40 protein-coding genes, 1 tRNA gene and 1 other RNA gene (1 of these 42 only partly in view) are annotated in these 57,671 nt (G+C 53.7%); 21 read left to right on the top strand and 21 right to left on the bottom strand.

The genetic code is table 11. The features are described 5' to 3' along the window. Positions 1-1,138, bottom strand: partial view of a biosynthetic-type acetolactate synthase large subunit gene (ilvB, locus tag ABSB80_RS06530; RefSeq protein WP_428369360.1) — the 5' portion only. Its footprint begins 539 nt before the window's first position; the window shows 1,138 of its 1,677 coding nt (coding positions 1-1,138); the start codon lies at positions 1,136-1,138; the stop codon falls past the left edge of the window. Then, a complete protein-coding gene (locus ABSB80_RS06525; RefSeq protein WP_428369358.1) occupies positions 1,135-2,625 on the bottom strand; it encodes a 2-isopropylmalate synthase in 1,491 nt (496 codons plus the stop codon). The genes ilvB and ABSB80_RS06525 overlap by 4 nt, the downstream gene beginning before the upstream one ends. A 15-nt stretch (positions 2,626-2,640) precedes the next feature. Between ABSB80_RS06525 and ABSB80_RS06520 the strand changes: the two genes are divergently transcribed. Continuing rightward, positions 2,641-2,799, top strand: a complete 159-nt coding sequence (locus tag ABSB80_RS06520; RefSeq protein WP_428369356.1) for a hypothetical protein — start codon at positions 2,641-2,643, stop codon at positions 2,797-2,799. On the opposite strand, the gene ABSB80_RS06515 is transcribed toward ABSB80_RS06520, so the two are convergent. After that, positions 2,796-2,945 (bottom strand): hypothetical protein, encoded by a 150-nt coding sequence (locus tag ABSB80_RS06515; RefSeq protein ID WP_428369354.1) that lies wholly within the window; start codon positions 2,943-2,945, stop codon positions 2,796-2,798. The genes ABSB80_RS06520 and ABSB80_RS06515 overlap by 4 nt on opposite strands. 125 nt (positions 2,946-3,070) lie before the next feature. Here ABSB80_RS06515 and ABSB80_RS06510 point away from each other — a divergent pair, with 125 nt between their 5' ends. The 5 genes from ABSB80_RS06510 (at position 3,071) to ABSB80_RS06490 (ending at position 10,672) form a co-directional block, all read left to right on the top strand. Further along, positions 3,071-4,300, top strand: coding sequence for an MFS transporter (locus ABSB80_RS06510; protein ID WP_428369352.1), 1,230 nt, complete (start codon positions 3,071-3,073; stop codon positions 4,298-4,300). Positions 4,301-4,548: 248 nt separating this feature from the next. Further along, positions 4,549-5,226, top strand: a complete 678-nt coding sequence (locus tag ABSB80_RS06505) for a DUF2115 domain-containing protein (protein WP_428369350.1) — start codon at positions 4,549-4,551, stop codon at positions 5,224-5,226. Between the two features lie 160 nt (positions 5,227-5,386). After that, the gene (gene ppk1 / locus ABSB80_RS06500; protein WP_428369348.1) at positions 5,387-7,489 is read left to right on the top strand and encodes a polyphosphate kinase 1; all 2,103 of its coding nucleotides are present in this window, start codon (positions 5,387-5,389) and stop codon (positions 7,487-7,489) included. Further along, positions 7,473-9,089 (top strand): CHAD domain-containing protein, encoded by a 1,617-nt coding sequence (locus ABSB80_RS06495; RefSeq protein ID WP_428369346.1) that lies wholly within the window; start codon positions 7,473-7,475, stop codon positions 9,087-9,089. Before ppk1 ends, ABSB80_RS06495 begins: the two co-directional genes overlap by 17 nt. Continuing rightward, positions 9,086-10,672: a Ppx/GppA phosphatase family protein gene (locus tag ABSB80_RS06490; RefSeq protein ID WP_428369344.1), complete on the top strand. Its 1,587-nt coding sequence runs from the start codon at positions 9,086-9,088 to the stop codon at positions 10,670-10,672. Before ABSB80_RS06495 ends, ABSB80_RS06490 begins: the two co-directional genes overlap by 4 nt. Before the next feature lie 208 nt (positions 10,673-10,880). Here ABSB80_RS06490 and ABSB80_RS06485 read toward each other — a convergent pair whose 3' ends face one another. The 7 genes from ABSB80_RS06485 to ABSB80_RS06455 all read right to left on the bottom strand — a co-directional run bounded on the left by ABSB80_RS06485 (position 10,881) and on the right by ABSB80_RS06455 (position 18,123). After that, complete coding sequence (locus ABSB80_RS06485; RefSeq protein ID WP_428369342.1) at positions 10,881-11,120, bottom strand: hypothetical protein; 240 nt, start codon at positions 11,118-11,120, stop codon at positions 10,881-10,883. 323 nt (positions 11,121-11,443) lie between these two features. Next, positions 11,444-12,829, bottom strand: a complete 1,386-nt coding sequence (locus ABSB80_RS06480; protein WP_428369340.1) for an NAD(P)(+) transhydrogenase (Re/Si-specific) subunit beta — start codon at positions 12,827-12,829, stop codon at positions 11,444-11,446. Position 12,830: 1 nt separating this feature from the next. Then, the gene (locus tag ABSB80_RS06475) at positions 12,831-13,142 is read right to left on the bottom strand and encodes an NAD(P) transhydrogenase subunit alpha part 2 (RefSeq protein WP_428369338.1); all 312 of its coding nucleotides are present in this window, start codon (positions 13,140-13,142) and stop codon (positions 12,831-12,833) included. After that, positions 13,139-14,350 carry a Re/Si-specific NAD(P)(+) transhydrogenase subunit alpha gene (locus ABSB80_RS06470; protein WP_428369336.1) on the bottom strand — a complete coding sequence of 404 codons (1,212 nt, stop codon included), beginning with the start codon at positions 14,348-14,350 and terminating at the stop codon, positions 13,139-13,141. Before ABSB80_RS06470 ends, ABSB80_RS06475 begins: the two co-directional genes overlap by 4 nt. Positions 14,351-14,437: 87 nt before the next feature. Then, entirely contained in the window at positions 14,438-16,066 is a 1,629-nt protein-coding gene (gene arcS, locus ABSB80_RS06465; RefSeq protein ID WP_428369334.1) for an archaeosine synthase subunit alpha, read from the bottom strand. After that, the gene (gene tgtA, locus ABSB80_RS06460) at positions 16,056-17,510 is read right to left on the bottom strand and encodes a tRNA guanosine(15) transglycosylase TgtA (protein ID WP_428369332.1); all 1,455 of its coding nucleotides are present in this window, start codon (positions 17,508-17,510) and stop codon (positions 16,056-16,058) included. Before tgtA ends, arcS begins: the two co-directional genes overlap by 11 nt. A gap of 55 nt (positions 17,511-17,565) precedes the next feature. Further along, entirely contained in the window at positions 17,566-18,123 is a 558-nt protein-coding gene (locus ABSB80_RS06455; RefSeq protein ID WP_428369330.1) for a TIGR00296 family protein, read from the bottom strand. Positions 18,124-18,250: 127 nt separating this feature from the next. Between ABSB80_RS06455 and rnpB the strand changes: the two genes are divergently transcribed. Both rnpB and ABSB80_RS06445 read left to right on the top strand, forming a co-directional pair. Next, positions 18,251-18,589: RNase P RNA component (rnpB, locus tag ABSB80_RS06450), an RNA gene on the top strand. A gap of 188 nt (positions 18,590-18,777) precedes the next feature. Further along, positions 18,778-19,824 (top strand): hypothetical protein, encoded by a 1,047-nt coding sequence (locus ABSB80_RS06445; RefSeq protein ID WP_428369328.1) that lies wholly within the window; start codon positions 18,778-18,780, stop codon positions 19,822-19,824. Positions 19,825-19,834: 10 nt separating this feature from the next. Here ABSB80_RS06445 and ABSB80_RS06440 read toward each other — a convergent pair whose 3' ends face one another. Beyond that, complete coding sequence (locus ABSB80_RS06440; protein WP_428369326.1) at positions 19,835-21,265, bottom strand: aldehyde dehydrogenase family protein; 1,431 nt, start codon at positions 21,263-21,265, stop codon at positions 19,835-19,837. A 172-nt stretch (positions 21,266-21,437) separates the two neighbouring features. On the opposite strand from ABSB80_RS06440, the gene ABSB80_RS06435 reads away from it, so the two are divergent. Further along, positions 21,438-21,905, top strand: coding sequence for a thioredoxin family protein (locus tag ABSB80_RS06435; RefSeq protein ID WP_428369324.1), 468 nt, complete (start codon positions 21,438-21,440; stop codon positions 21,903-21,905). Further along, positions 21,902-22,162: a hypothetical protein gene (locus ABSB80_RS06430; protein ID WP_428369322.1), complete on the top strand. Its 261-nt coding sequence runs from the start codon at positions 21,902-21,904 to the stop codon at positions 22,160-22,162. The genes ABSB80_RS06435 and ABSB80_RS06430 overlap by 4 nt, the downstream gene beginning before the upstream one ends. Positions 22,163-22,233: 71 nt before the next feature. Here the strand turns inward: ABSB80_RS06430 and ABSB80_RS06425 are convergent, their stop codons facing one another. Continuing rightward, positions 22,234-23,451 carry an NAD(P)-dependent malic enzyme gene (locus ABSB80_RS06425; protein WP_428369320.1) on the bottom strand — a complete coding sequence of 406 codons (1,218 nt, stop codon included), beginning with the start codon at positions 23,449-23,451 and terminating at the stop codon, positions 22,234-22,236. 956 nt (positions 23,452-24,407) lie between these two features. Here ABSB80_RS06425 and ABSB80_RS06420 point away from each other — a divergent pair. Next, the gene (locus ABSB80_RS06420; protein ID WP_428369318.1) at positions 24,408-24,662 is read left to right on the top strand and encodes a ribbon-helix-helix domain-containing protein; all 255 of its coding nucleotides are present in this window, start codon (positions 24,408-24,410) and stop codon (positions 24,660-24,662) included. A gap of 500 nt (positions 24,663-25,162) precedes the next feature. Here ABSB80_RS06420 and ABSB80_RS06415 read toward each other — a convergent pair whose 3' ends face one another. Next, the gene (locus tag ABSB80_RS06415; RefSeq protein ID WP_428369316.1) at positions 25,163-25,693 is read right to left on the bottom strand and encodes an ATP-binding protein; all 531 of its coding nucleotides are present in this window, start codon (positions 25,691-25,693) and stop codon (positions 25,163-25,165) included. Positions 25,694-26,270: 577 nt separating this feature from the next. Between ABSB80_RS06415 and ABSB80_RS06410 the strand changes: the two genes are divergently transcribed. Next, positions 26,271-26,435: a hypothetical protein gene (locus ABSB80_RS06410; protein ID WP_428369314.1), complete on the top strand. Its 165-nt coding sequence runs from the start codon at positions 26,271-26,273 to the stop codon at positions 26,433-26,435. Positions 26,436-26,524: 89 nt separating this feature from the next. Here the strand turns inward: ABSB80_RS06410 and ABSB80_RS06405 are convergent, their stop codons facing one another. From ABSB80_RS06405 to ABSB80_RS06385, 5 genes are all read right to left on the bottom strand, one after another. Further along, the gene (locus ABSB80_RS06405; protein ID WP_428369312.1) at positions 26,525-27,088 is read right to left on the bottom strand and encodes a toll/interleukin-1 receptor domain-containing protein; all 564 of its coding nucleotides are present in this window, start codon (positions 27,086-27,088) and stop codon (positions 26,525-26,527) included. A gap of 654 nt (positions 27,089-27,742) precedes the next feature. Beyond that, positions 27,743-28,231: a hypothetical protein gene (locus ABSB80_RS06400; RefSeq protein WP_428369311.1), complete on the bottom strand. Its 489-nt coding sequence runs from the start codon at positions 28,229-28,231 to the stop codon at positions 27,743-27,745. A 1,959-nt stretch (positions 28,232-30,190) separates the two neighbouring features. Beyond that, the gene (locus ABSB80_RS06395) at positions 30,191-31,432 is read right to left on the bottom strand and encodes a site-specific integrase (protein ID WP_428369309.1); all 1,242 of its coding nucleotides are present in this window, start codon (positions 31,430-31,432) and stop codon (positions 30,191-30,193) included. Positions 31,433-31,501: 69 nt separating this feature from the next. Then, positions 31,502-31,573: transfer RNA gene (locus ABSB80_RS06390), tRNA-Arg, on the bottom strand. 95 nt (positions 31,574-31,668) lie between these two features. After that, positions 31,669-32,439, bottom strand: a complete 771-nt coding sequence (locus ABSB80_RS06385; protein WP_428369307.1) for a hypothetical protein — start codon at positions 32,437-32,439, stop codon at positions 31,669-31,671. Positions 32,440-32,955: 516 nt separating this feature from the next. Between ABSB80_RS06385 and ABSB80_RS06380 the strand changes: the two genes are divergently transcribed. The 4 genes from ABSB80_RS06380 (at position 32,956) to ABSB80_RS06365 (ending at position 36,528) form a co-directional block, all read left to right on the top strand. Beyond that, entirely contained in the window at positions 32,956-34,167 is a 1,212-nt protein-coding gene (locus ABSB80_RS06380) for a COG1361 S-layer family protein (protein ID WP_428369305.1), read from the top strand. Positions 34,168-34,459: 292 nt separating this feature from the next. Continuing rightward, positions 34,460-34,672 carry a hypothetical protein gene (locus ABSB80_RS06375; protein WP_428369303.1) on the top strand — a complete coding sequence of 71 codons (213 nt, stop codon included), beginning with the start codon at positions 34,460-34,462 and terminating at the stop codon, positions 34,670-34,672. Between the two features lie 387 nt (positions 34,673-35,059). Next, positions 35,060-35,206, top strand: a complete 147-nt coding sequence (locus ABSB80_RS06370) for a hypothetical protein (RefSeq protein WP_428369301.1) — start codon at positions 35,060-35,062, stop codon at positions 35,204-35,206. Further along, entirely contained in the window at positions 35,203-36,528 is a 1,326-nt protein-coding gene (locus tag ABSB80_RS06365; RefSeq protein ID WP_428369299.1) for a cobyrinic acid a,c-diamide synthase CobB, read from the top strand. The genes ABSB80_RS06370 and ABSB80_RS06365 overlap by 4 nt, the downstream gene beginning before the upstream one ends. A gap of 244 nt (positions 36,529-36,772) precedes the next feature. Here the strand turns inward: ABSB80_RS06365 and ABSB80_RS06360 are convergent, their stop codons facing one another. Next, positions 36,773-37,423: a DUF4013 domain-containing protein gene (locus ABSB80_RS06360; protein WP_428369297.1), complete on the bottom strand. Its 651-nt coding sequence runs from the start codon at positions 37,421-37,423 to the stop codon at positions 36,773-36,775. A gap of 132 nt (positions 37,424-37,555) precedes the next feature. Continuing rightward, a complete protein-coding gene (gene purH, locus ABSB80_RS06355; protein WP_428369295.1) occupies positions 37,556-39,040 on the bottom strand; it encodes a bifunctional phosphoribosylaminoimidazolecarboxamide formyltransferase/IMP cyclohydrolase in 1,485 nt (494 codons plus the stop codon). 286 nt (positions 39,041-39,326) lie between these two features. Between purH and ABSB80_RS06350 the strand changes: the two genes are divergently transcribed. The 5 genes from ABSB80_RS06350 to ABSB80_RS06330 all read left to right on the top strand — a co-directional run bounded on the left by ABSB80_RS06350 (position 39,327) and on the right by ABSB80_RS06330 (position 45,269). Further along, a complete protein-coding gene (locus ABSB80_RS06350) occupies positions 39,327-39,869 on the top strand; it encodes a nucleotide exchange factor GrpE (protein ID WP_428369293.1) in 543 nt (180 codons plus the stop codon). A 3-nt stretch (positions 39,870-39,872) separates the two neighbouring features. Next, the gene (dnaK, locus tag ABSB80_RS06345; RefSeq protein WP_428369291.1) at positions 39,873-41,726 is read left to right on the top strand and encodes a molecular chaperone DnaK; all 1,854 of its coding nucleotides are present in this window, start codon (positions 39,873-39,875) and stop codon (positions 41,724-41,726) included. 7 nt (positions 41,727-41,733) lie between these two features. Then, positions 41,734-42,867: a molecular chaperone DnaJ gene (dnaJ, locus tag ABSB80_RS06340; RefSeq protein WP_428369289.1), complete on the top strand. Its 1,134-nt coding sequence runs from the start codon at positions 41,734-41,736 to the stop codon at positions 42,865-42,867. A gap of 591 nt (positions 42,868-43,458) precedes the next feature. Next, a complete protein-coding gene (locus tag ABSB80_RS06335; protein ID WP_428369288.1) occupies positions 43,459-44,439 on the top strand; it encodes a methyltransferase domain-containing protein in 981 nt (326 codons plus the stop codon). Positions 44,440-44,564: 125 nt separating this feature from the next. Continuing rightward, complete coding sequence (locus ABSB80_RS06330) at positions 44,565-45,269, top strand: tetratricopeptide repeat protein (protein ID WP_428369286.1); 705 nt, start codon at positions 44,565-44,567, stop codon at positions 45,267-45,269. 112 nt (positions 45,270-45,381) lie between these two features. Here ABSB80_RS06330 and ABSB80_RS06325 read toward each other — a convergent pair whose 3' ends face one another. Continuing rightward, positions 45,382-57,618, bottom strand: coding sequence for a tetratricopeptide repeat protein (locus ABSB80_RS06325; protein WP_428369284.1), 12,237 nt, complete (start codon positions 57,616-57,618; stop codon positions 45,382-45,384). Positions 57,619-57,671 lie beyond the last annotated feature (53 nt).

Below are 57,671 nucleotides of genomic sequence, written 5' to 3'. Positions count from 1 at the left end.
TCACGGCCTTGTCCCGGACAAGGTCGCTCAGTGTCCTGATAATATACTGCGGGTGCAGTGCCCCGTTCTCCGGGCATTTGAGCGGGTGGTGCTGTTTCCAGTGCTTAATCTTTTTCAACCAGATCTCGTGGGCGTCACGCTTCTTCATAAGCGACAGCAGGTCTTTTAATACCGCTTTGACATCCCCGACAATAGGTACATCGATGCGCTTGTTCTTGCCGATCTCGGCCGGGTCGATATCGATATGGATGATCTTCGCATGGGGAGCGAAGGTCTCGATCTTCCCGGTCACCCGGTCGTCGAACCGTGCCCCGATCGCAATCATGAGATCGCATTCCGTCACCGCGAAATTTGCATATTCTGTACCGTGCATCCCCAGCATGCCGAGATTGAGCGGGTGATGGCAAGGAATGCACCCGATCCCCATCAGTGTTGTCGTGACCGGAATGGATGCAAGCGTAGCAAATTCCATCAGTTCGGGCGAGGCATTGGACGAGATGATGCCCCCGCCGGCATAGATGAGCGGGCGTTCTGCATGCCCGAGCAGGTCAAGCGCTTTTTCTATCTGGCGCTTGTGGCCCTTGTAGGTGGGATTGTAGCCGCGGAGCGTGACTTTCTCCGGCAGCTTCACGTCCCCGGACAGACCGGTACTCACGTCCTTGGGGATATCGATCAGGACCGGTCCCTGCCTGCCGGTTCCTGCGATATAGAACGCTTCCTGGACAACCCGGCTGAGCTCACCGGCATTCTTCACGAGGTAGTTGTGCTTCGTGACCGGCATCGTGATGCCCGTGATGTCCGATTCCTGGAAGGCGTCATTGCCCAAGAGGTTGGTCGGGACCTGCCCGGTCAGCGCTACGACAGGGATCGAGTCCATGTATGCCGTGGCGATGCCGGTAACAAGGTTACATGCACCGGGCCCGGAGGTGGCGAGGCATACGCCTACACGACCGCTAGCCCTCGCATAGCCATCTGCGGCATGCGCTGCAGCCTGTTCGTGCCGTACAAGGATGTGCCGCAATGACGAGTCGTAGAGTTCATCATAGATCGGCAGCACCACTCCGCCCGGATAACCGAAGATGATCTCGGTCCCTTCGCGCTGGAGTGATTCGACGAGGATTTTTGCCCCGGTTTTCATGTCCTGTCCCTCAATAGTCTGTTCATGCCGGCGATCATCGCCTCGACACTTGCCATGATTATGTCGGTGCGGGCGCCGCGTGAAGTAATTATCTTCCCGTCTTTACTTAATCTTACTGTCACTTCGACAAGGGCGTCGGTGCCACCCTGGATTGCGTCAACGTGGTACTCCTCGAGCCGGATGTCGGCAACGTCGCCAACGCACTTGCGCAGGACTTCCATTGCCGCATCCACGGGCCCGTCACCCGTTGCAGCCCCGGTCATCTCCACACCGTTCACGACCAACGTGACGGAAGCAGTCGGGATCATGTGGCTGCCTGAAGTAGCAGTGAACTGGCGCATCTTGATGACCGGCTTGCACTCGATCGCGAGCACGGCATCCGCAACCGCCATCAGGTCCGCATCGGTAACCCGTTTTCCGTCATCTCCAAGCTGCTTGATCCTTTTGACAATCTCTTTTATCTGGTTCTCGTCCGCCTTGTAGTTCATTTCGTTAAGGGCAGCCTCGACCGATGCGGAACCGGAATGTTTTCCGAGTACGATCCGTCGCTTGCGGCCCACCATTTCGGGCTTTACCGATTCATAGGTGGACGGTTCGCGGATCACGCCGTGGGCATGGATGCCGCTCTCATGGGTGAAGGCCATCTCGCCCACGATTGCCTTGTTTACCGCGAGCGGGACACCTGTATGCCGGGAGACGAGACTTGAGAGCGGGTAGATCAGCTCCTTCTGGATCCGAGTAGGGTAACCATAGAGCACTTCAAGCGCCATCACAACTTCCTCGAACGGTGTATTGCCTGCCCGCTCGCCAAGGCCGTTGACGGTCACATGGGCGCAGGAGGCGCCGGCTTTCAGGGCTGCCATCGTGTTAGTCACGGCAAAGCCGAGGTCGTCGTGACAGTGGATCGAGAGCGGGGCAATCCTTGCCAGCAGAGGGATAATTTCCGCCACCTTCTCCGGGGTCAGCAGCCCGACCGTATCGCAGAAGCAGAGCCGGTCGGCCCCGCGCTCCACGCCCGACGAAAAGATTGAGTAGAGGAACTGCTGGTCTGCCCTGGACGCGTCCTCACCGGAGAGTTCAACAATGAGCCCGCGATCTTTTGCATACTCCACGGCATCCATCGCCATTGCAACGACCTCATCGCGGGTCTTGCGCATCTTTTTGGCGATGTGCAGGTCGCTGACCGGGACGACGAGGTGGATCGAGTCCGCACCGCAGTCCGCAGCATAATCGATGTCCCCGTGCAGAGCCCGGACAAACGTGCAGATCTCCGATTTAAGCCCGGCATCGGCGATCCGCCGGATTGCTTCACGCTCCCCGTCGGATGCAGCTGCAGAACCGGCCTCGATGACATCGACACCAATGTTGGAGAGCCTCGTTGCGATCTCAAATTTCTGGTCCGGGTTCAACGAGACACCAGGAGTCTGTTCCCCGTCCCGTAACGTGGTATCTAAAAAGCGCAGGTTTTCAACAAATAAAACACTCACTCATGGCAGATCACCATGAATATTCGTTTGAATGGAGAATATAAAAAGATTCGGGCAGTTTTGCGGGCCGATGAAAAAGAAAATGGTGAGGGAAGATTGAAGAGATTCTCAATGGGGGTTGATACCCCCATACTCCAGGTCGAGACAGACGCCGCCGCGGTCAAAGAACTCTAGTTCTTCTCGTCCTCAAGGGTCTGATAGACCACTCGGAACCCGAAGTTTGAGACCTTCCCGGATTCGTGGTCGGAGAGGTTCATCAAAACCTCGACGATAAGAAGGAAGGTGTAAGCCGGCCTTCGACGTTCTGATGAACCACTCATCAGTCCAGGATTTCTGACGAAAATCTTCTCTACAGCCTTCGGCTGCCCCCCGGCAGCGTCTCATCTTGAACACCGGTTATTCCTTGGCCTTTTTTACTTAAGCCCACCCAATACTGTGTCATCCAATGTCGCAGGATCCAAAGCCGGCGGGAGTGCAGTCTCATCCTGATCGCACCCTGATGTACTACCTCTCCCTGATCGGGTTCTTCGCTATATTCTCGACGACTATTTCCAAGAACCCGGTGCTCCCCCTCTTCGTGCAGGCTCTCGGCGCCGGTGACACCCTTCTGGGCCTCATCGCTGCAGTGTCGCCCCTTGCCGGCATCCTGTTCTCGTTTCCGATTGGTGCGATCTCGGACTCTATTGGGAGAAGACGCCTGCTTCGGGCATCGGGCGCCGTTTTCCTCCTCGCCCCGCTGCTCTACCTCTTCATAACCGATCCGCTCTGGCTGATACCGGTCCGGTTTTTTCATGGGACGGCGACCGCCATTCTCGGGCCTGTCGTCTCTGCTATCATCGCCGAGCGGTTCCCTGCGACAAAAGGCGAGATGCTTGGCAGTTACTCTTCGGCAACCCTGATCGGGCGCACCCTTGCCCCCCTTGCCGGCGGGATCATCATCTCGTTCTTTACGCTCACCCCGGGCCTGATCCCGTATCGGATGGTCTACGTCGCGGCCGCACTTTCCGCAGTCCCCGTTTTTTTCCTGATCTTTCAGTATCGCGAAGAAAAACCCGGGTCGCTGAACCTCCCCGGTTTTCCCGTATTCAGGGAGAGTTTTGTCACCTTCGTCACAAACCGCCGGCTGATAGCAACAGCGATGGCAGATATGGCGACCTATTTTGTGTTTGGTGCTTTAGAGACTTTCCTGCCGGTTTACCTGTTCGGGCTCCGTTTCCAGGCGTACGAAATCGGGATTATCTTTGCCATCCAGGTGCTCATCATTGCCGTGACAAAACCATTCTTCGGCAGGATCTCCGACCGGGTCGACAAGCGCTTCCAGATCATTACCGGACTGCTCGTTACCGGGGGGTCTGTTGCCGTAGTCCCGTTTGCAGCGACTTTTACCGGGTTCCTTGCGGCGAGTGCGATCTTCGGACTTGGCATGTCGCTTTCCACTGTGGCGACCAGCGCGTATGTTGCAGATGTGGCAAAAAAAGAGCAGATCGGCGCGTCGATGGGAGCGCTCTCTTCCATAATGGATATCGGGCAATCGGCCGGACCGGTTGTCACCGGCATCATCGTCGCCGTTGCCGGCTATCCGTCAGGGTTCTTTACGGGATTCATTCTCGCTCTTGCAGTTACCGGGATCTTTGTACTGTCCGTGCGAAGCCATGAGATTGCGATCATAGGGTAAGCCCTCAGGGAGAGCTCGTTGTCGTTACCGTGATTCAGGCTCTCTTGTCGAATACAGCAGATATCTTGCCAGGATCACTATAAGAACCGGCAACGGGACGACACCGTGTACGCATCTTCATTTCTGAAGCGGCACGATGCTCACGGGAATCCTCACGAAATAGTATCGATTCCCGGGGTGGGCACATTCCGACCGGAGAGTCTATATTTTACCGGTTCATACTATCCGGAAACCATCCGGGAGCCCGTATGTTGTTTTTTAAAAAGACAGACTCTTCCCCCAACCCTGCGTCCTGCGAGGAGATTGCTTGGCAGTGCCGGGAGCTGAAGGTGGCAGCGACCCGCGGCGAGCTCGGCGAGCAGATAGCACGACTCGTCCTGCAGCACCCGCCGGTCGAGATCCAGCGGATGAAGCGGAACTTTGCCACAAAGATCAAGTACCTCGCACCGGACTACCGCGACCTGCTGACAGGGAAGATCACCGAACACCTGCTCGGGACCTTCCAGCGGATACGGCTCATGCACCAGCAGGGGAGTTTCAGGGCCATGCAGGAACCGGTCGATGACAACCAGGGGAAGTACTGGGAGATGGTGGCGGAACAGTGCCGGGACGATGACGGGGGAGATGCCCCGGCAATCCGGTTCCTGAAGTACCTCCTTGCCGGCTTCTGCATGCTGGTACTGGACGAGCCCGGCCACCCGCCCGGCACGCCGTTTCCGGGCGGCGACATGGTCGAGTTCACGGACGGCGTCTACTACTGCCCGGTCCGGGAGAAAGCAAACGATGTAGACACAGCCCTCTGCCTGTTCTGCCCTGCCTGCCAGACTCCGGAGATCGGCTATCTCCGGCCTCTGACGAACCCAAGTGAGCACCGGAAACAGGAGTTTATCGAACACTGCCACCGGTTCCACAACTTCAACGGGTAGTCCGTGGTATAATTCTCAATACTCCTATAAAGACACATTTCCTGCCATTATCAGGAAAAAACGTGAAAATGGCGGAGAATTTATTTTATACCGTGTCCATGAATAGTATTGAAACGTAAGGGGTAAACCCTGTTTCGGGTCTTTTCACCGGGGTAAAATGATGAACACTACGCAGCTACTTGCTGATAACCCTTCCCTTTATATCAACCGTGAACTGAGCTGGATACGGTTCAACCGGCACGTGCTCGACGAGGCCCGGGATGAAAGCCACCCTTTACTGGAACGCGTGAAGTTTCTCGCTATATTCGCAAACAATCTCGATGAATATTTCATGATCCGGGTATCCGGTCTCCAGCGCCAGCTGGCAAAAGGTGTCCTGAAATCCCCCCCGGACGGAATGACTCCTTCACAACAACTGGATGCCATCCGGCAGATGCTCATTCCCGAACTTGAGGCCCAGTATGCTACCTGGCATACCGAGATCCTGCCCCGGCTCGATGCTACCGGCATCCATATCCACATGTATGCCGATCTTTCGGACGTGCAGAAAGCGTTCATGCACACCTTCTTTGTCAATGAGGTCTTCCCTGTCCTGACTCCTCTTGCCTTCGACAGCTCCCACCCGTTTCCCTTCATCTCCAACCTCTCCCTCAACCTCGCAATCGTCATCCGCGATACGGCAAAAAAAGAGTATTTCGCCCGGGTCAAGGTCCCTACCAACCTGTTCTCCCGGCTGGTCCGGATTCCTGATGCTGATACCGGCATACGTACCAAGAATACCGACGTCCACCTGATCTACATAGAGGAGATTATTGCGGCCCATCTCGACATGCTCTTTCCCGGCCTTGATGTTGTCGCCGCCTTCCCGTTCAGGATCACCCGGGACGCGGATCTCGAGATCGAGGTGGACGAGGCCTCTGATCTCCTGACCACGGTTGAGGAGATCATGGAACAGCGCGCGAAGGGTAAACCTGTCCGTATAGAAATGGAATGTTCCATGCACGAGAATATATGCCATATGCTCGAGAAGAAACTGGGTGTTCTGCCCGATATGATCTACCGGGTCGACCACCCTGTTGGTATGGCAGACCTGATGGAGCTCATGGCCCTAGATCGCGCCGACCTGAAAGACATCCCCTTCCCCCCTTCAGTACCCGAGGAGATTGGCGAGGGGAAAGATATCTTCGCGGCAATCCGCCAGCACGACGTCCTTCTCTATCATCCCTATGACAGTTTCACACCTGTGGTAAACCTCCTCAGGCAGGCAGCCCATGACCCGGACGTTCTTGCCATCAAGATCACCCTTTACCGTGTAGGTTCCAACTCACCGATTGTCAATGCCCTCATGGAAGCACGTGAGAACGGGAAGGCAGTCGCTGCGCTAATCGAACTCAAGGCACGGTTTGACGAGGAGAACAATATCGGTTGGGCCCGTGCGCTTGAACATGAAGGGGTACATGTCGTCTACGGTGTTGTCGGTCTCAAGGTTCATGCCAAGCTCTGCATGATTGTCCGGAGAGAAAAAGACGGGATCCGCAGGTACGTGCACCTCGGCACCGGCAATTACAATGCCACGACCTCCCGCATCTATACGGATTTCGGGTTTCTGACTGCGGACCGGGCCATTGGCGAAGATGTCGCAAATCTCTTCAATTTCCTCACCGGCTATGCGCGGATTGAGAAATACCAGAAATTTCTTGTGGCACCCATAAGTTTGCGGAACGGAGTCATCGATCGCGTTGACCGGGAGGTTGAACGACACCGCGAACATGGGGACGGTCATCTCATCTTCAAGATGAATGCACTTGTCGACCCGCTCTGCATTGTTGCATTGTACAGGGCATCCCAGGCTGGCGTGAAGGTGGAGTTGCAGGTGCGTGGGATCTGCTGTCTCCGCCCGGATATCCCTGGATTCAGCGAGAATATCACGGTCAGTGCGATTGTCGGCAGGTTCCTTGAACATGCACGGATCTATTATTTCCATAATGGAGGAAATGAAGAGATATTCCTTGGAAGTGCCGATCTGATGCCGCGTAACCTTGACCGCCGCGTCGAAGTCCTCTTCCCGGTGGAGAACCCGGTAATCCGGGATGCCATCGTGACGATGATCCTGCCGGCACAATTCCATGATACCGTCAAGCTCCGGTATCTGCAGGCTGACGGAACATATAACCGCGCCTTTCCCGCACCGGGTACAGTTCCGCTGAATGTCCAGTCATGGCTGGTGGATCACCGGGGATCATGGTATGACAGGCATACCTGAACTGGTCCTCCCCAAGACCGGGCTCTGCTGGTTCGGTATACGGAGTCTCCCCCCGCTCCTCGAAGCCTTTGAAAAGGAGATCGAAGGTGTAAAAGCCTCCGAGGATATTGAGTATATCCACCGCATGCGAGTCGCTTCCCGCCGCCTCCGGGCCGCCCTGCCCCTCTTCCGGCGCTGTTTTCCGCAGAAGCAGTATGCCCGCTGGATGCACGAGATCGCTGGTATTACCCAGGCGCTCGGCATGGCCCGGGACATGGATGTGCAGATCGCATTTCTGCTCAGGTTCCGGAAGAAGCGTTCTGCTTCTGTAGGTGTCCGGAACCATGCGGGACCCGGAACCGCGAACCCGATGGAACCGGCAATCGCATACCTCCTGAAAGAGCTCAGGAGGAAGCGGCGAGAGCTCCAGGTCCGCGTCCTCTCAGCCATTGAGGCGCTGCAGAAGAGCGGGGTCATCGGCGAAATGCGTGCCACATGGATTTCGCAGATCGCTGCCGGCCGGCGGACACTCGTGCAGTCCCTTGCCTATGGAGTACCGACCGTTGCTGCCTACCGTATCGTGTCGCGCCTTGAAGCCATGCGATCCTATGAGCCCTGGGTAACGCATCCCGACGCAGTAGCAGAACACCACGCGATGCGGATAGCGGCAAAAAAACTCCGGTATACGATGGAGGTGTATGGGCCCGTATTCCGCCTCGGCCTGAAAAAACCCCACGCGCGGGTGAAGAGGGTGCAGGAGATCCTCGGGGATCTCCATGACTGCGATGTCTGGATCGATCATGTCACCCGGCTGCTCTTACGGGAGCGGAGCCGCATGAGGTCAGAGAAAAAAGAGAAGCGCCCGGACACCGCAACGCTTGCAAGCCTGCGTATTTTCCTGCACAACCGCGAACGGGAACGGATCCTGGTGCACCGCTATTTTGTACGCTACTGGCAGACCCTCACCAGAGTAAAGATATGGAACGATCTCCGGCAGACTCTCACGAACGGGCGGAGGAAGCGGTTCATCCCTGCACGGGAATTCCGGGAACCGGAGGTCCGTATGGCGTGTGAATCTTTCGCGGCGGCCTATCCTGACTGGCTCGCACACCACCGGACCGTGACCCGGCTCGCGCTCATGCTCTTTGACAGCCTGCAGTCCCTGCACCGGATGTCCCGGCACGACCGTGCCCTCCTCGAAAATGCCGCCCTGCTCCATGACATTGGCTGTGTGGGTGGCCAGAAGCGGCATAATGCCCGTACCGCCTGCATGATCTTTGCTGAAGAATCACTGCCGCTCGATATATCCGACCGCATCTTGGTTGGCCTTGTCGCCGGCGCCCACCGCGGTCAGGTCCACACCGGATCCCACCCCCTCTTTGCCCTGCTCGGCCCCGAACACCAGAAGAGGGTACTTCAGCTCGCAGCAATCCTCCGTGTTGCGGACGGTCTTGACTTCCTCCATACGGGGTCAGTCCAAGAGATACACTGCATCATCGGCACCGGGGAGATCACGTGCGATGTCATATCTGCCGTTGATGTCATGCCAGAAAAAGAGCGGGCGCGCTCGAAGTCTGGACTCTTTGTCAGCATGTTTGAACGGGAACTGGTGATCCGGTGAAGGATGAGGGCATCGGCCCTGACGGGAGGGTCGTCACGTTCATCGACATGGGGACCAACTCGATCCGGGTGCTAGTCGTCCGCCTCAATCCGAACCATTCCTATACGATCCTGACACGGCAGAAACAGCAGGTGCGGCTGGGTGAAGGGGAGTTTGAGGACGATGAGATCCTGCCGGAGGCGATGGAACGCGCCGTTATGGTGGCAAAAAAATTTTCGGATCTGGCACGGACCTTCCATTCCGACGAATTCGTTGCCGTTGCCACCTCCGCCACCCGCGAGGCATCGAACCAGAACGAGCTGTTGCACAGGATACGTCAGGAGGCGCAGCTCGACGTCCGCGTCATCTCCGGCCGTGAGGAAGCGCGGCTGATCTATCTCGGGGTTGCGAGCGGTATCCACCTCGGGGACCGGAGGGCCTTGTTCATCGATATCGGCGGGGGCAGTACCGAGATCGCGATCGGGGGGTCGAAGGACTACCAGTACCTCGACAGTTTCAGGCTTGGGGCGATCCGGCTCACGAACCACTGTTTCCCTTCAGGAGAGGCCGGCCCGGTAACTCCGGAGGAGTACCAGAAACTCCGGCAACATATCCAGAATGCCATCATCCATTCGGTGCGCGAGATACGGAAGTATGGACCGGACTGCGTTGTTGGCAGTTCCGGTACCATCATGAACCTTGCCGAGATTGCGGCCAAAGCCCTGCACCCGTCAGAAGGGAGTCCTGACCAGATCCTGACCTACCGGGATCTCAAAAAAGTCATCGATCTCCTCTGCTCACTTCCTCTTGAACAGCGCAAGAAGGTGCCGGGTATCAACCCGGAGCGGGCCGATATCATCATCGCAGGAGCTGCCATCCTCGAGACCCTGATGAAGGAGCTATCCCTTGATTCGGTCATCACGACCAACCGCGGACTGCAGGATGGTCTCCTCGCCGATTATCTTTCGCGGCTGGATGACTTCCCTCTGCTGGGAGAGCTCACCCCGCGGCAACGGAGCGTGCTCCAGCTGGGGAGGTCGTGCGGGATCAATGAAGTGCACGCCCGTACCGTCACAAGCCTCGTGCTCTCTCTTTTCGATTCGGCCAAGGATCTCCGGCTCCACACCTTCGGAGATACGGAACGCGAACTGCTGGAATATGCGACCTTCCTCCATGACATCGGGTCGTTCATCTCGTACACCAACCACCACGCGCATTCCTATTATATTATAAAAAATTCCGAGCTTCTCGGTTTTAACCAGAAGGAAGTGACGTTCATCGCAAACCTTGCCCGTTTCCACCGGAAAAAAATACCCCGAAAAAAAGATCCCGGCATTTCTGAGCTCGACTCACGGGAACGGGACGCCCTCCTGATCCTTGCCACGTTCATCCGGCTCGGGGAAAGCCTTGACCGGAGCCATGCCGCGCTGATCCAGCACGTGCGGTTTTCCCGTGCGGACAGGGAGTCAGTATGGCTCGAAGTCCTCGGGAGGGGAGACTGTCAGCTAGAGATCTGGGGGATAGAGGCCGAGAAGAGAGGGTTTGAAAAGACATTCGGCAGGAAACTCATCATCCAAGTCCTGAGTGCTGATGACTCCTGTTAAGGGACAGGACACAGTACCACCGTTTTTTATAATATATGCACCGATATCTGTTACATCCTGCCTTGCCGGGAACCGGATGGCTGCATAAGCAATTATATGATTTGTCCCGCAAGTTCAGGAGGTCGGTTTTTCTGATCACGTACAAACAGGCAGTGATATCAGAAGAACGGGTCTCCATCCGAAGAAAAAATGAGAACGGGTCTCCCGGTTATCTCGGGAGAGCAGCAAGGATCATGTCTTTTACACCCGGCGGGAGGTTGATCCCGTCGAGAATAACCGGGACAACGCTCATAAGCGCTTTCTGTCCTTCCGGCGTTGCTGCAAAACTTTTCAGCATATCTGTACCTTGAGGGGATGCGAGAAACTTCTTTGCTGCGTCCTGTCCATCAGGGCTGGCAAGGAAGCTTCCGATCGCCCCGCCCATTCCACCTAGACTTCCAAAATCCATGTCTGGTCACTTCACGTTATTGCTTATACCCGTTGATCCCGGATTAATTTAAACATAACCTCCCGATCGTTCCGATACTCACCTGTATGCCGAAACCGGGTGAATGCTGAAAATTATTACCCTGAACATGAAAACGAACGCGTATTCCCGCCAACTCTGCCCGAAGTTCGCCGTCCAGGGGACGGGTTCATGCCGCCGCCCCTGTTCCGAAAGTTTCCTCCGTGTATGCCAGGATACATTCCGTCGCGTGGTTCGATCTCTTTACGGCGCAGTTTTCCGGGAGTCCGCCAGGATCTAACATCGGCGCGGAATCCCCACAGATCCTAGAGCTTCTTGAGAGCCTGCACGAGCTTCCCCACAGACTCCTGCGCGTCACCGTAGAGCATCCGCGTATTGTCCCGGTAGAACAGGTCGTTCTCGATCCCGGCGAAGCCCTTCCCCTGGCCGCGCTTGAGGACGATGACGTTCTTCGCCTGATCTACGTTGAGGATCGGCATGCCGAAGAGCGGGCTGCCCTGACGGTGCGCCGCCGGGTTGACGACGTCGTTGGCCCCGATGACGAGGACGAGGTCGGTGCCCGGGAACTCTGGGTTCACCTCGTCCCGGTCGAAGAGATGGTCGTAGGCGACCCCCGCCTCGGCAAGTAGGACGTTCATGTGCCCCGGCATCCGCCCGGCAACCGGATGGATCGCGAACTTCACCCGGATGTCCTTGCTCTCGAGCAGATCGGTCAGCTCTTTGACTTTCTGCTGGGCCTGGGCAACCGCCATGCCGTAGCCGGGAGCAATGATCACTTTGTTCGCGTAGGCGAGCATGACCGCGACGTCGTCGGCCTCGATCGACTTCATACTGCCTTGGATCTGCATCCCTTTCTCCTCTGTCGCGCCAAAAGCGCCGAAGAAGACATTCAGGAGCGAGCGGTTCATCGCCCGCGCCATATTGAGCGTGAGCAGCGAACCCGCGGCGCCGACAATGATGCCCGCGACGACCATCGCATAGTTTGGGGTAGCAAACGAAAACCCGTCGAGTGCAACGGCGAGCCCGGTGAAAGCATTGTACATCGAGATCACGACGGGCATGTCCGCCCCGCCGATCGGGAGCGTCATCAGGAGCCCGAACCCGAGCGAGAGGACGAAGAACAGCGGGAGATACATGGCGACGGTAAGCGGGATCCACGACGGCTCCAAGAGGATGAGCTCACCGGACACTATGGCGAGGGCCAGGACTGCCATGTTGACGGGCTGCTGACTTGGGAAGGTGATCGGCCGCGGCCGCATCCAGCCTTGGAGCTTCAGGAACGCGATGAGGCTCCCTGCAAACGAAACGGCTCCGATGAGGCCTCCAACGACAGCGAGAGAACCAGTTGTGGCGGTGGTGGTGCCGAGGAGCCCGACGGCTGAGATCCCGGCCGCTGCGCCGCCGCCCATACCATTGTAGAGCGCGACCATCTGGGGCATGCCCGTCATTGCGACGCGCTTCGCCGCGATATAACCTAACCCCCCGCCGATGACAATCGCGATAGCCATCAGGGTAAAGTTGGTGAGGCCCGGGGTAAGGAATGTGACGAGGGTCGCGATCAGCATTGCGGCGCCTGCCCAGACGATCCCGCTCCGGGCAGTGAGCGGGTGGCTCATCCTCTGCAGGCCCACGATGAAGAAGAAGATCGTCGCAATATAGATAGGGTCGATCAGGTGGGAGAGGTCGATCATCTTAAGCCCCCTTGCCGGGCTTCTTTCCGCTGCGGTCGAACATCTGGAGGATCCGTTCCGTGACTACGTAGCCGCCGGTGACGTTTGCCGCGCCGAGGATGACCGCGACAAAACCGATAGCCTGCTCCAGGGGCGTTGCAGCGAGACCGAGCGCGACCATTGCTCCGACCAGCACGATCCCGTGGATAAAATTCGAGCCGCTCATCAGCGGCGTGTGGAGGATGACGGGGACCCGGCTGATGACTACGTAGCCGGTGAACGCGGCCAGCATCGCGATGTAGACCGCGGTCCAGAGCGTGGTCACGTCGCTCATGGCTTCACTCCGCTCAGCAGTTCGCGTGTCGGCCTATGAAGCACCTCGCCCGCGTGGACCAGGAGGCTCGCGACAAGGATCTCGTCGGTGAACTCCTCCGCGATCGCCCCTTCTTTGTCTACCAGGAGTGCAAGGAACGACTGGAGGTTCTTCGCGTACATCTGGCTGGAGTGGAACGGTACCCGAGACGGCAGGTTCTGCGGGCCCAAGATCGTGATGCCGTGCACATGGACGGTCTTCCCTGCCTGAGTCAGCTCGCAGTTGCCCCCCGATTCAGCGGCCAGATCGACGATGACGGCACCTAGCCTCATCGTCGCGACGGTCTCCCTAGTAATGAGTAGGGGGGCCTTCCGGCCGGGGATGGCGGCTGTCGTGATGACGATGTCTGCCCTCGCGACTGCAGCGGAGACCATCTGCTGCTCCTTCGCCTTCTCCTCGGGCGTCAGCTCGCGGGCGTAGCCACCCTGGCTTTCCGCATCGATCTCGAGCTCGAGGAACTTCGCTCCAAGGCTCCTGACCTGCTCCCCCGCGGCGCGCCGGACGTCGTAGGCCTCGACGATGGCACCGAGCCGCTTTGCCGTGGCGATCGCCATGAGGCCGGCAACGCCGGCACCCAGGATGAGCACGGTTGCCGGTCGTATCGTGCCTGCGGCCGTCGTCAGCATCGGGAGGAACTTCGGGCAGTTCCCGGCGCCCAGGATGGCTGCCGTGTACCCGGCAGCCGTGGCCTGGGAACTGAGTGCATCCATGCTCTGGGCGCGGGTGATCCGCGGGACGAGTTCAAGGGCAAAGGCAGTGACCCTCCGGTCGCGCATCCGGGCGACGGCCTCGAGGTTGTTCGTCGCGTTCATGAACCCGATGACGATCGTACCCCCGGCGAGTTGATCGACCTCGGCGACGGTCGGGGGCTGGACACGCAGCACGATCCGGGCACCGTCCAACAGGTCTGTCCGGCTGGTTACGATCTTCGCACCGGCGGCCGTGAAGAGTTCGTCAGGGTAGTACGCGCCTGTTCCCGCGTCATGCTCGACCCGGACCTCGAGACACAACTTCGTGAGCTTTTGGACAACCTCCGGTACTGTCGCCACGCGCTGTTCCCCTGGGGCCAGTTCTTTTGGAACGGCGACCACGACCGGCATGGCGGTCGAGCCTTTCGAACCTGTCGGGATTGTACCCTTTTCATCCTGTGCGTCGATGGGGGTACTCACAATTCCCACCCCGCTTGATCGGTTTTTTCGATACGGAACAACCTTTTCACTCCATGGATAATCTGCAATGTATCGTACCAGTTGAACCTAGACCCTTTTTATTTTACGCACTCGTACGGCTACACCGCGGCGGGACCGGGCCATCTCCTCCGTCGGGAGGGCAGCACGACCGGTAGCAACGGCTCGCGCGCCCGTGACTAGCACCTCGTCACCGACCCGTATACCCGGGTCAGCCCGGGTGACGCCCGGGACGAGCACGTCCCCTTCCGGGATGAAATCGTCAATGTATACCCGGTATCCTTCCGGGATGAGGTCCCACCCATCAAAGGTGGGGCGGAGCAAGCCTGTGCCGGTATCGATAGAGAAGAGCTGGGTCAAGCCCCTGCTGTAGAACAATTCCGGGAAATGCCCCCTGAGGGATATCCCTCTCGTATCAATGTCGCAGTTAAACTGGTACGAAACCATGCCGTGCAGCCGGTCATCCTTGATCCTGTGTTCTCCCGCAAGTGCTGAATCGAGAGCATTGAGAGCCTTCGCACCGGTAAGGTGTTCAGTACCGGAATATTCAAGGGTTATCCCGCACGCATCGGCGGCTGCCTTCGCGACCGCGAGCGCCCCGCCGTCGAGGTGGGCAATGATGCGCCGGTTATGGTGACGTTCGAAGTACCGGGCGAGGATACCTGCGATTACTGCCCGTTCTTCCGCGTCCCAGTAACCGGTGACCGGAACATCGTAATGCCCCGCCGGGTAGACACATTCCAGTTCCCGCGGCACGAGCCCAAGCGGGGAGGTGACGATCAGTTCATGGGCACGGCCCCCGACAGCCTGCTGGAATTTCCGGTGGCTCTGCGAAATGGAATAGGGTTTTTTTGCCGAACAGGGGAGGAGAACTGCAACATCCGTTTTCGGGGGGATGTACCGGGTCAGTACCCGTTCCGCGAACCGGCGGACTTCGGCCCGCTGCATGGACTCCCCCGAGTTGGCCCGCATGACCCCGCTGCGGGCGATGGGGAGATGCTGCTCCATGAACGGGTAGTGATTATCGATATAGCGCAGAATTGCGACCTGATTGGCATCGAGCCGGCAGCGGGACTCGACAAGGTCCCTCAACATTCCGGCCTCGATAAACCGGGCAGCGAGAGCGACTTCCCTGCAGAGAGCCTCGCGATTGTGTTCCCGGAGATCACCGTTCCGGCACCCGGCACACGAACAGGTCCCACCTTTCTGCATACCGGCGGGGAATTCACCTTCGGGAATGCAGAAGAGATCCTGTGCGGATCTCAGGTCAACCGCCCGGTAGTCGAACAGGTCAAACCCCGAATAACAGAGGGTGGCCACGTTTGACGGGAGCGCAGCGGCCGGGGCATACCATGCCGTGTCGGCAGGTGTCTTCTCCTTGAGCTCGACAAGCCAGTCGACATAACTCCGGGGGTTGGTAAATGCGATATGCCAGCCTGCGACCATGACACAGTCGCCGCTCTGCGCACGGTTGTCGAGGAAGGGGTGAACCTGCACTGGCTGTAATGATCCGGGCGGCGGATACGTCTGAACAAGGTGTGCCGGGGCACAGAGCGGGAGGTTTGTCCCCGAAAGGGAACGAAGGGCAGGGAACAGGTCCTCACAGTCGGCTGCAGCAGGAAGAGGTTGTCTGGCCCCGTCCAGTTCAAGGGTGGCGGTACGGGAGAGCCCGTCCCGTTTCCGGATGTTATACCGCATTATACAGCACCTCAATCTCTCCCAGTTCCTGCCGGACTATGGGTTCCCATCTCGCGCTGCAGGAGACTGCAATCCTGCTGCCGGGATGGGTTGAGCAGAGCAAACGAACCCCTTGGCATCCCCGGCGAACCATCGGTTCATCCCATTCCGGGACCTCGCTTGGCCCGATCGGGAATGTCTCCCCGAGCTCGCGGGAATAGGGGCCGAACGGGGGGCGGAAGAGCAGGGTCTCTTTGAACCCTTCACACTTATTTCCGTCGAACGAGACCAGGACGGTGTCTTCAAGTCTCAGGCGGGAAAGCATCTGCTGGTAGTGCAGCACTTCGGTTCTCGCGCAGCTCTCGTCGCCCCGGTAGAAGAACCGGCGCTTGGTGACCCGGTCGTGCAGTTCAAGGGACGGCGCATGCCCGAGCAGGGCCCGGTAACCGGAGAGCAACTGCGGGTGACCGCGGCAGCGCTCGTCCACCAGCTCCCAGAGCGTGCCGTCAACGATGGCCTGCCGGATCCGGGAGATCTCGGCGAGGGTCACGTACAGGTTATGGAGTGCAAGCAGGCGTTCCCGGTCCGGGGCGGTGCGGAGCTCTTCGGCAGTATACGTGCGGCACACTGAACAGGCGCAGGGGAGATCGGCCAGTTCGTCCAGCCGGAAGCTCCCGTGAACGGTCAGGTACCGCCCGGCTTTTGCATAAAGGGCATAGGCCGCCGAATCGAACAGGTCGCAGCCCATCGCGGTGGCAAGCGCGAACATCGACGGGTGGCCGGCGCCGAACAGATGGGTGCAGGCAGCCGGGGAGAGGGTCCGCTTGGCTGCCATGACCACGCTGACAAGGTCGCGGTAGCGGTACGACTCCATGAGCGGGACCACGGCCCCGATCGGGCAGAACGAAAACCCCATGCCGGACACTTCCCGCCCCGCCTGTTCCCGGAGGTCTTCAAAGATACCGCCCTGTACCGGTCCGGCGATCGGGGCATCCCTGCCGAAGACCTCCCGTGCCTCGGCCAGCCGCCGCAGGGTAACTGCCAGTTCCTGTTCCGCTGTCTCCCGGTCGGAGGCCGGCGATGTGGGAATATCGAGCGGCACCCAGATGTCGCTTCCGATATCCCGCTGGAATGCCAGGGTCCCGGTGCTGGTGATGGAAACCTGCCCGTAGACCGAGAGCTGGAACGAACCGGAATCGGTCATGATCACGCCGTCGAACCCAAGGACTTTATGCAACCCCTCGGTCATGGCACGTTCGCGGAACTGCCTGCTCTGGGAGATAATGTAGCCGTTGGTGATGATCGCCTCAACGCCCATCTCCCGCAGCTCATGGGGGGTTACCAGCTGGAGGTGGGGGTTGATCACCGGGAGGAGCGCAGGAGTCCTGACCGTCTTTTTCCCTATTGTCAGTTTCCCGCAGCGCCCTGCGATATCGCTGTACAGGCTTTCAAATGCAATTGCCATGTCGCACCGTAGTGTCCCTTTCTATGTGCTGTGTTCAGGTTAAACGGTTGCGCCTTCAGGAATGCTCGGTAAAGATCTGGCCTTCGAATGTGAGCACTTCAACATGCGGGGATTTCCAGCAGCCGGTGGAGAGTCCTGCTTTCGTACAGGTATGATCGAGGAATGTTTTTGCGTCCCAGGAGTATTCAGTTGCTACCTGAGGGAGCAGGAGGCCGCTCGTACCCATGCCCCGGATGATAAGCCCGTGTTTTCCCACGACCACCCGGCCCGGACGCTGCTCAGGTGTTCCTTTGAGGCATTCCGGGGCGCTCAGGATGGTTACTTCAATCCGTATCCCCGGCAGTTCTTCTTTCCGCACCGGTGGGAAGCGGGGGTCTTCGAGCGCAGCTGCCGCCCCGGCATGTTCGATGGCATCACCCAGCGGCATCACCGGGTAGGGGAGCCCGATGCAGCCGCGGAGACAGCTATTCTCGGTCAGGGTGACAAACACTCCTCGTTTTTCACCAAAGACCGGTGAGGAATCCCGGGCCGGTCTGGGTTTTTTTGCAACTGCATGTTCAACAGCACCGCGTGCCAGACGCAGTGCAGCCATCCCCTCGTCACTGGATAACATGGCCATTACCCTTTGCCTGTGACTGTCTATAGTGCACCTTGTTTAACAATCTATCGAACCCGTACATCCGGCCCATCTCCCCTGCACCAGCGCTGGCCTTATCTTCTTACCGAACCCATGATTACAGGAGAGGGAGAGAGCGGCCGACGGTGACTTGCAGAGTCGCTGAGGAAAGTCCTCCCACCCACCGGTCACGCAGCCGTACGCAAGTACGGGTGGCGAGAGTCACGGCAATGGCACAGAAACGACACGGCCTGTTTTCAGTGATGATGCGGAGAAAGCCCACAAGGCATGAAGCAGGGTTCCCCTGCGAGTAACCCGTTGAGCGCTCACAGACAGGAATCGGTGAAACGGCGAACCCCTGCGGGTGCAAGCCAGAACAGGACTATGGATCGTCCGGTATCCGTCCGGGTATGGCGCATAGCTGAATGCCGCTGGAACAGAAGGAGGCTTACTCCTCCCACTCATTTACCCGAATGCTCTTGTACAGCCTTTCGGATCTTTCTTGAAACATGCGTAAACGAACGCTTTTCCCTAGGTCTGATATTCTCACAGTGGTGATTGGTGGTAACAGGACATTCATGCACTCTCACGCTCAGGAAGCTACATCTATTCGCGGATCATCAGATACCGGATAACTGCAGGAAGATTCCCATGAAACTGTCAGTATGTTTACCCAATGGCAGGGTCCGGGCACTCGCCCTTGTGGCGGGTATTGCCTTCCTCCTGATCGTGCCATCAACCGCCCTGGATCTCTCCCCGGGTTCACCCCAGACATCACTTCCGACGATATCTCAGGGGGATCCCGTATATATCCATGGGATTGCCACCGGGCACCCGTCCAACGGGCTTCAGATTTGGCTGATAGGTACGAACTACGTAAAAATTGACAATGTCATGGTGAATGACGACAATACTTACACGTACGAACTGAAATCTGCGGACACCCGGAACCTGGCTTCCGGCCAGTATGTTATGCTCATCCAGCACCCGATGATGAACGGGCAGTTTGATATAACCTACGATCCGGCAACCGGTAAGGTGATCAACCGGCAGACCGGGATCGCAATCTTCCAGCTCACCGGGGCCGGAAGCCTCCAGAGCTCCTATTCAGCCGCTGCCCTCATGCAGGCCATAAACAGCCAGAATGTTGACGATACATTTGCATCGGTCACATTCAATATCGGGAACCCCAACACGTTTATCAACCCTGTCGGAGACCACGTGACCGGCGACCAGTTCACGATTGGCGGTTCCACGAATCTTGCCTCAGGTGACAACCTCCTGGTTCAGGTCACTTCGTCCTCGTTCTACCCTACAAAAAAAACCCTGCCGTCTGGTGTCAGCGGAGCTTCCGGCATGGTCACGGTGGTCCAGGGATCGGAGGGGTATAATCAGTGGTCGTTCAAGGTGAATACTACCGGCTGGACTCCGGATGAATACCTTGTGCAGGTCTCGGGTATAACCGTGGCTGTCACCGGGTCAGCAACATTCAACCTCCTTCCTCAGATGCCGGTAGCCAATGTCTCTGTCACTCCTGCAGTCCCTGCAACACCGATAACAGGGACCACAATCCCGGTTGTTGTGAATCTCACGACCGCGAACTATCCCCCCGCGACAAAAAAGGCACCCGTTTCCGCTTTGGCCTGCATCGGTGCATGCGCGGGTGCGGCAATCGTTCTGCGGATGAAAAAGAGATAAATCCTGTCTTTTACCAGCCCAGGAACAGGGTCTTGGTCCGGGAATACTGCTCGAGCGCGTGGCTTCCGTTTTCCCTGCCAATGCCGCTTTCGCTCACGCCCCCGAACGGAATCTCCGGGGGAACCGTGAGGTGGCGGTTGACCCAGATGATCCCGGCATGCACGTTGTCGAATACTTTCCGGACGGTATGGATATTGGCAGTCCAGACTGAGGCCCCGAGGCCGAACCGGGTGGTATTGGCTTCCTGGATAGCGGCGTCGAGGTCCGGTACCGTCATGACTGGCAGGACCGGGCCGAATACTTCCTCCGTCAGAAGCCGTGAACGCCCGGAGACGTCAGAAACCAGAGTCGGGCGGTAAAAAAATCCCGCTTCATACGCTTTTCCCGTGAGGGGGCAGCCACCGGAAAGGACGGTGCCGTCATTATTCTCATGGGTTTCTTCAACCAGCCGGGCGATGCGTTCCCGCTGGACCGCACTGTTCAGGGGCCCCATCTCCGTTTTCGGGCCAAGGCCGTTGCCGACATTCAATGCATCGATGCGGGATTTCAGTTTCCGGAGAAACGTCCCGGAAACCTTTTCGTGGACGTACAGGCGCTTGACTGCAGTACAGGTCTGCCCGGCGTTGTAGAATCTGCCCCTGATCGCTCCTTCCACTGCCTTGTCAATATGGGCATCGTCCATAACGATCATGGGATCCGAACCCCCCAGTTCGAGTGTCAGCTCTTTTGGGTGGGCCGCAGCGAGTGCCCGTATCTTCCCACCGGTCTCGCTGTTGCCGGTAAACGAGATCTTCCGCACAAGCGGGTGCCGGACGAGGGCTTCCCCGACCGTCTCTCCCCACCCGGTAACGACGTTGAGTACTCCCGGCGGAAGACCGCTTTCCTCAAGAATCCCTGCCAGGGTGAGGTTTGCGAGGGGTGTTGACGATGCCGGTTTGACCACGAGGGTATTTCCGGCAAGCAGGGCGGGTCCCACTTTCCAGCCCATGATTATCACCGGCATATTCCAGGGAATGATGGCCCCGCAGACACCGAGTGGTTCCCGGGTGACGAGGCAGTCCCCCGCCGGGCCGAGACGGGACAGCTCTCCGGTCTGGTGGGCAGATATACCGGCGTAGAATTCAAGGATGCCGGCAAACCCCCGCACTTCATCGATCGATTCTTTCAGCGGCTTTCCCTGTTCGGTTGTAAGGAGACGGGCGACATCGCGGTGCCGCTCGCGCACGACCCCTGCGGCACGGAAGAGGATCATCCCCCGTTCCCTAGTGGTTTTCTGTTTCCAGCCGGCAAATGCTGCCTCTGCTACCTCAACCGCCCGGTTCACGTCTTCAGAAGACCCAAAGGGAACCCGGTCAACCAGTTCACCGGTCGCTGGATTTTTTACTTCTATCGATGTCCCGTCAAGCGAGCCTGTTCCGGTTCCGCCAATCCTCATCTGCATATGTCCGTCACCCTCCCCTTCCTGTATTTTCATATTGACCTGAACGTTAAAAAACATACAATAGCACCATTCCGGAGCGGTTTCCTGGGTCATCCCTACGGTATTGCCGTCGTGGAATCATTCCTTACGCAAAACTATTTCTTGGCAGACTCTGATGTCTGCCTGAGAAGCGATGCCAGATAATCCTGAGGAGTTCCCGGCAACACCCGGACCGTCGCCGCTGATACCGGCCGTCCCGGCAGAACAATCTCCACCGGAATTACTTCCTGAAGCTTCAGATCTTACCTGGGAGAAGTCCGTTGAGAAATCTGCAAAACCCGTTGCCGTGATGTTCTATTCCCCCGGCTGCGCGTTCTGTCGCCAGATAGAACCGTATTTCAGGAATTATGCTGCCGAATACCGCGACACCGTTGTCTTTATCCGCCTGAACGTCATGACCAGCCCGTGGACTGCCGAACGGTACGGCGTGCGAAGCACCCCCACGTTCAAGTTCTTCTGTGACGGCAAGCCCGTGCAGGAGATGGTCGGCGCCGTTTATCCGGCGATTCTGAAAAAGATGGTGGATGAAGTGCTGGTGCATGGCAAGGAATGCGCGAAGAGATCAACATCCATCGATTACGAGATCACCGGATATGGATGAATGCGTTCAGGGTGGCGGGCATCCCGGATGCATTTCAGCAATGGCCTGAATCCGTCCGGGAGAAGACGGGTGAAGAACGTATCCGGGCAACCGATGATGAAGGTATTCACTGTACCTGTCCGCAATGTCCTTCGTACACCCTGCCTGCAAAGGAAAATGGCGAACTCTTCTTTGTATCTCCGGTAAAACCGGCCCTGTCTCTCGGAGGACCGGGGATGTTCCTGCGGGAATTGCCCGGTTGCGAGGACCTAGGATGATGTACCACGATCTCTGTCAGAAAGGAGGTGAGGGCAGCCCGCGGTACGAGATGGAGGTCTGCTGACCTTTTTCAGTCGAGGTTCCGGCTGCAGCCGCACAGTATTGCCGCTTCTGACACGGCTTTTGCAACGGCCTGCGTCACACCCTTGTCAAGGATGTTGGGAAGGATCCGGTCGTGGCGGGGTTTTTGTACATACTCCGCAATTGCATGCGCTGCTACGATCTTCATCTCATCCGTGATACGGGTCGCACGGGCATCGAGAGCACCGCGGAAGATCCCCGGGAAAGCGAGAACGTTGTTGATCTGGTTGGGGAAATCGCTTCTCCCGGTCCCTACTACAACAGCCCCTGCGTGCCTGGCAGCGTCCGGCCAGATCTCGGGAACCGGATTTGCCATGGCGAATACGATGGCATCCTTGTTCATCGACCTGACCATCTCTTCAGAGAGGACATCCGGGGCAGAAACGCCGATAAAGACGTCTGCACCTCTCATCGCGTCAGCAAGAGACCCGCAGAGAGCCGGCTTATTGGTCTCTTCGGCTATGATAAACTTGTACTTGTTCTTGTAAAGGCCTTCACGTCCCCGGAAGATGGTCCCCTTGGTGTCGCAGACGATGATCTCGTTGACCGTTGTACATACATTCGGGTTATACCCGATACATTTCAGCAGCCGGGTGATTGCAAAACCTGCCGCCCCGGCGCCACAGATCACGATATTCAGATCAGGGTATTTTTTGCCGGTGACTTTGCAGGCATTCAGAAGTGCTGCGAGGACAACAACCGCAGTGCCGTGTTGGTCGTCATGCATCACCGGTATCCCGATGTCCTGAAGCGCGTCCTCGACCTCAAAACATTTCGGGGCTGCAATATCCTCAAGGTTGATGCCGCCGAAGACCGGTGCAATATTTTTTACCTGGTCAGTAAAATCGGTCTCATAGCTCTCGAAACAGATCGGGAATGCATCGACACCGGCAAACTCCTTGAAAAGGATCGCTTTTCCCTCCATGACCGGGATCGCTGCGTACCCCCCGATGTTCCCGAGACCGAGAACGGCAGAGCCGTCGGTGACTATCGCAATGGTATTCGCTTTAAGCGTATACTTATAGGCGAGGTTCCTGTCTTTCATGATCTCCCGGCACACTTCGGCAACGCCCGGCGTATATGCCCGGGAAAGGTCGGCCTTATCCCTCAACGGGACTTTCGGGCGGATCTCAAGTTTTCCACGGTGCTTTGCATGCAGGGCAAGCGCTTCAGCATAGATCTCGTCACTTCCTGGTGAAAACTGCAACCGGATTCTTCTCCTGTACGAGAAAATGTCGGGACAGGTAAAGAAGTTAGTGGTAGGACAGGAGTAATGCTATAGGGCAATGGTCCCGGCACTGTACCAATGTCTGCGATTATCTGTCGGGTCGTGAAGAAGATTATAAGGCAAGGATGAACAACTATATACATTACAGTATAACTTAGTCAATCAGCCTGCCATCGTCAGCTGCGTCTACGCATCCCTTTACGTCAACCAGATCCTCTGATAGTTCGGAAATATAAAAGGGAACAGACACGGTTCCAGAAGTTTTAAAACAAGACGCCCCGGCCGAGGGGACTTTGTCGAGGTTGGAATTCATGCCATTCCAACGTTTTTCCATAAAATTTGAACCTCCATGGGTTCTACCAAAGAGATCGCCGGATAAAGAAAAAAAGTTTTGTATTGGGGGGGAAAGTTAACTGCTGATTTCCGATTTTCATCTAAAAAAATTCCATATCAACTGACAACATATTAGAAGCCGGCAGATCTATTCAGGTATCTTCATTAAAAATGCTTGGGAAATATTCCAGAATCCGGTTCAGTTCTGAATCCGTGATCCCGCCATCTCTGGTTTGAATTGAATACTCCAGAATGAATTCTCTGGCAGTGCCCTGACTGATAAGCTCACAAATGTTAGATTCACCCTGCTTTAGCGACCAGTGGCGGATATAGTAATGTAACACTCCGTTTAGTGCCTTATGGGCAAAAAGATCGGTTCCTTGGGTAACCTGGTTGCTGCTATCTGGCGAATGTCGCGGTGACTGACAGAGCAGTACATCCGTTTTGGGATCCAGCGCTAGATGCCGCCATCTAGGAATCATCAAGAGAATGTCCCTCAATCATTCTACTAATCCCACCTTGGACATCTGAAGATAAAAAGGTTCTCTAGAATCTCTTGAGAATTACAAAATTAATTAAAATTTTCTTGCGTTGTTAATGTAATGCCGGTCATTAAAGGAAAACCAAAAGAGCAAATTTCGTATAAATGCCCTCATGATCTTTTACTGAAAATCAATGCCTCGATTGAAAATGGCGAATATGCATCAAGAAATGACATAATTACAGCGGCATTACGATCATTTTTCGAGAACCACTATAACACTCCTAAAAATCAGGCGATGGAATGGTTAACTTCTGATGAGGGCGAGAAATGGATAAAAAATCTGATTACAAAAACTATTGAGAAGAAACGATAAGGGACTTATTCCTTAAATTAATAAAAAAATCAGAAAAATCAATTTATAATTTGGTTCTGTTGGATTATCGAGGGTTTTTAATTCATGTACACACTAGTAAAGTCACGATAGTGCACCAAAGTTCCATTCATACAGGGCTTGTGTATTTATGCTCTTGCAGTGACACTCAGCAATTTTTGAAGGCATTTTTCCCACTCATGCACGGACATATGGACAACGCAGGTATTACCGTAGTTTATCCGTATCTCTCCGTATTTTCTCATACCCTCAGCGATCGTAATTTTGAAATACCTTTTTGAGAGCACATTTAATAAAAAAAAGTGGTTGGATGCCCTTGTAAATCAGCAGGATACTTGAGGAAGCGGTGATTGCTGAACAACAGCGACAAACACAATGCGGAACTAGGAAACATACACGATGATCTCTAATGTGAATTATCATGGGCTGGGTGGGATTTCCCAATTGTGTGTTAGGAGGATGATTTCACGTGAGATAGAGTGTTAAAAAGTCCACCGGTAAAAAGCTCGAAGGCGAAGGATTCGCATCAGTTGCGAGTGAATAGTTATTAGGAATAGCGGCCAGGATGGGTTTATCATGTTTGTGCCGGACGAGATTGGGTGGTGAAGAAGGACTGTGCTACCTTCTTTGTTTTTAATGAAGGATAATCGTCTTTGAAAATGGAAATCCAAATTATCATCATCTTCACCAAGAACGATTTCAACAATTACATCAGCGGTATCTCTAGTCTTTAGTTCTTTATCGGTAATTTTATTCAATAAAGTCTCTCTTGGTAGTTTTTTATGAGGTTCCTTTCCATATAAGCACCAAGATATTGCATCCAAAAAAGTTGTTTTTCCGGTTCCCGTTCCTGCATAAACAATATTAAAGTTCTTTTGAAAAGTAGTACAAAAATCTACGATGCCATAACCGAGTGAAGAGGGATGTAAAGAAAGCTGTATGAAGATACCACGCATCATCCGGACCGGAGACCCAGATAATGCTGTGGTAGAGGCAAAGTGAAAATGTGCCAATATAAATTTATTTAATACAGACAATAAAACCGGCGAGACTTCCTAGTCCCAAACAAAATAATATCCACTGAAAGAATAAAATTCTATCAAAACTCTTTGCTTCCTCCGGTAAATTTTGATAATGATTCCTAATTTCCGTAATCACTTCGCTTTGTAAAACTCTGGAAGCGTCATCCATTGGGGGAGTACTACACATTACGCTTTCTCGCCATCGTGAACATAAGACCCAATATTTATTGAAGTATTTCGACACAAAATAAAAAATTACGACTGACCATAAAATAGATCCAACAAAAAAACCCAATATAATTATAGCAGCAACCCACTGATTAAAATTCAAACTAGTTGTGGTATTTATCAGATAATTTCCAAACCAAAGAATTGCGGCAACAGCAAAAGCAGTGTTCCATTTAATAAAATCCAATGTTGTTCCAAAATACAACTCTCGTGATTTATCCATCTGCGTTTCTATGTGATCGATCAATTCCCAAAACTTTTGCCCCGATAGTTCTCTTGCTGGAGGAGGAATACTAACACCAATAGGATACTTTTATTAATAGACAATATATCTTTTATCATGGGACGAAAAACCAAGGCAAGAGATATTTGTGAAGAAATGGATCGTACCGGAGGAGAAATCGATTCCAAACTTGCACGACAAGCGATAAAGGAAGGTTGGATTCCGAAGCGACCGGAATATATTAAAAAATATGGACGTGCTGGCGATCGTTTGGGAGGATGAAAATCTCAAGAAAATAGATGGCAAATAATCCTATGGCAGTACTGCCCGGAATGTAAGATGATGCTGCCAGATGAAGCGCGGGGTTGATCTCACTTATTTATTTGTAAATGTTGATTGCACCCCGGGCATCGAAATACAGATCCATATCTAATGTATACCTGAAATGATCTATGGCAATTAAAACACTGAGTCTTGATTCCCCTGGGTCGCTTTTTTTTATTTCCACTAACCGCTCCTAAAAATGTACTACCCTCATATGATTCAATAATATTTCGAATGAATACATATGCTTCATCGCATATATCGAATGGAGCAATATGGGTAAAAAACGGAATTATAACATCAATTTTTCCAAGATCTGAGTTAGGCTCGAAAATCCAAATATCTTTACCGAGTTGATACGCGAGACTTGACTCAGCGACTATCCAATCTCGGGTATGTTTTATCGTATTAACGTTCTCGCTTAAGATTACAAAACATGCCATTGAATTCTTTATATTCATTTGAATTTCCTGTGGCATGATTTCTCGACCAAGCATGATTTTCTCATATTCCATAAAAACATGCTTTACATGAGTAGAACCGAATGCTTTTGCAAATAGTGCTATAATAGCATCATCTTTTTGACTATGTGAAATAAATATTTGTGACATCTAATTGGTCAGATATTATTTCGTGAGAAGGGATAAATTAATTGGGAAATCCAATATCCATATTGAATTCGATTTAAATAAAAAAAAAGAGATTACCGTCTGTAATATGGTTGAGCACGCGCGCCACGATAATAGTAAAGCGGTTGATATCCATATGAAAGAATGTTGATACCTGACAAATCATATTGTAGACCGAAATAATTGTTTTCCGTTCCTACTATGATGAATTGAACAACCATCCCTGGTTGTAATAAATCATAGTCTGCCCAATTGAGAAGATAGAACGTCCTGCTATCCTGTAGGTTCTGTTGCGTTGTCGGGACGTTTAAATAGTCAATATTGATTGGTCACGACGATATCATTTCCTTTAAGTCCCGCTACGCAACAGCACCGTAACCGGCATGCAGACATCTACCTGAGTAAAGGTGACGTTTTGGATCCCGATCTCCCGTACCCGTTCCCGTGCTTTTTCGAGCGATGGTCCGTGGGAGATACTGTCCCTTTTCCCTATCCGGTTCCCTACAGAGTTTTTTTGGGATTTTTCTTCTTTTTTTTCCCTGCTTTGGGAACCTTTTGAGCCGGATATTGTGGCGCCGGAGGTCCACCGTTTGTCATGATTCAACTCATGCCATTCTACGATAAATATTTATCTCTCTATAAATACACCAGCAAGAAGAATCCTGCGAAAATCTGAATGAAGATGAATGCACGGGCGATGATACGTTCTTTATAGTACGGTTCTTTGGTCAGTCTCCAGCGTACCACATAATAAACGACGAATCCGATTAAATACAATGCAAGGGTCAGCAGGGCAAGAAATGAACTTTGAACCAGTACTTTAAAGGTCATGCTTAAGCCGAGAATTATCCAGCCGAGTCCTAGCCCGTAAAGTACCGATCCTATCGTGTCCGATAAGTGAGAAAAATCCTTCGACCAGGACGCCAGGTTAAAAAATTCGGTCGCAAACAAAAAGAAAATGATTGCCAAGACGTAAAAGGCGTATAATAAGAGAATACTGAGCGTAAGCGGCTGGTCCTTCCAGAAGGACGCAATAAAAATAATGACGGCAACAGCAATTCCCATCATCGACGCGGCAGCACTGCACGAAATAGTGATGCCGGCAGGGTTTACTTCCTCAGCCATAGGTAGAAGAAAGAGGATTATAAAATTTAAACTTTTTGGGGTTCTGTTAACTTATTACAGGATCATCAACTTTCCCATCCCTGAAAAAATATTCGATCCTTCAACAAGTGAACAGAGCCCTTTTTTGATGCACTCCGGACGCACACCACCGCGTTTCCTTTGCACTTAAGATCAATTTCTTATGAATCGTGCGCGGGCGGTGCATGTTATTGTTATACAGCGTTCTTCACATCCATCTTTACCCGGTTATGGCTTCTCGGACACTGAATGTGAACCGGCTTCCGTGATCGTTCCAAGCTTGCGAGACGTAATCCCATATACGTCCACTCGTGCTTACAGCGATGACATGATACCAGGCATGAAGTGTAAAGGCAATCCATCGAGAAGTCAATTCCTCCTCCCCCCTCCGCCTTCCTCCCCGACACAATACCCCGCACCCCCTCCCTCGCATTCTGGATATCCCCAATCATACCGTGGGATCACGTAACAATGGCAGTGCATCACTATCTGCCTGGCTGCCTCGCCGATATATCGAAGATATCCGTCTTCTCCTGTTTTAGGTCCGCTATCCTCTCCATATTGAACCGTCACAGCTCCTCGTTTTTGTTTTAACAATAAAAAAAGTAAGTATCGAGAAAGAGATTACTGTTCTTCTCATCTGAAAAAAGGAATCATATTTCAAAACTCTTATTGAAAAACTTTGAGAACCAAATGATAAATTTCGATTCGAATAAAATAAAAAAAATTATGTTTGGTTTTTATCACCCTCAGTCGGAACGGCAATCTCCTGCGATATCCTTTTTCTGATTGAGGATGGAATCTTGCATTTACGAGGTGTACATTGGTTTTCAGACACCTTTTCCGGCTGAGATTCAGTCGAAGTCGTAACTGAGTCTTTCTCCTGATCAATAGAGGGTAACGGTTGTTTCCTCTCATTAAGTGGAACGAGATTGCAGCGTGAGAATGATCCATCGGGATTCTCTTCACAATCCAAAATGAACCGTTTCCTTCCTCGATTCGAGAAATTATTCACTTGCGATACCTTCTTCTCTTCTGAAAGAGAAGAATTTTCCTCGGGAGTGCTCTGTTCGGTTAGAAGGCTAGAACGGGCCTCCCCAGATTCTGTTTTGGTCATGTTTTGTTACCTGATTATTCCAAATCTGGTTCTCGTATGGCTGTACACTTGCAATTAACGGATGTCTTGCCTCATTACAACGAAGAAATCACGTTTTTCAAATTTCGACAATACCGCTACATAACCCCCCCTCCTCTCTCGGAAATCGCGTGGAATGTGATATCAGATCCGACCTTCAATGGGGGTGAATTTTGCTCCTTCCGACTCCTGATCGGTGTTGATGCAATACTATACTGGAGCGGCAGTCCCTTCGAAGTTTTCTTGAGTAAACCGTCTGTATAAAGATTCATGAACACTGCACGAGAGAATCCCGGTATCGTAGACGCCTCCTTGTAGGTAAAGGACTTCCGGCCAAATTTCTCGATGATTTGGATGAGCAGTTCTTTACGAAATACACCCATACCTTTCAACGAAGTACCCATCAGGGATCACCTGGACTATTCTGCAGATAACCCAATTGAACCATCATTTTTTTTCCTTTTCCTTCTTTGCAGGTTCTTTTACTAGCTTCCATTCTCCTCTCTCGACAAGTGTATCGACGATCAGTCGGTGAATCACAGACGGGAGATGAATATATTGCTCGTTGGTTATTATCTGGGAAGACCTCATAAAGAAATGTGCTTTTTAGGACTATAAGAACATTTCTCATCACAGTTAAGGCAAATAACCCTGAATATGGCCTCTATTCTTGTTTTCGATTAAAAATTGCCAAGGAAAATCATGCATGAAATAATGCATTATTTGAGTAATGTTTATATACAATATGCGAAGGATTTAATGCAAAGTATATAAATATAAATATTGAATTTCGACTCTCTAAAAAATTACAAACGCGCGGACTGATTGGCATCCGGCTGTCCATCGAGTTCTACGATCTTCTTTTTCATCTCTTCCATTAGCATAAGATACAAGGGATGGCACTCGATCTCCTTGACAATCTGGTTCATAGACCGTTGTTCTTTTTCACTCAGTGGCAACCCGCAGTGGCCACAAAATTTTGAACCGGGTTCGTTGAATATCATGCAGTTTTTGCACTGCATGACTTGCATGGTCTTATTGCCGGCAGGGGGAGACCGTTGAATTCCGTTCATGCGCAGGACCTCGGCATCAATGTCACCGCCGGTCAAATGGGAGTAAACCGCCATCATCCGGGTTCCCAGGTGGCCCCAGGCCATCATCTTCAGTGCCGCTTCAGAGAATCCCTTACGATGTAGATGGGTGATTCTGGAATGACGGAACAGGTGCGGTGTCACACGTTTCTTGACATTTGCACGGCGTGCAATTTTCTTCAATTGCACATTCACACCCTCATATTGGAGCGGGCGGTGTTTGGCAGTGATGAAAACCAAGGCATCTCCTTGAGGCTCATAGGGAAAATCCTTCATCCAAGCAGCGAGATATTGAACCGAGCTGATGAGTCGGATGTATCGTGGACGTCCGGTCTTCTCATCAACGTTGATCACTGCTCCATACTCGTCAAATTTCACCTGACTCCATTTCAGGGTAGCAAGTTCCATAATGCGGAATGCGCCTTCATATAGCACGCTGATCAGCGCGCGATCGCGACTGTTCTGACAAGCGTTGATCATTGAAAGGATCTCCATCTCGTCAAGAAGATCCGCCGCAGTCTTCGTCATCAGATCACAGCCCGGTGCCTTAATCTTCACAATTTTTTCAAGCGGGACTGATGAATACTTCTTCTCGATCAACCATTTGAAGAACCTTTTTAAGAAGGTGACGTAGTCTCTTTCGGTATTTTGACGGTAGCCGCCATACTCCCTGAGATACTCAATTCCCTGATAAAGATCGCCGATATTACTATCTTTATACTCGGGAATCATCCGTCGCCAGTTTACAAGAACCGAGATAATCTTGAGCGCGCGACTTTTGCCGATCGTATTCGAAGATCGCAGTTCGTTGACAAATTCGACGATGTACTTTCCATCTTCCGGCGAAATGGATTTTTCTTTAAGAGCGTTCTGAAGATATTTCTCTGCCGCGCCAGGCCGCAGGATATGGAATGCACGGTCTTGGCTGGTTGGTGCATGCCTATCCTTCTGGGTCATGCCAGAGGTGTTGGCAAACTTATTCAAAAAGCTAACAGGTCCTTTCGGGACTCCAACCTCAAAACAAGACGCCCCGGCCGGGACTTGAACCCGGGTCAAAAGCTCCGCAGGCTTCTAGGATGTCCACTACCCCACCGGGACGCAATTACTGCCTGCCTTACTGTAAACGTTTTCATCGCTTAAATAATTGACCATATAAGAATTATTTTCACGGTTTTGATCCATTGCCGGGAACATTACGTTAAAAAAATTGGTCCTATCTGGTTCAATCTTTTGACATATGCCTGAGTCTCGCATTCGGTGGTAGAAAGATCGACACTCTCATTGAGATTCTGTGAGGGTTTAACCCAGAAACCGACGGTGGGCGTCACGTTGAATCCCTTCATCTCAATCAGCAGTTGGCCAGGAGTATTTATCTGGATTGTCTTGTTCAGGTTTTGGTCATACTTGGTGCCAAACCCGTCCTGGGTATAAATTTCACCGGTTGTTGCGTTTCTGACCGTGACCTCAAAATAGGAATACGGCGCGTAATACGAGTATGAAATCGTGCTTCCTGCTTGATTGTTGTATTGTGATTGTGATATCTTCGTGCCGGTAACATTGAAAGGATTGGTGAGAGTGTAGTTGATATACATGGGCGGATTCTTGAGATCAAAACTCTTTGCGATCGTCTTGACTTGAAAGGTCATGTTAAAGCTATCCTTGTAGATCAGGCAGACCTGGTCTTCAGGAACCGGGGTAAAAACCGGCTGCGTCTGGTACAAGGTGGGAGTGCTGGTCCGGGTCGGGTAAACTGTTGCCTGGGCAACTAACGCCGGTATCGTCATTCCCGGGTTTGCCTGACCCGCATTACTATTTGTAGTGCTAGAAGAGAACCCCCCTTCGCCTCCTGTCACGGTCTCTGCTGGAGGAACTACATCCTTTGGCGGCGCCACGCATCCGGAAAACAGCGCAATGGATAGCATGAGGATTGCAAAAGCCACGGGCAGGAATTTTATGTTCATCATCCACAGTACAGGTTTTCATGGATATTAAGTATTTCAACAAAACGCGATCAGAGTCATCTTTGATGGTTATTTCTCGATCATGAATTATAGGAGTCGAGTGACGACTTGATGCTTGTAAAAATTGAGTGGTACGTCGGTTTTGCAGGATATATGATTACCTGAAACACCAATCCGGGTCCTGCCGATAAAATTGAGATACCGGTCATTTATCCGTACGACCCTGTTATCGCTATCGAGTACAGGATACGATCATGGGCCTATCCGGGCATCGAGTCCAGAAGAACCCGCAATGATAATAAAAAACAAAATTAATAATAATACGACATCGTTATGTCAGTTCATTCAATAAAAAATAATTATGTCATGTCGACAAATAAACAATCATACCTTCAGAGCACTGAGTAATATCAACATCTTACGGAGAAATTGCTGATGGCAGACATAAAAAAATGCGCATTTCTTTTATTGATCCTATGTATAGGGTTGATCGCCCCGGTTACGGCCGGAACGAAATATATGGCAGGGAGTCCGGAACTGTCTGCTTATATCTCGGGGACAAATCAATTTGAAGCGGGAGACACGGTTCAGCTGGCTATCGTAATTCAGAACACCGGTCTCAACGAATTTAAATTTGTTGATTCAGGAATTGTTGACCGCGCTGACCTCCCGAACACGGCAAAATTTCTTACTGTTGCCATCCAGCCGAGCTATGCGCCTATTATAATAAAATCTGATGCGCAGATGCTGGGAGATCTCGACGGAAGCAGCACCGTCAATGCGGTCTTCTCAACAAAAATCAATTCTGATGCTGCTGCCGGCATTTACAATATCCCCCTGTGGCTGAATTATACCTATCTGTATACAGCAGACCAATACGGTGAAGATACCATCAGGTATACCTATAAAACCGAAAACGTGACGGTAATTGTCCCCATCAACATAACACCGGATGTCTCTGTCGCTGTACTTTCAGCAACGCCCGAAGACCTGAATGTCGGCACTGAAGGTTACATCAATATGACGATCAAAAATACCGGTTATGAGGATGGAAGCAAATCAATTGTTAAGATTCTTCAGAACGGTCATAGCCCTATTGTACCGATTGACAGCAGTGTCTATATCGGGGATTTTCCCGCAGGGAGCGTTGTCAACTGCACGTACAAGGTGGCAGTCACCAGCGATGCACAGAAACAGACGTATCCTGTCGATGTTGTGGTAGTCTACCAGAATACCGAGGGCGACTATGTTACTTCCCGTAGCGATACCTTTGGTATACCGGTCGGAGGCAAAGTTGATTTTGATGTCATCTCCCCGCCGTCTGTGCTCAATCCCGGAGAGAAAAATGCCATAACGGTTGAATTTAAAAACACCGGCGATGCCACGGTTTACAGTGCCCAGGCCCTTATCAGTGCCGTAGATCCATTTACCAGCGATGACGATATTGCCTTCCTTGGAGACCTGAGTCCCGGCCAATCGGCAACTGCATCATATATTGTCAGTGTCGACCGTACAGCCAATATCAAAGAGTACGGACTGGACTCACAGATTCAATACCGTGACGCTCTTGACAATGCCTATACCTCAGATACTATGAAAGTCACGGTGGATGTAACTCAGCCGGCGGGGGTTAACGCCATAGTTTCAAATCCCATCTATCTGGTCATAATTATCGCAGCGATAATCGGGATCGTTTATCTGGTAAACAGATACCGGAAGAAAAATAAATAATCCGCGAATGAGGGTTTTACTATCCACATCCTTGTTATATCCTCTGGAAAACTTCCCGGGAAAGAGTAATCAAGTGAGAACCTCAACTCTCTCGGTAAAATTCTGAACTTTTTTCGGTAATGTAACTGAGTACATGAGATCGGGTAAAGGATCAATCTAGATCCTAAATTTTTTTAGTTTTACGACGATATTTTCGAAAAAATTTTGTAACCAAAATGGAAAGGGAAAAAGTTTCAATGAATCACGGTATAGCTTTTTGCGTTATGGAATTTGTATACAAGTCTATCGCCTTGTGGGAGTCGCAACAGCGGCGGGGACAGCCGAAAGCTGTGGAGAAGATTTTCATGGGAAAATCTCTGACTGCGGAGCCTTTGTTCGAAGAATCCTGCGGGTTCTTCTCGTGTCTCCACTCTTCGTGATTCATTATGCCACAGCCCTCAGGAGCGTGAGAATTATTGATAGGAGTGTTGTTTACAAAAGATTTTATGTAAAAATCAGGAACTAAAATAGCACTTTACCCTATCCGTTTACTTCGATCGTTTTGAGTAAACCATCATATTTTATCCTATCGTATCAACGGAACTCTTTATCGGAGCCGAAACATCGGGTGAAAAGTCAGAATATATATATACCGTCGTGATTAACCATTAATCCAGACAAAACAGAGTTAAATCAAGTAATTTTTAATTAATACCAACGGGGTGATAACATGGATATCACGGAAGGTTTTCTTCTTCTTCACGGGGGTATTTCCCGGACTGCGGTCTCTCTCTGTTTGCGGAGAAGGAATTTACCAGTTGAACCATCGGGTAGTGAGAGCAGCGAAAGGCCGTCCCTCCCCGCGGTGGCAGGGGCCTTCATTTTTCTTCTCTCGTCACTCAGGATGTGCTCCGTGACGGGAAGGTTCTCCTATCAGACCGGGACCGGGTTTGGTGCGGACATTTCTGGTTTCAGTATAGTGCTTGTTACCCGTGCTATCGCTCTGGATGGAAGCACTATCCGGATCAAGACAACCCTTCTGGCCGGCGATGATGCATGATCATCCCGCGTATTCTCATTGCCGGAACTCATAGCGGGTGCGGAAAGACAACTGTCGCAAGCGGGATCATGGCAGCTCTTGTTGCCCGCGGGCTGACGGTTCAGCCGTTCAAGGTCGGCCCTGACTTTATCGACCCCTCGCACCATACTTCCATCTGCGGCCGGTCTTCAAGAAACCTGGACCCTTTTATGATGGGCGAAGACGGGTGCGCCAGTACATTTTCGCGGGCAACGGCAGACGCTGATATTGCAGTCATCGAAGGCGTCATGGGAATGTTTGACGGCGTCGACGGATCGGATGTTTCAAGCACTGCGCATGTCGCACGGATCCTCCATGCACCTGTCATCCTTGTTGTGGATGCCAAAGGAATGTCGCGGAGTGTCCATGCTCTCGTGAAAGGATTCCGTGAATATGATCCATCCCTGGACATTGCAGGAATGATCGTGAACAGGATCGGGAGCCCGCGTCACCGGGATATGATAGAATCTTTCCTGCAGGTACCGGTATTTGGATGGATTCCGAAGAGGGAGGATATCGCAGTCGGGAGCCGTCATCTCGGCCTTGTCATGGCCCATGAGTGCGGAGTACTGAATGAAACATGCCGTCTCATCGAAGAGTTTTGCAACTTGGACGCGATCACAGCTGCTGCCGGAACTGCCCCGCCCCTTGTCTCCGTTTCCCGCAGGGAACATGGGGAACCGATCCATACCCGTATCGGTGTAGCTATGGACTCTGCATTCTGTTTTTATTACCAGGACAATTTCGATTGCCTCCTGACCATGGGTGCAGATCTTGTATTTTTCAGCCCGTTGTCGGACCGGCTTCCCGATGTCGATGGGGTGTATCTTGGCGGCGGGTATCCGGAACTCCACCTCAGGTCTCTGGAAACATGCAGGTGCAGGGACGATATCAGGTGTCTGGTGGATAAGGGGATGCCGCTCTATGCGGAATGTGGCGGGCTCATGTATCTCACCCGCGAGATCACAACAGAAAAAACGTACCGTATGGCAGGTGTACTTCCGGCAGTCTCGGAAATGACCGCCAATATTCAGGCGCTGGGATATGTCAAAGGCGAAGCAATCGGGAACCGTTCATTTATCTCAGGAAACCAGGAAATTCTCGGCCATGAATTCCATTACTCGCGGATCGTTCCGGATACTGATGCTCGATATGCCTTCAGTCTTTCCCGCGGAAAGGGAATAGCCGGCGGGCAGGACGGGCTCATCGCACACAATGCCCTTGGTTTATATACCCATTCATATTTCTCTCCTGCCTTTGCGAAAGATTTCATCGGTGCTGCTGCCAGGTTCTCCAGCGAATAAACCTGATAGTTGTTGTCTGTCAGACAGGATTTTCATTTTCCTGCCCATGAGATAAATGACAGAATCGCCGCAGCAGAGGGAACGATGAGAGCCACTTACTGATTGCGAATAATTTTTTTTGACTTTTTCATTCAGTACCTAATCCGGCTGGTTGTTTTTCGGCCCGGACAAACGTGGTAAAACCGGTAATAATTACGTATTCAACAAGAACCGGACCACAAGGTCCTGTAAAAAAATTTGGTGATTATGCTGTTCCTGCACTATTATAGAGCAGGGCCAGGTAGCGGGAATAGAAGAGAACCAGGAATGGCAAGATGATGAGCAGGACGACGATCCCGACTTTCGGGATGAGCATACAGATGCCTTCGATAATTCCCAGGATAATGACCATGATGATCAGCGCGATGATGTAGGGAATCCACCCGATCTTGCCGATATGGGCGAAGATCGCATCGAAGTTGAACGCTTCCCCGAAACTGCCGGTGAGGGCAAAACGGACATACGCAGTCGCTGTGATCAGGCCGATTACGACTGCCACAATGACGAGGAGGATCGCGATGGCTCCAGCACCTGCCAGACCGGTCATCATGGCGGATGTATCCCCGGTCATCATGGCAGATGCCATGACCGTCCCCAGTGCAAGGAATTCCAAGATGAGGATCGGTATGGCATAGATTAGCGCCACAACAAACAATTTGACCCCGTCGATAAACAACCCTCCCCAGTCCCCGAGTTCCGGCGAAGGGGCAGCACCCTTGAAGATCCGCACCATGTATCCCAGAATGAACGGGAAGATAATACAGCTGATGATCAGCAGGATCCACTTCACCCACTTTCCAACGAGACCCTCCTTGGCATACGCAAAAGAGTTACCTACCATTTTTCCGTAATCCATACAATTCACCACAATAATTGTTCTGAACCATCCGTGACTTTCCCTGCCACAAACGATTTAAAGAATTGACAACTTCGCAGAATATAAATTTATTGCAAAATTTGCGTCTGAATCGAAAAATATTGATAAAATTCAGTGCCTGAAGTACCGGACACCCGTAAAAACCATTGCCATGTGGAGACGGTTCGCTGCTTCGATCACTTCCTTGTCGCGGATGGAGCCGCCCGGCTGGACTAGGGCAGTTGCCCCTGCTGCAGCCGCAACTTCAAGGGTATCCGGGAACGGGAGGAACGCGTCCGAGGCAACAGCAGAACCTTTCAGCGGGGCACATGCCTTCGCAATGGCAATCTTTGCGGAATCCACCCTGCTCATCTGGCCGGCGCCAATTCCCAGCGTGCGGTTCCGGTCTGCAAAAATGATAGTATTGCTTTTTGTGTGCCTGCACACTTTCCAGGCCAGCTGAAGAGCCTTCATCTCATCGGCGGACGGGTCACGATCAGTAATAACCTGCCAGTGCTCCTGGTACGGGGGAGTCCGCTGGGTCAGGACCCCACCGTCAATGGTCCGGATTTCATCAGATTCGGATCTTTGGGGAAGGGGGAGCACCCGCATAGTCTCTTTCTTTTTCATGACTTCAAGGGAATCACGAGAGAACGAAGGGGCAACAATGACTTCGACATATGTTTTGCAGATCTCTTCTGCTGTCCTCCGGGTTACTTCCCGGTTCAGGCAGGCAACCGAGCCATACGCCGAGACCGGATCAACTTCCCGTGCCGTAAGATACGCATCAAGAATATCCTGGCTGGTCGCAACACCGCAGGGGTTATTGTGCTTGACAATCACAGCAGCCGGCTCGTCGAATTCGCGGAGGAGTGCTGCACCGGCGTTGACATCAAGGTAATTATTGTAGGACATCTGTTTTCCCTGGAGAGGTTCCGTGCCTGCGATCCCACGGCTGCCATATACCGCTGCCAGCTGATGGGGGTTCTCGCCGTACCGCAATGCACGGCCGTGACTGAACTGGACGGTAAATGTCTCCGGGAACGGGGAGTCAAGCCTGTACAGGTAATTGCTGATCGCTGCATCATAGGCCGCTGTCCGTGCAAATGCTTTCTTCGCAAGCCGGAAACGCTCATCAGCAGAAATGCCATCACTCCGTATAGCATGGATAATTTCCGGGTAGTCCTCAGGATCAACGACGACAGCGACATCCTTGTAATTTTTTGCTGCTGCCCTGATCATAGTAGGGCCGCCGACATCGATATACTCGATCATTGATTCAAGGTTCAGCTCTTTCTGCAACATTGCCTCGAAAGGATACAGGTTCACGACCAGCAGATCTATACGGCTGATGCCATGTTTTGCCATGACCGCATCATCTATCTGCCTGCGGCCGAGAAGTCCCCCGTGGACCTTGGGGTGAAGTGTCTTGACCCGCCCGTCCATCATCTCGGGAAAACCGGTGTAACTTGACACTTCCGTAAATTTCACCCCGGCGCCGGCAAGGGCTTTTCCCGTGCCCCCGGAACTCATGATATTGTACTTCAGTTCGGCCAGCACCTGCGCAAGCTCAATAATGCCCTTCTTGTCCCAGACTGAGAGCAATGCCCACTTCATGGTCTAGTGTATGCTGGACAGGAATGAAAAAGGTATGGAGATACAATTCCTGTATGCTGATTATGCTGATTATTGTCAAAAAGAAATTTTCACCGGAAATTTTTTAAATTAAATTACTATTCAACTAAAATTAAAGCGCTTGCCGTGCTCGGTTGTTTAATCATAAGAATAATTCGGCCCGGTTCTTCAAAACAACCTCATTTCATCGAATCCTGAACGGAGAAGATGTCAATATTTATATAGAACTACAATACAATAGTTATTGGAACATCGAACGGGATGTACTATGGACGATGCAGAACGCAAGTCAGAACAGGACGAAAAACAGGAATTTCCTTCACCGGAAACCCTGCTTCCCGAATCCACCTCTAGTGCACAGGAACTGGAGAAGCAGAAAAAAGCTCTGAATGATCTGAATGATCAGTTCCTGAGACTTGCTGCTGATTTTGAAAATTTTAAAAAACGTACTGCACGTGAACGGGAATCGGTTGCGGCTCTCGCGAACGAACGGTTCGCGGTCGACCTCCTTGAGGTCCTTGACAATTTCGAACGGGCCCTCAGAGCGGACGACCTGCACCTGCGTGAAGGCGTCATGCAGATCCGGCAACTCCTTGTGGAACAGCTGGGGCGCCACGGCATCACACCCATAGAATCACTGAAAAGACCATTCAACCCCGCGGAACATGAAGCGATAGTCCACGTCCCCTCGGATGAGACCGAAGGGACAGTTATCGATGAAATATCCCGCGGGTACCGGATGCATGAAAAAGTGATCAGGTACGCAAAAGTGGCTGTATCAAAAGGAAATCAGAGAGATCAGGAGGCATAAATTATGGCAAAAGAGAAAGTTCTGGGCATCGATCTGGGAACAACCTTTTCCTGTATGTCGATCATGGAAGCGGGAAAACCCATCGTTATCCCGAACTCCGAAGGCGGGCGGACGACGGCATCGGTTGTTGCATTCACCAAAGAGGGCGAACGCCTTGTCGGCAGCCTTGCAAAGCGGCAGGCCGTGACCAACCCCCAGCGAACCATCCAGTCCATCAAGCGGAAGATGGGAACAGGAGAAAAAATCAATATTGACGGTAAAGGATATACCCCGCAGGAAATTTCTGCAATGATCCTGCAGAAGCTGAAGATCGATGCCGAGGCGTACCTTGGCGAGAAGATTACAAAAGCGGTTATCACGGTGCCGGCATATTTCAATGATGCCCAGCGCCAGGCAACCAAGGACGCCGGAAAGATAGCCGGCCTTGAGGTGCTGCGTATCATCAACGAACCTACGGCAAGTGCACTCGCGTATGGCATCGACAAAGAGCATGATGTAACGGTGCTGGTGTACGACCTAGGGGGCGGGACATTCGATGTCTCCATCCTGACCCTTGGCGATGGCGTTTTCGAGGTTAAGTCCACCGCAGGAAACAACCATCTCGGCGGTGATGACTTCGACAAGAGAGTTACCGATTACCTTGTTGAGGAGTTCCGGAAGAAAGAGGGTGTCGACCTGAAAAATGACCCCTATGCCATGCAGCGACTCCGGGACGCTTCGGAAAATGCCAAGATCGAGCTCTCGCAGCGGCAGTCGACCAACATCAACCTGCCGTACATCACTACCGATGCCAGCGGCCCGAAGTTCCTCAACATCGACCTCACCCGGGCAAAACTCGAGCAGCTCATCGGTGATCTCGTCGAATCCACGGTCGGACCGGTGCAGCAGGCGCTCAGCGATGCGAAACTGGAGCCCAAGGATATCGACCATGTCCTCCTTGTCGGTGGTTCGACGCGGGTACCGCTCGTGCAGGATACCGTGAAGAAGCTCCTCGGCAAAGAACCGGACAAAGGTCTCAACCCCGACGAGTGTGTTGCACTCGGTGCGGGTATCCAGGGAGCGGTCCTGACCGGGGAGACCAAGGATATCGTACTTCTGGACGTTACCCCACTTACGCTCGGTATTGAGACCCTCGGGGGTATTGCAACAAAACTGATCGAACGCAATACCACGATCCCGACGCGTAAAAGTCAGATATTCTCGACCGCCGCTGACGGCCAGACAAGCGTCGAGATCCACGTGGTGCAGGGCGAACGTGCACTTGCAAAAGACAACTTCACGCTGGGAAAATTCCAGCTGACCGGCATCCCTCCTGCCCCCCGCGGCATACCGCAGATTGAGGTCACGTTCGATATCGACTCAAACGGCATCATCCACGTCTCGGCAAAAGATCTGGGCAGCGGCAACCAGCAGGCAATTTCGATCAAGGGAGACAAGAAACTGTCTGAGGAAGACATCAAGAAGATGATGGACGCAGCAAAGCGGTTTGAGGCGGATGACAAGCAGAAGCGCGAAGAGATCGAGCTGCGCAACCAGGTGGATACAGCAGTTTTCACAGCTGAGAAGATGCTGAAAGAGAGCAGTGAAAAACTCGAACCCGACGACAAGCAGAAAGTCGAGGAAGGCGTCGCCGGGGTCAAAAAGGCGCTCGAGGACAACAATCTTGACGGGATAAAAAAATCGATGGAGGCCCTCACCGAAGCAGTATATATGGTGACGACCAAGATATACCAGAAAGTGCAGGCAGAACAGGCCGCACAGCAGCAGGGCGGTACCGCTGCTGAAGCAGCACCGGAGAAAGATAAAGACGGTGATGACAACGTTGTCAATGCCGATTATAAGGTAAAAGAAGAGTGAGCCATCAATGGGTGCGGGAAACTACTATGACATCCTCGGCGTAGCCCGGAATGCCGATGAGAAGGAAATCAAGAAAGCATACCGCAACCTCGCCAGAAAATATCATCCGGATATCTGCAAGGAGCCGGGAGCAGAAGAGAAGTTCAAGGAGATCAACGAAGCCTACAGCGTCCTTTCCGATGAGCAGAAAAAGGCCCAGTATGACAACATGGGCCACGAGACATATACCAATGCATCGAAAGGCTCGTACACGGGCGGCGGTGGATTCAGCGGAGGAGGCGGGTTCTCTGCCGACTTCTCCGGTTTCGGGGACATCTTCGACTTCTTTGGCGGGGGACATCGGCAGTCGGGGCCGCAGCCCGGGTCAGACCTTCTCATGCGCATCCAGATCCGGCTTGAGGATGCTGTATCGGGAATTGATCGTGACATTGAGGTGATGCATACCGAACCCTGTCCTGCCTGCAGCGGGTCCGGGAGCGAGACAAAACGTCTCAATACCTGCCCGCGCTGCGGAGGGACCGGACAGATGCGGCAGGTATCGCACTCGTCATTTGGCCAGTTCGTCCATATGACTCCCTGTGTCCAGTGCGGGGGAAAGGGTAAAATTCCCGAGAAGACGTGCAGGGAATGCCACGGGTCGGGTCATACCCGCGTGAAGCGGAAAGTCTCGGTTCACATCCCGGCAGGTATCGATAGCGGTATGCGGCTCCGCATGGAAGGATACGGTGAGGCAGGCGATTACGGGGCTGCCAACGGCGACCTGTTCATTGAAGTGCATGTCCAGCCCCACAACCGCTTCTCCCGCAGCGGTGACAATCTCGAGACCATGATCGAGATCAGCCCGGCTCAGGCCGTGCTTGGTACATCGGTTGACCTGGAAACGATCGACAACCGGCACATCGACCTGAAGGTGCCGGCCGGTGTCCAGTTCAATACGGCACTGAAGATCGCCGGTGAAGGGGTGAAACGCCGGGGGAAGCACGGGGACCTTCTCGTCCGCGTCCGGATCATCACTCCGAAATCGGTCAGCGGCGAGCAGAAGGAGCTCTACCAGAAACTTGTTGAACTGGAAGGCAGCAGTTCCGGTTCCGGCGGGTTCTTCTCCGGCATTATGGGCGGGAAGAAGAAAACGAAGAAATAAAAAATGGTTCGGGAGAAATCATCGGCATTCATTCTGGACGCTCTGGGAAAGACTGCTGTTCCTGAAGGGAGGGAGGGAGGGGCTTGAGAAGAACCCGAAGAATTCAGATAAATTCTTCGGCTTTTCGAGGTTCTGATGAACCGCTCAGAACCCGGAGGGTTCTTCGAATGGTGTCGCCTTCACTGTCCAAGATCTTCCCCTGGAAATCTTTTTTACAGCCACCGGTTGTCCCTGACGGGGCACCCCCGGCGGATCAATTACCGGATGGAAAAACATCTCCGCCTGCGGAAATCATAGAGTGAAATTTCATGTCCGGTCAAAAAAATATCCAATAGAATTGAATCTCTCGTCCTGCCGTGCTCGAAGTTCTTGCGAACTTCTCGGATTCGTGGTTCTGACGAACCCCTCACTCCTCTGAGAGGCCCTGAGGCGGGGTTCCCGAAAAATGAGTATTTTAACGGTTTTCAGGATTCCGGTGTGAACCTGATCTATTCATACCTGTTTTTACAGAGCCTGAAAAAATTTCCTCTTTTACCTGCGTCCGGAACAGCCTGCGCAGGTATTTGAGGATTTACCTCAAATGAACTGGGGATGAAGCTGCTCTTCGAGCTGTCCGGAGAAAACCCGACCCTGCCATTTGCCGAGCTGGAATGTATCGGAACGATCCTTGACCAGCGATTGCAGGTTGCGGTTGCGGACTGCCCGGCCCCGGAGACCGCCCGCCGGCTCGCCATGACCCATGCAGTGCTGGAATATCTTGGCGAATGTGAACCTGATCCTGCTGCTTTCAGAAACCTGCTTGGTGAGCTTGCTATCGTGACGGAGAAGCCTTTTGCCGGGCGGGTAAAAAAAGTCCATGGCAGCGGCAACGAGCCCCATCCCTCTTCCCAGAGAGAATTTGAAGAGATCATCGGCACTATGATTTCAGGCCCGGTCTCGCTGAACAACCCCAAAGTCGTTTACCGGGCAATACTTTCCGGAGACCGCTGTTATTTTGGCAGGGTGCTCTTCGCCACCGGCCGCGGCGCCTATGACACGAGGAATCCTGGAAGACGGAATTTTTTTCATCCCGGCGTGATGATGCCGAGGATGGCCCGCACCCTGGTCAACATCGCCTGTGCTCACACAGGTGATGTTCTTCTCGATCCATTCTGTGGTACCGGCGGGATCCTCATCGAGGGCGGCATACTTGGGATGAACGCAATTGGCAGCGATTTTGACCCGGTGATGGTACTCGGGAGCAGGCGGAATGTTGATACTGCAGCACTCATGCTTGCGGATGCGGCCAGCCTGCCGTTCAGGGACCATTCCGTTGACGCCATAGTCACCGATTTTCCCTACGGCCAATCGGTCTGTATCAGGAAGAGTGATTCCATGGACCGGCTCTATGCCGATGCCCTTGATGAGATCCAGCGTGTGCTGAAAAAAAAGCGACGGGCGGTTGTCGTCACGCACCGGGATATTTCCGCCATTGCATCCGACAGGATGACTGTACTGCAGCAGCATGACCAGCGGGTTCACAAGAGCCTGACCCGGCGTATCCTGGTACTGGGCCATGCAGATTCCGCATGATCTTCTCCTGAACAGTTTAGCAGGATATACAAAAAACGATCTTGCCTTCCAGCACTCCTTTTTTGAAGAATTCTTTATGAGGATTTCACACCACATATGATCCGGTAACTATGGATTCATATCGGTTGGCAGGGACTTCGATACTGGCAGTTTTTCTCCTTCTCGCGTTCTGTATGCCAGTCTCGGCGTATTCCAGTGACGCATCAGCATGGTTCATGCAGGGAAATACATTGTTGCAGTCTGGAAATTATTCGGCGGCTGTTTCGGCGTACGATCATGCGATCTCCCTTGAACCCGGGTATTATGAGGCGTGGAATGCAAAGGCAGATGCATTAAATCGCGCTGCTTATTCTGATGCCCGTTTTAACCAGACGGTTCTCACCGGCGCACTTGCTGCATCGAACACGAGCCTCAGTATCGATCCGGTGTACACCCAGGGCTGGATTAACCGTGGCCAGATCCTGTATAATGTCGGGCTGTTCTATGAAAATCAGGTCCATGACATTAATACCTCAGATGAATACTATAACGACGAACTCCTTGCGTATAACAAAGCGATCGAGATCGATCCGAACAATGCAGACGCATGGTTTAATAAAGGATTTGCCCTGGGGGGTATGGAGAGGTATGACGAGGCAATTGCAGCATTCGATAAAGTCCAGAGCATTAATCCGCAATATCCCCGTATCGCATATTATCGTACTATGGCAGAACAGCTCCGTGATGCGGCAACACCGTTCTATATCAGATATGCATTCGTCATCATTGCGGTCATCGTTGTTGCTGCCGGTGCCGTGCTATGGTTTGTTGCAGTGAGAGAGAAGTCCTGATACCCGCCATTCTTTTACCCGGATTTCCGGGCCTTCAGGCTGTGCAGATTTCTTCGGACGTGTATACTCCGGCTCCGGTGAGAAAAAGACTGGGGGTTCTTACAGCCTTCCATCAGCGGGCCCGTTCATAGCAGATCTTGGCTTCATCGTGTTTTCCGATCCTGTCGAGGATGTCGCCGACATCGTTCCAGATCTCCTTGCGCCCGGGCTCGATCTCGAGTGCCCGCTTGAATGCGCTCAGGGACTCCTGGTACCTCCCGAGTTCCTGCAGGGCGCGTCCTTTGTGGATCCATGCATCGACAAATTCCGGCTGGAGGTTGATCATGGAGTCGAACGCTTCAATCGCATCTGCGCAGCGTCCTGATGCGACAAGAGCGCTCCCCTTGGTGAAGTATGCAATCGAGAACGACGGGTCTATGGACAGGGCGCGGTCGTAGGACCCGATTGCTGCCTCATAGTTCTGTTGCGAAGAGAGCACCATCCCGTGCCGTGTCCAGGCAATGGCATTTTCCGGGTCCAGTACCAGACCGCGGTCGTACGCTGACTGCGCCTCCCGGTACTTGCCAAGGTCGTAGAACGCATTCCCTTTCCCGATCCATGCCTCGGCAAGATTCTCGTTCTGGTCGAGAGCCTTGTCGAATGCTTCTATTGCGTCCCGGTACATCCCCAGTTCTGCAAGGGACACTCCCTTGTGCGCAAATACCCCGGGCCGGTGATCGATCTCAAGCGCATGATCATACGACTGGATCGCCTCCCGGTACTGTTCAAGGGCTGCATAGGCGAGTCCGCGGTATTCAAAGACAACTGACCGCTGCGGCAGGATCTCAAGGGCATGGTTGTACGCCGTGATTGCCGCATCGTGACTGCCCTGCTCAGACAGCACCCTGCCCTTCGCAAAAAATGCCTGCCAGCAGGACGGGTTGATGTCAACGGCCCGGTCGAACGCCGCGACGGCTGCAACAAGGTTGTCAAGCGCAGCCAGAGCCCTTCCTTTCTCATAAATCGCGCCTGCAAACCCGGGATTGAGAGACAGGGCCTGGTCAAAGGAGGCGATAGCGTCCTTGTGACGGCCCGTGCTGACCAGCGCACGTCCCCGTTCATACAGCGCTTCGGCATATTCCGGCTGGATACCAAGCGCCGCATTGAATGAGGTGATGGCCTCGGTGTACCTGTCAAGGCGTGCGAGGGCAACTCCCTTCTTCTCGTAGGCTTCCGCGTACCGGTTATTGATGAGAAGCGCACGGTCGAGTGCTTCAATGGCAGCATCAAACTGCTCGCGCCGGAGCAGTGCGAGGCCCTTGTAATAGAATGCATCGGGGTACTCGGGCTGGAGAGCGATCGCTTTTTCAAACGAATCGATCGCTTCCTGGTAACGGGTGACCTGAATGAGGGCGATCCCCCGGAACAGGTACGGCGCGGGAGCAGATGCGTTGATGCCGAGGGCATGGTCATAATCTTCAAGCGCCTGTTCGTACAGCCCGAGACTGGCCCGGGAGATCCCCCGGTAGAGGTAAGCATCCGGATATCCCTCTCTCAGGGACAAAGCCCGGTCATACGCCACGACGGCCTCGTTGTTCATGGAGAGCATGGCCAGAGCCCTGCCCTTCTGGAACAAGGCCTCTGCACAGTCGGGGCGCTGGGCGAGCAGCGTCTCGAGACTTTTGATTGCTTCATGGTATTTTCCCAGCCTGAGGAATGAGACCCCGAGGAAATAGCTGGCGCGTACATCCCTGGGATCGATTCCAAGAGCCTTCTGGAAGAAGGTGACGGCGTCCTGGTCCCGGCCCAGTGAAGAGAGTGCAATCCCTTTTCCTGTCCAGATATGCCCGGAATTGGGACGTATCTTGAGGGCCTGGTCAAAAACGGCTATTGCTTCGTCAAACCGCTCGAGCCTAGTAAGAGCTGCGCCTTTGTTATACAAGGCTTCCACAAATTTAGGCTGGATCGCAAGGGCATTGTCATACGAGATCACTGCTTCCTTATACATATTCAGTTCAAAGAGTGCCCGCCCTTTGTCATAGTAGGCTGATACGTAATCCGGGCGGATCCCGAGGGCCCTGTTGAACGCTTCGATGGCATCCTCAAACCCGGACAGGGAGAAGAGTGCATTTCCTTTGAGATACCATGCCTCTGCATTTGCGGGGTCGATCTCGAGCGTCTTGGCATAGGACTCGATTGCATCATGGTATTTTCCGATCTCCGCAAGGACGCTGCCCCGGTGCAGCCAGGCATCAACGGAACCGGGATTGGACCGGATCACCGCATCAAATGCCTCGATGGCATCCGTATGCCGTCCTGTAGCCGACAGGGAAAGTCCTTTGTGATACGACGCCTGCCAGTTACCGGCATCCAGGTCAAGATTCTTGTTGAAAGCGACAACCGCTTCGTCATGCCGGCCGAGGCTTGCAAGGGCAAGACCCTTATGGTAGTAGACATCGGCGTAGTTTCTCTCGATACTCAGGGCTTTGTCAAAGGTCTTGACCGCTTCGCGGTACATGCCGAGCGAATTGAGCACACGGCCCTTGTCAAAGAATGCCTCGGTGCAGGAAGGGTCGATCTCCAGCGCGCGGTCAAAAACTTTCACCGCGTCTTCGAACTTCTCCATCCCTGCAAGGGCCACCCCTTTTGCGTGAAGGGAAGGTACATGCAGCGGCTGAAGTGCCAGTGCCTGATTGTAGGCATCAACGGCTTCCGCGGGCCGTTCAAGCGCATCGTACGATCGGGCACGGGAATAGATGGCATCGAAAAACCCGGGCCTGATCTCCACCGCATGATCGAAGGCGGCAACCGCCTCTTCATAACGGTTGAGACCGGCAAGGGCAACACCCAGCTCATACCAGACTTCATCATTCTCCGGCGTCAGGGTGAGGAGGTGCCGGAAGGATCCGACGGCCTCTCCATATCTGGCAAGAGCAGCGAGCGCTGCAGCAGTATGATACATGGCATCGTGGTTGCCCGGATCTATCTCCTGGGCGGTAGTCAGTGTCTCAATCGCCTCACCGAATTTCTTCTGATGGAACAAGGCCAGTCCTTTCTCGTACCATGCTGCAGCGTGACGGGGGGAAAGTTCGATGACCCGGTCAAAGGATCCGGTTGCGTCTTCGTACCTGCCTTGTGCACAGAGCACCCGCCCCCGTTCAAGGAAAGCATCCTGGTTATCGGGCTGCATGGCGAGGACGCGGTCGAATGCGGATAGTGCACCTTCCGGATTACCGGTCTGCGCCAGAGCACGTCCTCTCTCGTACCAGATATCCGGGTTTTCCGGGCTGAACGTAAGAGCTGCATCAAAGGCGGCACCGGCGTCGGCATACCTGCCGAGGTTCATAAGGGAGAGCCCGCGGTAATACAGCGGTTCATACCGGTCCTGCAGGGCGATTGCCGATTTCCCGAGGGCCTCCTCGGCCTCTTCGAGGCGCCCGAGGTGGGCAAGGGCCATGCCTTTCTCGAACAGGACTTCGCCGTTGCCCGGGTCTTTCCCGAGAGCGATATCGAGGATCCGTATGGCGTCTTCAAACCGGTTGAGCCTGCCCAGGGCTTTTCCCTCGGAAAGGATGATTGCATTATTGTGCGGGTCTGCTTTCCGGGCCTTGTCAAAGGCTTCAGCAGCGTCCTCATCCTTTCCGAGATGTTCGGATGCCACGCCGCGGTGGAACCATGCAGCAGAGTTGTCCGGAACACGGGAAAGGACGCCGTCAAACGCGGGGACGGATTCCTCATACCGCCCGAGCTCTTCAAGGCAGATACCCCGGTTGTAGTAACCGTCAGCAAATTCAGGATCGATGGCAAGCGAACGGTCAAACGAAGCGAGTGCCTCTTCATGTCTCCCGAGTGCCGCATATGCCAGACCCTGTGCGAAATGGCTGTCCCGCTGCTCGCCATCAACTGCAATCGCCCGGGAAAACCCGGCGACGGCCTCGGGATAATTCCCCTGTTCGGAGAGTACCCGCCCTTTCTGGTACAGGGCATCATAGGATTTGGGGTTGACTGCGATCGCCTGATCAAAAGCAGTGACCGCTTCGGCAAAATTTTTCAGGCGGGCATAGGAAAGCCCCAGGTAATACCAGGCATCAAATAACCCGGAGTCTAGGTCAAGTGCCTGGACAAAGATGCCGGCTGCATCTTCAAACCGCTTTTGCATGAGGAGTGCCAGTCCTTTCTGGTAGAGGGCAGGCACGTCGGACGCATCGATCGAGAGTGCCATATCGAACGCGGCAACGGCGTCTTTGTGCTTTGAAAGCCGTCCGAGGGCGAGGCCTTTGTCATAAAAAGCCGGAGCAAAATGAGGGTCAATGGCGGTTACATTCTCAAATGCCTGGATGGCTTCCTGGTCCCTGCCGAGGCGTGCAAGTACGACACCCTTGTCGTACCAGGCATGGGTATATTTGCGGTTGATGGCAATCGCCCGGTCATAGGATGCGACCGCCTCATCGTAACGGCCAAGTTCCGTGAGCGCAATGGCCCGGTCATACCAGCCATTGGCATTCTGGGGCTTGAGATCGAGGGCTTTTACCAGTGAGTCGAGCGCTGGCCCGAACTGGCCGAGAGAGAGGAGGGCACTTCCTTTATTGAGCCATGCACCCGCGCAGCGCCCGTCACCGGAAAGGACCTGATCAAAGCAGGATATGGCATCGCTGTACCTGGCAAGGTCAAGATATGATCTGCCTTTCCGGTACCACGCTGTTGGGTTGTCCGGTGAAAGCGCGATTGCCCGGTCGAAATCCCCGAGAGACGTTTCGAACCTCCCGAGTTCGTACAGCACCGTTCCCTTGAGTACCCAGACGTCAGCAAGGTTATTCTCGCTGTTCAGCGATGCCTCCAGTGCGCCGAGAGCTTCGTCGAACTTGAGGAGTTTTGCAAGCGCCCGTCCTTTCTGGTACAGGACCGCGGCATTATCCGGTGTCAGTTCCAGTATCTTGTCAAATGCCCTCACGGCATTCTCATACTTTCCGAGGGCGGAATAGGCAAGGCCTGTCTGGAAGACCGCATCGATGATTGAGGGGTCATGGGTTAGGGCCTGTTTGTAGGACCGGATTGCTTTTTCATATTTTCCCTGTTCCTGCAGTGCCAGTCCCTTGTGGAAATGGGCCTGGGCATGTTCCGGCAGGCATTCAAGGGTATAGTCGAACGATGCAATGGCCTCGGGATATTTCCTGAGACGGAAGAGTGCGGTCCCTTTTAAAAAGGCGGCATCGTAGAGGGTAGAATCCGCAGCGAGTGCGATGTCGCTCGCGATCACGGCGTCCTGGTCATTACCAAGTTCATACAGCGCTTCTGCTTTTCCAAACGACGCTATGGCATTCTGGGGACTGATACCTGCCGATTTATCGAACGCTGCAACAGCCTCGGAAAATTTGCCGAGCCGGGAGAGAGCTTCCCCTTTCTCCAGCCAGACCGACGCGTCATCAGGCCGGAGATCGAGTGAGGAATTGAATGATTCCAGCGCTTCCCCGTGCCGCCCCAGTTCCATGAGGACGTGTCCCCGGTGATAATAAAGCCCTGCGGTTCCCGGACCCAGGGTTAGCGCATGGTCAAATGCGGATACCGCCTCGTCATTCCGGTTAAGAATGGCGTAGGTGAGCCCTTTGCGGTACGCTGCGTCCTGAAGGCCCGGGTTAAATTCCAGGGCACGGTCAAATGCGGGAAGTGCATCATCATACTTCCTGAGCGTGCTCAGCTCGCAGGCTTTGTTGTACCAGGCAGGGGCACAGGTACCATCGAGATTTATGGCAGTCTCGAACGAGGACAGTGCGTCCTGGTGAAGTTCCTGCCGGGAAAGCCCTATCCCCTTGTAGTACCATCCGGAAGCGTTCTTCCCGTTGGCCCTGATGAGTTTGTCGAAAGCAGAGATGGCATCTGCCCACATCTCAAGACGGATATATGCTTTTCCGCGGAAGGTGAGGGCAAACGGGTTCCGGGGTTTGCGTTTTAAGGATTTGCCGAGAGACTCGACTGCCTCCTTGTACCGGTTCAGCCGGTAGAGCGAATACCCTTTGCAGGCGAGGACATCGGGACTGGAATTTTCCTCCTCGAGAGCACGATCAAGAGCGATGACCGCATCCTCATACCGGGACAGTCTTGCAAGTGCCATTCCCCGGCCGCGGTGCGCCCGTGCATTTTCCGGGCCCAGCACGAGGGAACTGTCGAATGCGGTGACCGCGTCCTGGTACCGCCCGGCCTGGAAGAGCGCTTCGCCCTTCGCAAGCAGGGCTCTGAGGTCCTGCGGATCCCTTGCCAGAGCCGTATCGAGGGACGAAATCGCCTCTTCAAACCGGGCAAGGGCAGAGAGCGTATACCCCTTTTCCGCGTACACACGGCCTGAATCGAGGCCCAGTGCGATACACCGGTTGAAGGTCTCAAGGGCATCTTCCGGTCTGCCGAGCCGTGTGAGGGCAAGACCTTTTTCATAGAGGGTCTCTGCCGTATCCGGCCTGACTGAGAGGTACCCGTCAAAAGCGGCAACTGCACTCTCATATTTTTCCACTGCGAACAGTGCCCTGCCTTTCGCCAGCCATGCCTCGGCATTTGCAGGATTGATCTCCAGTGCCCGGGTGAAGGCCTCGACCGCGTCCTCATGCAGGTGCAGGAGTACCTGGGCAAACCCTTTGTAGGAATATGCCCGTTCGCAGTCCGGGGCTATGCGGTTGACCCGGGAGTACGCCGGGATCGCTTCCTTATACTGGCCGAGGTGGTCATATGCCCGTGCCAGCCCGTAAAGGGAGGGAAGGTCCTTGGGGTGGGAAGCAAGCACCCGTCCGAAAGCCTCCACTGCCTCCCGGTACCTGCCAAGTGCTGAAAGGGCCCTGCCATTCTCCCGGGACGCGTCGGTAAAATCCGGCATCAGGTGGGTTGCTTCCTCGAATACACCGGCAGATTCTGCATATCTTTTAAGGTGGAAGAGCGCAACCCCCTTGTAGTAAAAAGCCTCGCCGAACTCGGGTGCAATTTTCAGGGCCTGGTCAAATGCAGATATTGCCTCTTCGTCGTTTCCGAGGCTGATCTGGGCGCGCCCCTGGTAAAACCAGGTATGGGGATTGGCGGCATCCAGTTCCAGGGCGCTGGCGTATGACCTGACGGCTTCCTGGAACCGCTCGACGGCAAAAAGGCAGAATCCCCGGATGAGCCACGCATTGGCGATCTTCGGGTTTGAGTCGAGGGTCCTTGTCAGGATCTCGATGGCCTCGCTGAACCTGCCCAGTTCGGCAAAGGCAAGCCCCTGGTGGTACAGGGAGTCCTTGTTCCCGGGATCGATCTCGTACGCCCGGGTGAACGCAGCTGCAGCTTCGTTCTGCCGCCCGAGAGAGGCCAGCGCGAGCCCTTTCTGGTAGAGGGAATCCGCCTTCCGGGGTTCGAGAGTGGACGCAGTATCGAACGCGGCGATGGCCTGCTCATACTTCTCCATGCGCGACAGAGCGAGCCCCTTCTGGTAAAAAACCGCGGCATCCTCCGGAGAGATCTCCAGGGCAATATTATACGACAGGACCGCTTCCTCCAGCATCCCTGTCTCTGCAAGAGCTATCCCCTTGTGGAAGAATGCCGGCGCAGAATTCGGGATGAGTTCGAGCACCCGGTCAAACGATCCGATGGCATCGGGGTAGCGCTCCAGCCGGATCAGTGCAACCCCGCGATCGTAGTACGCCTTTACCATTGCCGGATCAAGTTCGATCGCCCGGTCAAATGCAGCCAGCGCCTCGGAGAAATGTTCCAGGTCTGCAAGGACGACACCCTTGCTGTACCATGCTTCCGCGTAATCCGGTTTTATGCCGACAGCAGTCTCGCTTGAAGCAAGCGATTCCTCGTACCGCCCGAGATCGCGCAGTGCACGGGACTTGCAGAACGCCGCTTCGGCGTTTCCGGTATCTGATTCCAGAACCTGGTCAAATGCATAGACCGAGTCCTGGTACAGGCCCAGCGAATACAACACCAGTCCCCGCTGGTAATGGGCAGGGGTGTATTTCGGGGAGAGGGCCAGGCAAAGGTCAAACGATGCAACAGCCTCCTCCTGTCGCTCCAGTTTCACGAGCGTAAGGCCCAGGTAATAATGTGCCATCGCGCGCCCGGGATCGCCGTTTACTACGAACTCGAACGCAGCTGCAGCATCGTCGAACTGCCGGAGGCTGAAAAGGGCGAGGCCCTTGGAGAAATGTGCGTCCAGGGAATTTGTATCGACCTCCAAAGCCTGGTTATAGGACTCCAGCGCTCCGGAAAAATCCTGCAGTTCCGCAAGTGACCGGGCCTTGTAATAATATGCGTGGAAATTTCCCGGGTTCTCGGCAATGGTCCGGTCGAAATCGGAGATTGCGTCGCGGAACCTCCCCAGGTTGAAGAACGCGATGCCCTTCCGGAGGCGGGCATCCGTGTATTTCGACTTTAGCTGCAGGGTCTTGTCAAAGGCAAAGACCGCATCGTTGTGCCGTTCGAGGGCCGCATACGACTTGCCCTTATGGTAAAAGGCAAGGGCATTCTCGGGATCATAGATGAGCGCCTTGTCGAATTCCCCGAGGGCTTCTTCATGGCGCCCGAGTTTCTCGAGCGCTATCCCGCGGTTAAAATACCCCGGGGCATTGCTGGTGTCTTTGGCCAGGTTCGTGTCGAACGCACGGATTGCATCATCGTATTGCCCGATCTTCAGGAGAGCAAGGCCAAGGGAATAACTGGCTTCTGTGTAAGAAGATTCGATCTCAAGCGCACGGTTCAGCGCAACTACTGCCTCGGTGTATTTGCCGCTGTCGATCAGGGATTTTCCCTTGAAATACCACGCAGGCGCAAACGCGGGCAGGATTGCAATGGTCTTGTCATAGGAGAGGATGGCGTCGCGGTGGTCGCCGAGCCGTGCAAGGGCAAGGCCTTTATGGTACTGTGCTTCCCCGTTTGCGGGATCGATCTCGAGCAGGATCTCAAATACGTGGATTGCCCCTTCCATGCGGTTGACTTTTTCGAGAGCCAGTCCCTTGTAATAAAAGGCCTCGATACTCCGCTGGTTTAAGGATATAGCGTTGTCGAATGCTTCTATTGCGTCCTGGTAACGCCCGAAATCAAAATAAGCCTTCCCGATCCTGATCCAGCCGGTTTCCTGGTCCGGATCGATGTTAAGTGATTTGGTATAGGCGGCGATTGCCTCTTCGGTCCTGCCGAGCTGGCTGAGTGCGTCTCCTTTCCGCATCCAGACATCAGGGAGCGCAGGATTGATATCGAGGGCCCGGGTATAGGCGGGAACGGCGTCTTGGATCTTGCCAAGGTCGGACAATGCATCCGCTTTCCTGACCCACGCCACGGCCAGGTTCACGTTGATCTCCAAGGCCTTGTTGAAGGCCTGGATCGATTCCTGTTTTTTCGAGAGACTGAGAAGGGCATTCCCTTTCTGCATCCAGGTGTCGATTAGAGTGGGGTTGAGCGAGAGGATGCGGTCGTCCATCTCGATCGTTTCTGCAAAACGGCCGAGGATGAAAAGGGAATTGGCCCGGTAGATCATCGCTTCGATGAGGGAAGGGTTGGCCTTGAGGCTCAGATCGAAGAACCGGATGGCTTCTTCGTGACGTGACAAGGCGGCAAGAGCGATCCCCCGGTACATATGGGCGTCTGATAACGAGGGGTCGATAGCCGTCGCACGCTCGAGTGCCACGATGGCTTCGTCGTACTGTTTTGCTTGGAGGTGGGCTAGTCCCATGTAATAATACGACGATGGGTTGTCCGCTTCAAGGGCAAGAGCGTTTGAGAATGACCTGACTGCCTCATCATACCGCTCCTGCTGGATGAGCGAGATGCCCCGGTAATGGTATGCCTGGGCATTCGAAGGTTCCAGAGAGAGGGAACTGTCAAAGGCTTTGATGGCATCCTCATACCGCTCACGTCCGGCATAGGCGATGCCGAGATAATACAAACCCGAAGCATTGTCAGGTTCAAGTGAGAGGGCTGTCTCAAATGCCGTGATGGCATCATCGTAACGTTCCCGCTGGGCAAGGGCAACGCCTTTCTGATACAGGATCTTTGGATCGTCCGGAGAAATTTCGAGCGCCTGGTCATACGATACGACCGCTTCGAGCGGTTTACCGAGCCGGGCAAGCGCATTACCCCGCTCGAAAAATGCCCGTGCACATTTCCGGTTGATCTCCAGTGCCCGGTCAAATGACCGTATTGCCTCGTCATAACGCCCGAGTTCTGAAAAGGCCAGGCCTTTATAGCACCAGGCCCAGACATCGCGGGGGTTGTTCTCGAGCGCCGTACCGAGTACGGAGACTGCATCATCGAACCGGTTCATGGAGAAGAGTGCAATGCCTTTCCGGACAGCGGCCTCGTTCAGGTTCGGGCTCAGCCCGAGCGCCCTGTCAAAGGCCCCGATCGCATCATCGAAGTGGCCCATGTAGGCAAGGGCGATACCTTTGTGGAGCCAGCCATCGGTCAGTGCCGGGTTCTGCTCAAGCGCTTCATCGAGGGCTGCCACGCACTCCTGGTACCGCATCAGGTGAAACAGGGCCAGGGCTTTCTCGAACAGAGCACCGGTATTCTGGGGGGCGATGGCAAGGACGGCGTCCAAAGCAGGTACGGCCTCGGCATACCGGTTGAGAAGCGCCAGCGTCGTACCCCTATTGTACAGCGCAAGGATACTCGCGGGATCGATCTCAATTGCCTGGTCAAAGGATGCAATCGCTTCCTCGAACCTCCCGAGCTGGACGAATGCGAGCCCGCGGTGATAATATGCGTTGGTATGGTTCGGGTTGATCGTCACGGCCTGCCCGAAGGCTTCAAGTGCGGGTTCGAACCGTCCGAGCTTGACAAGGGCGAGCCCCTTGTCGTAGTGTGCCTGCGCATAGGAGGGATTTATCCTGATACTTCCGTCAAATGCCTCGATGGCCTCGTCGTACCTGCCGATTTTTGCCAGCTGGAGACCTTTCTGGTGGAAAGCCCGTTCATTTCCCGGGTCGAATGCGATGGTCCGTTCGAACTCCTGGACGGCATCCTCGTTTCTCCCCAGTTTTGCGAGGGCGAAACCCTTGTGGTAGAGGGCATCCGAAAACCCGGGGTTTATCTGCAGGGCCTGGTCGTAGGCCGCGATGGCCTCGCTGAACCGCCCGAGACTGGCATAGGAGACACCTACCTGGTACGCAGCAGGGGAGCACCCGGCATCATGACTGAGAGCGGATTCAAACGACTCAATGGCCTCCTTGTGCCTCCCGAGACGGGTGAGGGCGACCCCCCGGTAATACCAGGAACCCGCGTGGGCGTCACCGAGTGCCAGTCTCCGGCCCAGTGACTCCAGCGCATCTTCGTACCGGCTCAGGCTGACCGAGGCAACTCCCCGCCGGAACCATGCCTCCGCGTTGTCCGGTTCAAGGGCAAGGGTCCGGTCGAAGTCCTGCACGGATTCCTGGAACTTTTTCAGGTGGTAAAAAGCGAGGCCCCGCTGGTAGTGGGCCAGGGCATTGGCCGGGCCGGCCTCGATTGCTTTGCCGAATGCCACAACTGCATCCTGATACCGGTTAAGGCTGGTCAGCGCAAGTCCCTGGTAATACCAGGCATCCCCCAGTGACGGGTTCAGCGTGGCGGCCTGCTGCAGTGCGGTCACTGCTTCTTCATATTTCCCGATCTTGAAGAGGGAGATCCCCTTGATTGCCCAGATATCGGCATGGAGCGGTTCCTGCTGGAGGAAGTTATCCGCAGACCTTGCCGCAGCTTCGTTCCGGCCCTGCCGGGCAAGGATGAAACAGCGGTAATACCAGACCCAGACGTCGGTAGGGTCAATGTCGTAGGCCCGGTCGAATGAGGCCAGTGCATCATCATTCCTGCCGAGCTCATACTGGGAAATTCCCTTGTTGTAATAGGCCCGTGAATAATCGGGGACAAGTTCTATTGCCTTGTTGTACGCGACGATCGCTTCATTATGCCGCCCCAGATCGGCGAGTGCGATCCCCTTGTTATAATAGACCTTGGCGTGCCGGGGATCGACCATGAGCGCATGGTCGTAGGCAGTGATGGCGTCTCTGAACCGCCCGAGCTCGTAAAATGCGATACCCTTGAGGATCCAGGCTTCGGCATTGTCGTATTGTATGGAGAGCAGGCGGTCGCAGGCCTCGAGGGCTTCCTCGTTCCTGCCGAGCTGGGTGAGGGTCGCCGCTTTGTTGTACCAGGCATTTGGGTCAGCCGGTTCGATCGCAACAGCCTGGTCGTAGGCTTTTATCGCGTCTTCGAGTTTTCCCAGGTCGTAGAGCGCAATACCTTTGAAATAATGGGCCTTTGCCAGGTTGGGATAGAGGGCAAGGCTCCGGTCGAACATGACAATGGCTTCCTGGTACCGGCCGATGTCATAGAGTTCAATGCCCTGCCGCAACAGTGCTTCCGCATCACTCTTGTTCATGAATCAGGTTACCTCGTTGGTGGAATGCCGGGTATATTTCTGGATTTTCCCGC

This window comes from Methanoregula sp., assembly GCF_050010295.1.
Lineage (GTDB): Archaea > Halobacteriota > Methanomicrobia > Methanomicrobiales > Methanospirillaceae > Methanoregula.
This window is presented reverse-complemented; position numbering and strand designations above follow the sequence as displayed.

Excerpts from the sequence above, each read along its gene's own strand:
- ABSB80_RS06520 (WP_428369356.1), top strand. The coding sequence starts at position 2,641 with ATGAATATTCGTTTGAATGGAGAATATAAAAAGATTCGGGCAGTTTTG.
- ABSB80_RS06515 (WP_428369354.1), bottom strand. The coding sequence starts at position 2,945 with ATGAGTGGTTCATCAGAACGTCGAAGGCCGGCTTACACCTTCCTTCTT.
- ABSB80_RS06510 (WP_428369352.1), top strand. The coding sequence starts at position 3,071 with ATGTCGCAGGATCCAAAGCCGGCGGGAGTGCAGTCTCATCCTGATCGC.
- ABSB80_RS06505 (WP_428369350.1), top strand. The coding sequence starts at position 4,549 with ATGTTGTTTTTTAAAAAGACAGACTCTTCCCCCAACCCTGCGTCCTGC.
- ppk1 (WP_428369348.1), top strand. The coding sequence starts at position 5,387 with ATGAACACTACGCAGCTACTTGCTGATAACCCTTCCCTTTATATCAAC.
- ABSB80_RS06495 (WP_428369346.1), top strand. The coding sequence starts at position 7,473 with ATGACAGGCATACCTGAACTGGTCCTCCCCAAGACCGGGCTCTGCTGG.
- ABSB80_RS06485 (WP_428369342.1), bottom strand. The coding sequence starts at position 11,120 with ATGGATTTTGGAAGTCTAGGTGGAATGGGCGGGGCGATCGGAAGCTTC.
- ABSB80_RS06480 (WP_428369340.1), bottom strand. The coding sequence starts at position 12,829 with ATGATCGACCTCTCCCACCTGATCGACCCTATCTATATTGCGACGATC.
- ABSB80_RS06475 (WP_428369338.1), bottom strand. The coding sequence starts at position 13,142 with ATGAGCGACGTGACCACGCTCTGGACCGCGGTCTACATCGCGATGCTG.
- arcS (WP_428369334.1), bottom strand. The coding sequence starts at position 16,066 with ATGCGGTATAACATCCGGAAACGGGACGGGCTCTCCCGTACCGCCACC.
- tgtA (WP_428369332.1), bottom strand. The coding sequence starts at position 17,510 with ATGGCAATTGCATTTGAAAGCCTGTACAGCGATATCGCAGGGCGCTGC.
- ABSB80_RS06455 (WP_428369330.1), bottom strand. The coding sequence starts at position 18,123 with ATGTTATCCAGTGACGAGGGGATGGCTGCACTGCGTCTGGCACGCGGT.
- ABSB80_RS06445 (WP_428369328.1), top strand. The coding sequence starts at position 18,778 with ATGAAACTGTCAGTATGTTTACCCAATGGCAGGGTCCGGGCACTCGCC.
- ABSB80_RS06440 (WP_428369326.1), bottom strand. The coding sequence starts at position 21,265 with ATGCAGATGAGGATTGGCGGAACCGGAACAGGCTCGCTTGACGGGACA.
- ABSB80_RS06435 (WP_428369324.1), top strand. The coding sequence starts at position 21,438 with ATGCCAGATAATCCTGAGGAGTTCCCGGCAACACCCGGACCGTCGCCG.
- ABSB80_RS06430 (WP_428369322.1), top strand. The coding sequence starts at position 21,902 with ATGAATGCGTTCAGGGTGGCGGGCATCCCGGATGCATTTCAGCAATGG.
- ABSB80_RS06420 (WP_428369318.1), top strand. The coding sequence starts at position 24,408 with ATGCCGGTCATTAAAGGAAAACCAAAAGAGCAAATTTCGTATAAATGC.
- ABSB80_RS06410 (WP_428369314.1), top strand. The coding sequence starts at position 26,271 with ATGGGACGAAAAACCAAGGCAAGAGATATTTGTGAAGAAATGGATCGT.
- ABSB80_RS06405 (WP_428369312.1), bottom strand. The coding sequence starts at position 27,088 with ATGTCACAAATATTTATTTCACATAGTCAAAAAGATGATGCTATTATA.
- ABSB80_RS06400 (WP_428369311.1), bottom strand. The coding sequence starts at position 28,231 with ATGGCTGAGGAAGTAAACCCTGCCGGCATCACTATTTCGTGCAGTGCT.
- ABSB80_RS06395 (WP_428369309.1), bottom strand. The coding sequence starts at position 31,432 with ATGACCCAGAAGGATAGGCATGCACCAACCAGCCAAGACCGTGCATTC.
- ABSB80_RS06385 (WP_428369307.1), bottom strand. The coding sequence starts at position 32,439 with ATGATGAACATAAAATTCCTGCCCGTGGCTTTTGCAATCCTCATGCTA.
- ABSB80_RS06380 (WP_428369305.1), top strand. The coding sequence starts at position 32,956 with ATGGCAGGGAGTCCGGAACTGTCTGCTTATATCTCGGGGACAAATCAA.
- ABSB80_RS06365 (WP_428369299.1), top strand. The coding sequence starts at position 35,203 with ATGATCATCCCGCGTATTCTCATTGCCGGAACTCATAGCGGGTGCGGA.
- ABSB80_RS06360 (WP_428369297.1), bottom strand. The coding sequence starts at position 37,423 with ATGGATTACGGAAAAATGGTAGGTAACTCTTTTGCGTATGCCAAGGAG.
- purH (WP_428369295.1), bottom strand. The coding sequence starts at position 39,040 with ATGAAGTGGGCATTGCTCTCAGTCTGGGACAAGAAGGGCATTATTGAG.
- ABSB80_RS06350 (WP_428369293.1), top strand. The coding sequence starts at position 39,327 with ATGGACGATGCAGAACGCAAGTCAGAACAGGACGAAAAACAGGAATTT.
- dnaK (WP_428369291.1), top strand. The coding sequence starts at position 39,873 with ATGGCAAAAGAGAAAGTTCTGGGCATCGATCTGGGAACAACCTTTTCC.
- dnaJ (WP_428369289.1), top strand. The coding sequence starts at position 41,734 with ATGGGTGCGGGAAACTACTATGACATCCTCGGCGTAGCCCGGAATGCC.
- ABSB80_RS06335 (WP_428369288.1), top strand. The coding sequence starts at position 43,459 with ATGAAGCTGCTCTTCGAGCTGTCCGGAGAAAACCCGACCCTGCCATTT.
- ABSB80_RS06325 (WP_428369284.1), bottom strand. The coding sequence starts at position 57,618 with ATGAACAAGAGTGATGCGGAAGCACTGTTGCGGCAGGGCATTGAACTC.